This is a genomic window from Amycolatopsis sp. NPDC001319 (genome assembly GCF_042896185.1).
GTDB lineage: Bacteria > Actinomycetota > Actinomycetes > Mycobacteriales > Pseudonocardiaceae > Amycolatopsis.
The window spans coordinates 894,207-946,887 of sequence record NZ_JBIAWY010000001.1; the positions used below are offsets into that span (position 1 = coordinate 894,207).

Consider the following 52,681-nt stretch of genomic DNA (forward strand, 5'->3'; position numbering starts at 1 on the left):
ACCGGGCGTGACCGGCGGGGCTGACCGGGGCAGCTGACTGGCGGGCACTGACCAAGCGCGACCAGCAGGGCTGACCGGGCGATTGGCTGGCGGCGCTGACCGGGCGTGACCGGCGGGGCTGACCGGGGCAGCTGACTGGCGGGCACTGACCAAGCGCGACCAGCAGGGCTGACCGGGCGATTGGCTGGCGGCGATAACCGGCCGACGAGTTATGGCCTGCCCGCTGGATGGCCGCCGCAGCATGGTCAACGACGGCAAGCACTCCACCATGTTCGTCGACGGTTGCCCGCTGCTGCGCAACCCGAAGACGCCCGCCAACGGCCTGACCAACCCGGGCGGCGGCTGGTTGGTCGGCGCGTACGCCTACGGCAGCAAGGTGGAGCAGGGCTTCTACGGCCTGCTGGGCGACGTGCGCGTGGTCGAGCGCGCCTTGCCCGTCCGCGATTTCCTGCTCGGCTGAAAGCCCGGAAAAGGCGCCCGGAATCTCGAAGGGGCGGCTTTTTCCTGCCCGAAAGATCCGACTTGACAGGACCTGGACAATAAAAAATCGGCGCTCACGTCAAAACCACTGGTGAACGCCGAACCTGATATCAGGATAAACGCTGTGAGGGAACTTGTCAAATCAGGGGTACGACGAGGAATTGCAAGCGGAACGCGCATACGTCGCGTCGCTCTACGATCGGCTCGCCGCCGAGCGGGAGCGGGCGAACGGCGCGCATGTCAAGGCACTGCGGGAACCTGGCCACCTGTTGTGGGAGCGTGACGTCCAGGCCGCCCAGCGCGCGAAGGCCGTCGCGCAGCTCGACGTGGCGTACAACGGATTGTGCTTCGGCCGTCTCGACGCCCTTTCCGGAGAGCGGACGTACCTGGGCCGGCTCGGCATTTTCGACGAGGACAACGACTACGAACCCCTGCTCGTGGATTGGCGCGCGCCGGTCGCGAGCGCGTTCTACTGCGCCACCGCGGCGTCACCCGAAGGAATGGCACGACGCCGGCAGTTCCGCACGCGGGGACAGCGCGTGGTCGATTTCACCGACGAATTCCTCGGCGACAGCGGCGGGACCAGGGGCGATGCCGCGCTGCTGGCCGCAGTCAACGCGCCCCGCGGCGACGGGATGCGCGACATCGTCGCGACGATCCAGGCCGAGCAGGACGAGATCATCCGGCTGCGGCACCCGGGCGTCGTCGTGGTCGAGGGCGGACCGGGGACGGGAAAAACGGCCGTCGCGCTGCACCGCGTCGCGTACCTGCTGTACACGAAGCGCGAGCGGTTGCAGCGGCGCGGCGTGCTCGTCGTCGGGCCGAGCCCGGCGTTCCTCGACCACATCAGCCGCGTGCTGCCGTCGCTGGGTGAGACCGACGTCGTGTTCCAGACGCCGGGCGACCTCGTGCCCGGGCTGAATGTGACGGCCGAGGACGAGCCCGAGTTGCAGCGCATCAAGGGGTCGCCGGCGATGCTCGACGTGCTGGTCGCGGCCGTCGCCGATCGGCAGGAGCTGCCTTCGGAGCCGGTGCCGGTCGAGCTGACGGACGGCCCGGTGGTGCTCGACGCGGACGTCGCGCGTGCGGCCCGCGACGAGGCCCGCGCGACCGGGCTGCCGCACAACGAGGCGCGGCCGGTGTTTCGCGAGGCCGTCCGGCGGGGGCTGGCGGAGCGCGCGGTGGATCGGATCGGGGAAGGCTGGCTGTCGCCGTCGGACGGCATGCGGGCGGAGCTGCGCGCCGAGGTGCTGGCGGAGCTGGCGGATCACGAGCAGCTCGCGTCGGCGCTCGACTGGCTGTGGCCGTTGCTGACGCCGCGCCGGTTGCTCGCGCAGCTGTACTCGTCGCGCGCCCGCGTGGCGGCGGCCGGCGGGGCGCCCGCGCTGTACCGGGCGCGCGGCGCGGCGTGGACGGTGTCGGACGTGCCGCTGCTGGACGAGGCCGTCGACCTGCTCGGCGAGGACCGGTCGGTGGAGCGGGCCGCCGCGCGACGCGCTCGCGTCGAGGAGAACTACGCCGCCGGTGTGCTCGACGTCCTCGAGGTCGAGGAGACAATGGACGACGAGGAGCAGCTCACCGCGGCCGACCTGCTGGACGAGCGCGCGCTCGCGGAGCGTCACCGAGAGCGCGACAACCGCGCACTCGCCGAGCGCGCTGCGGCGGACCGCGACTGGACGTATGGGCACGTCGTCGTCGACGAGGCGCAGGAACTGTCCGAAATGGACTGGCGCGTGCTCATGCGGCGTTGTCCCAGCCGGTCGTTCACGATCGTGGGCGACCTGGCGCAACGGCGTTCGGCGGCCGGCGCGCGATCGTGGGCGGAGGTGTTGTCACGCTACGTGGCGGACCGGTGGGTTTTCCGACCGCTCACGGTGAACTACCGGACGCCGGCGGAGATCATGGCGGTGGCAGCGCGGCTGCTGGCGGAGTTCGCGCCGGGGGTGCAGCCGCCGGAGTCGGTGCGTTCGTGCGGGGTGTCCCCGTGGTCGCGGCGGGTTTCTTCGTACGACTTGGCGATTTCTGCCTTTGTCGACTCGGAGGCTTCACGCGAGGGCACGAGTGTGGTGATCGGGCCGCCGGGCGTGGCGGGCACGGTGCCGCCGTCGGCGACCAAGGGCCTGGAGTACGACGCGGTGCTCGTCGTGGACCCCGCCGGCATCCTCGCGGCGAGCTCCCGCGGGGCGGCGGAGCTGTACGTCGCGCTCACCCGCGCGACGCAACGGCTGGGCATCGTCCACGACGGGCCCCTTCCGGCGGTGTTGCGCGGAGCGGTGCCGGAGGGTGGTGGTCGGGTGAGCCATCGACGTTATGTGTGAGGGCAGTGGTGGCCCGACGTTGTTGTGCCGCTCGGTCTTTGACGAGGGTCGGTGACGTTGTTTCGGAGGACGGCTCGGTGCCGGCGTGGTGGATGCCGGCCATCAGATATCAGATCTGGTGTCCGGCGTTCGGCTGCTTCCGTGCCGGTGCCGTGGCGGCCCCGAGTTGTCCACAGCCCACCTGCCCGAAGGAGAACCTGTCCACAGATTTTGTTTTCCCCCGTTTTTGGGGCCATGGAGCGATAAGCTGGGACGGGGATGGCCCCCTGGGGAGGGCGGGAGTTCCGGCAAAGTCGTGGGTCCGCGTGTGGGGTCCCTCGGATCTGCGTGAATTTCTGTCTCGTGCGCCGGATCCGCAGGGCTGGCGTGGTGTGCGGCATTCAGTGGCGACGATCCTGGCGCGGGCCGAGGTGGCGGAATTCGGAGCTGCCAGATCGGCCTCGGACGAAGCGACGGTTCGCCGGGTGATGGCGCGGACGCCGTGAAGGTTGTTCTCTGTGTGCCACTGGCTGCGGACGTAGCAGCCGATACGACCGGGGGTGCGCTCGGCGGCCGGTGAGGGCGGTGACGCTGAGCGCAGTGTGGGTGGTGTTGTCCGCCGGCGCGCCGGGTGGTGTGGCGCTCAACGACGAACGCGCGGGTGGCGTACGAGAAATAAATCGGGTAGCCGAGCACATCCCCGAGTGGCGTCGATCGGGTGATGCGGTGTTCGCACACGGCATGCCGGGAGGGCAGGGCTGTGTGTGGTGAGGGGGAAGGGCTGCAAACAAAGGAAACCAGCCGCGCACACAGCGAAAGCGAGACAGTCAGCGGCGCCTCGCCAAAACCCCTGGCACAGCGGCCCAGCAGCCCGGAAATGAGGCGGGGACCCGGCCTCACCCGAGAAACACCGGCAACCTCAGACGGTCAGGTTGCCCCACGCGTAGTTCTGCTTGGCCAGCTTCAGGTACACGAACAGCTCCGTGGAGGTCACCCCGGGGATGGGGCGCACCTGGTCTCCCAGGACGGCCAGCAGGTGGTCGTCGTCGCGGCAGATCAGTGAGGCCAGGAGGTCGAAGCGGCCGGCGCAGAGGACGACCTGGTGGACGTCGGCAAGGTCCGACAGGCGGTTGGCGACCTCGCGCGGGTCGCCGCTTACGGTGATGCCGATCATGGCCTGGCGGGTCAGATCGACGTTTTCGGGGGCCGTCACGGCGACTATCTGCATCATGTCGTCGCGAAGCAGGCGTTGGACGCGCTGGCGCACGGCGCCCTCGGAGAGTCCGACTGCTTTGGCCAGTGCGGTGAACGAGGCGCGACCGTCGCTCTGGAGTAGGGCGATCAAGGTTCTGTCGGTGCCGTCCAACGCCTTCGGTGTGCGTTGCTCCTCGACCTTCGTACGGTTTCCGTCACCCATGCCGTCCCTCCCTGTGTTTCGGCATGTGATTCCTTAGGCGCGCAGCGTATCTGCCCCCGCGCCCGAACAGGAGTCGGTTTCGGGATTCACGCGATTCGCCGGATGGGTCGACAGCGACGCCGAAATCAGTGGTCAAGGCGCCGTTGAGGTGATGTTTTCGGCGCGCGGATGTGCGCCGGCGCACACGGGGTGCCGGGTCTGGGCTCCAAACCGGTACCGTCTGGCGGCCGTGAGAGGCCCGGAAAGACCCGGAAGGCCTAGCGAAACGCAGCGGCTCCGACCAAATCCCACCCCCATAAGGAGGACCGGCCATGTCCGAAGCCGTCGCGCTCGGCGCCCACCCCGCCCCTTCCGTGCCGGCCAAAGGACTCCGGACAGGGGCTCTGGGCATGGTGTCCGCGATGGTGATCGGAATGTCGTCGACGGCCCCGGCGTACTCGATCGCCGCGACGCTCGGGTTCATCGTGCTCGCGGGCGCCGGCTTCAAGGCCGCCGCGTTCATCCTGCTGTCGTTCATCCCCGTCCTCTTCGTGGCCGTAGCGTTCCGCGAGCTCAACACGGCCGAGCCCGACTGCGGCACCAACTTCACCTGGGCGACGCGCGCGTTCGGCAGCCGCGCGGGCTGGATGACGGGCTGGGTGGTCACGGTCGCGCAGCTGCTGGTCATGAGCAGCCAGTCGGCGCTCACCGGCCGCTACACGCTGCTCCTGCTGGGCGCCGACAGCCTGGCGGACAACCGCGCCGTGACCACCGCCATCGGCTGCGCGTGGCTGCTCGCCCTCTGCTACCTGTGTTACCGCGGCATCGAGGTGTCCGCGCGCGCCCAGTGGATCTTGCTGGGCATCGAGCTCGCCGTGCTCGTCGTCTTCTCGATCGTCGCCCTCGTCCGCGTCTACGACGGCAGCGCCGGGCCGCAGGCGAGCCACCCGCAGTGGAGCTGGCTGTGGCCCAACGGCGTCGGCCTCGGCACGGCGGTCTCGGCGGTGCTGCTGGCCGTGTTCATCTACTGGGGCTGGGAAAGCTCGCTGTCGGTCAACGAGGAGTCGGCCGATCCGCGCCGCGCGCCCGGCCGCGCCGCCGTGCTCTCGACCGTGCTGCTGGTGCTCAACTATCTGCTCGTCACGGTCGCCGCGCTCGCGTTCGCCGGCGTCGGGGAGGGCGGCATCGGCCTGGGTAACGAGGCCAACTCCGAAGACGTGCTGGCCGGCCTCGGCGGCGCGGTGTTCGGTGACTCCGGGCTCGGCAAGGTGATGGGCCTGCTGCTCATCGTCTCCGTCCTCACCAGCGGCGCCGCCACCAGCCAGGCGACGATCATGCCCGCCGCGCGCACCACGCTGTCGATGGCCAGCCACGGCGCGCTGCCCAAGGTCTTCGGCCGCGTGCACCCGAAGTACCAGACGCCGTCGGTCTCCACCTGGACGTTCGGCCTCGTCTCGCTCGTGCTCTACGTGCTGCTCGCGGTGTGGAGCGACAACGTGCTCTCGGACTCGGTCGACGCCGTCGGCCTCACCATCGCGATCGAGTACACGATGACGGCGCTGGCGTGCGTCTGGGTGTTCCGCAAAACGCTGCTGGCCAGCCTGCGCCACTTCCTCCTGCGCGGGGTGCTGCCGTTCGTCGGCGGGGTGTTCTTCCTGGCCGTGCTGGTGCTCGCGGTGATCGAATACGCGAAGCCGGACGCAGGTGAGACCACCGTCTTCGGCATCGGCGGCGTCGCGGTGATCGGGGTCGTGTCGATCCTGATCGGGATCCCGCTGATGTTCGCCGTGAGCCGGGTGTGCCGTGAATTCTTCGCCGGCCGGAGTCTGCCCCGCGGTTCGGTGCCGCGTGACGGCGAGTCGATCGAGGCCTGATTTAGGCTGGTGGGCATGCCGGACACACAGTACGAAGACCTGCTCCGCCACGTGCTCGACGCAGGCGCGGTCAAGCAGGACCGCACCGGCACCGGCACGCGGTCGATCTTCGGGCACCAGCTGCGCTACCGGCTGGCCGACGGCTTCCCGCTGGTCACGACCAAAAAGGTGCACTTCCGCTCGATCGCCTACGAGCTGTTGTGGTTCCTGCGCGGCGACTCCAACGTGCGCTGGCTGCAGGACAACGGCGTCACGATCTGGGACGAGTGGGCGTCGGCCGAAGGTGACCTCGGCCCGGTCTACGGCGTCCAGTGGCGCTCGTGGCCGACCCCGGACGGCGGCCACGTCGACCAGCTCGCCGAGCTCCTGACCACGCTGCGGGAGAACCCCGACTCGCGGCGCATGATCGTGTCCGCGTGGAACGTCGCCGACATCCCGCGCATGGCGCTGCCGCCGTGCCACGCGTTCTTCCAGTTCTACGTCGCCGACGGCGAGCTGTCCTGCCAGCTCTACCAGCGCAGCGCCGATCTGTTCCTCGGTGTGCCGTTCAACATCGCCAGCTACGCCCTGCTCACCCACATGATCGCCGAGCAGGTCGGCCTGCGCGTCGGCGATTTCGTGTGGACCGGCGGCGACTGCCACATCTACGACAACCACGTCGACCAGGTCCGCACGCAGCTCTCGCGCGAGGCCCGGGAGTTCCCGACGCTGAGCCTGAAGCCGGCGGACAGCCTGTTCGACTACACCTACGACGACATCGTGATCGACGGCTACGACCCCCATCCCGGCATCAAGGCCCCGGTGGCGGTGTGATCGGCCTGATCTGGGCGCAGGCCGCCAACGGGGTCATCGGCCGCGACAACGAGCTGCCGTGGCGGCTGCCGGAGGACCAGAAGCACTTCCGCGAGACGACCACGGGCGCGGCCGTGCTCATGGGCCGCCGGACGTGGGAGTCGCTGCCGCCGCGGTTCCGGCCGTTGCCGGGGCGGCGCAACCTCGTGCTGTCGAGCACGCCGCAGGAAGGCGTGGAGACGTTCCCCGACCTGGCGCAGGCGTTCGCCGCGGTGTCCGGCGACGTGTGGGTGATGGGCGGCGAGGCCGTGTACCGGGCGGCGCTGCCGTTCGCGGACCGGATCGTGGTCACGGAGATCCAGGAGCACTTCGAGGGCGACACGTACGCGCCCGAGGTCGGCCGGCCGCCGGACTCGACCGGCGAGTGGCTGGAGTCGTCGACGGGGCTGCGCTACCGGTTGCTGACCTGGGGTTAGGCCAGCAACCGGCAAGGCTCAGCAGCGCCGAAGCAGGTCTTCTTCGGTTTCGCGCGGCACGAGCAGCTTCGCGAAGCCGTCGCGCACGCCGATGAGCGGCGGGCGGCCCACGAGGTTGTAGTTCGACGCCAGCGAGTGGTGGTACGCGCCGGTGCACGGCACGGCCAGCAGGTCGCCGGCGTGGACGTCGTCGGGCAGGCAGACGTCGTCGGCCAGCACGTCACCCGACTCGCAGTGACGGCCGACCACGGTCATCGGCGTGCGCGCGGCCTTGGTGTGCCGTCCGACGAGCCGCGCGGTGTAGCGGGCGCCGTACAGGGCGGGGCGCGCGTTGTCGCTCATGCCGCCGTCGACGGCGACGAACGTGCGGCTGCCGCGCTTCACCGCGCACACCCGGTACACCGTGATCCCGGCGGGGCCGACGATCGCGCGACCGGGCTCGATCGTCAAGCGGGGAAAGGGAAAGTCGTGCGACGAGCATTCGTACCCCAGCGCCACCCGCAGCCGGCGGGCGTAGCCGTCGAGGTCGAAGCTCGCTTCGCGGTCGAGGTACGGCACGGCGTGGCCGCCGCCGAGGTCCAGCTCGCGCAGGGTGATGCCGTACTGGTCGCGCACGCGCACCAGCACCTCCACCATGCGCCGCGCGGCCTCTTCGTAGCGGTCGACGCGGGCGACCTGCGAGCCGATGTGGCAGTGGAGCCCGACCAGCCTGAGCCCGGGCTGCGCGAGCACGGCGGCGACGGCGCGGTCCACGTTGTCGCGGACGTCCGGGCGCAGCGAGAAGCCGAACTTCTGGCCTTCGGTGCCGGTCGTGATCGCCGCGTGGGTGTCGCCGGAGACGCCGGGCGTCACGCGGATCATGACCTGTTGCGCGCCGTGGGCCAGTGCGCCGAGCTGCTCGATCTCGTCGAGCGAGTCGAGGACGATGCGGCGCACGCCGTACTCCAGCGCGGCCTTGAGGTCTTCGGGGGTTTTCGCGTTGCCGTGCAACAGGATCCGCTCGGCGGGGAAGCCGATGGACCGCGCGACGGCGAGCTCGCCCGCCGAACAGGTGTCGAGCGACAGGCCTTCCTCGGCCACCCAGCGCAGCACGGCGCGGGTACACAGCGCCTTGCTCGCGAAGGCCACTTCGGCCTCCGGCAGGGCGCGGCGGTAGGCGCGTGCGGTGTCGCGCACCTGGGCCTCGTCGATGAGGTACGCCGGGGTCCCGAACCGGTTGGCCAGGTGGCTCACCGGAGCACCCGCGAAGATCAGCTCACCGCCTTCGCCGAGGCAGGTGCTGCGCGGCCAGAGCCCCGGCTCGAGATGGTCGGCGGCCTCACAACCGAGGCTGGGGAGGAGCTCGCTGAGTGTCACGGTGGCCTCCGGGCGATGTGCGAATTCGGACACCGTCAGCACACTGCGGCGGTGTTCGATTCGCCCCAACCGTGAACACCACCCTGACGCTCCGCTCGGCCGCGCTGACACGTTCTTAACACGCGAGTAACTTCGGCCACATTCCGTTTGACCTGCGAAGAGTCGATTTTTCCCGTCGCGTCCCGTCTCATGGGACATGGTTGAAGAGATGACGGACTTCGCGACCGAAACCGAGACGCACCGCCACGAGCTGCGGGTGCACTGCTACCGGCTGCTGGGTTCTTACGACGAGGCCGAGGACTTGGTGCAGGAGACGCTGCTGCGCGCGTGGCGTGGCCGCGGCACCTACGACGGCCGAGCGAGCCTACGCGCGTGGCTGTACCGCATCGCGACGAACGCGTGCCTGGATCACCTCGCCGCGCACCCGCGTGAGCTGCCGGTGCTGGACCTGCCGGCGACCGGCGGGTCCGATCTGGCGCCGCGCCCGGACGTCGCCGTGCCGTGGTTGCAGCCGGTGCCCGACGACGTGCTCGGCGAGGTGGTTGCGCGCGAGACCGTTGAGCTGGCCTTCCTCGCGGCGATCCAGCACCTGTCCCCACGCCGTCGTGCGGCGGTGGTGCTGCGTGACGTCCTCGGCTGGTCGGCCCGCGAGACGGCGGCCGCGTTGGAGACGACCCCGGCGTCGATCAACACCGCGGTGCTGCAGGCGCGGGCGGCGCTGAAGGAGCACCTGCCGGAGCGGCGAACGGAGTGGTCGGCTGAGGGCAGCGACGAGGAACGCGCGGTGGTGGCCCGGTACATGGCGGCGCTGGTGGATCACGACGAGGCGGCCTTCGCGTCGCTGCTGCGCGAAGACGTCCGCTGCAGTCACGCCGCGGGTGCCGGCGGGCACGTCGGCGCGGAGCCCACTTGGTACGCGGGCCGGGAGACCGTGCTCGAAGGCTGGGCGCCGGCGCTGCGCGGGCCGGACGCCGTCGCTTTCCGCGTGCTGGCAACGCGAGCCAACGGCCTCCCGGCGCTCGCGACCTACGTCCGGCTCGACGGCGAGTTCCGGGCGTTCGGGCTCAACGTGTTGCGAATCGCCCGGGGCAATGTCGCCGAAGTGACAACATTCGCACCGGCGGTGTTCGAGCTGTTCGATTTCCCGCAAACATTGATCGATTGACCCCGCTCAGGGCACGAGATCTCCCTGCGCGGCACCGCGATCTCGTCGCGGTGCCGACGCCGGGATGGGTCAGGTCAGCGCATCTTCTCCGGAACCGTGTCCAGCGCGTGCACCATCTGCACGGCCAGCTCACGAGCCTTTTCCTCAGAGAGCTTGGTGTTGTCCAGCACGATCTTCTTCACACGCTCGACCCGCGTTTCGTAACGGCTCGGCGGCAGGGCAGTGGCGGTCATCATCGTCCTCGGTGTTGGGCTTTTTTCGCGGCGCCGCAGACGCAACCGCGCTCGGTGTGGCCGGCGGCGGTCGCGGCGCAGTACCTGCGGGCGATCACGTCGTGGTCCTCGAGCGGGTGCGGGCAGCTGGGGCAGGACGTCTCGGGCCGGACCTCGGTCGGCGTGTCGTGTTCGGCGGCGGTCATGACGTGGCCGGCTCCGGCGTGCGCTCGCGCAGGGGAGCGCCGACGGAGTGGAGGTGTTCGAGCACGTAGCCGTAGGAGCGCGCCCAGCCGCACTGGGCGTAGGAAATCCCGTGGCGGGCGCAGAACTCGCGCACGATCACCTGCGCGTGCTTGAGGTTTCCGCGGGCCATGCTCGGGAAGAGGTGGTGCTCGATCTGGTAGTTGAGGCCGCCGAGGGCGAAGTCGACGACGACGCCGCCGCGGATGTTGCGCGACGTCAGCACCTGCTTGCGCAGGAAGTCGAGCTTGTGGCCCGTGGTGAGCATTTCCATGCCCTTGTGGTTGGGAGCGAACGAACATCCCATGTACAAACCCCACAGGAACTGGTGTACGACGATGAACACCAGACCCGTCAGGGGTGACAACACGATGAACACCGCGGCGAGGTACGCCACCAGGTGCCCGATCAGCAGCGTCGACTCGAGTTTGTGGCGGCGCATGTCACCTGCCCATACCGCGCGAACGCTCGCCACGTGCAAGTTGAGGCCTTCGAGCAGCAGCAGCGGGAAGAACAGGAACGCCTGGTACTTCGCGACCCAGCGCAGGAAACCTCGCTTGTCGTGGCTCTGCGCCCGCGAGAACGCGAGCGCGGCGATGTCGACGTCCGGGTCCTCGTCCTCGTGGTTCGGGTTGGCGTGGTGACGGTTGTGGGTGGCGATCCACCAGCCGTAGCTGAGCCCGGTGAGTCCACCGTGGACGAGTCCGGTGGCGTCGTTGGCCTTGCGGCTGGAGAAGATCTGCTTGTGGCCGGCGTCGTGGCCGATGAAGGCCAGCTGCGCGAACATCATCGCGAAAAACGCGGCGAGGAAAAGCTGCCACCAGGAGTCGCCGAGAAACGCGAACGCCACCCAGCCGCCGGCGAAGGCGGCGAGGTTGAGGCCGATGCGGATTCCGTAGGCGATACGGCGGCGTTTCAGCAGGCCGGCCGCCTTGACGAGCCGGGAAAGTTCGGCGAAATCACTTCCGGTGGACGGTTCTGTGGTGTCGAAAGTTGAGGACGAAGTCATGCCAGCACCGCTCTGGTTCAGGCGAATCGCTTGTCCAGCGACGGTTTCCGGCCACGACGGGTCCGGGTCCAGTCCGGGAGAAGGGCGCTGGGGCCTGGCCGCGGTGGCACCGCAGCCTGCACCCACCTTCTCACCCTTGGCTGGCAAAGGCAATTGCCCACAGGTGTCGAGAAACCTTACGAAAGTCCCCACGACGAGAGCAGGCCGAAAATCCGCTCGCGCTCGGCCGCGGTCAGCAGCCGGCTCGGCGGGCGCACGTCGGGCCGGCAGAGGCCGAGTTGTGACAACGCGTCCTTGACGACGCTCACGTTGTTGGCGTTGTGCTCGGCCGCGCGCATCTGTTCGAACGGCCGGATCAGTTCCCACAACCGCATGGCACCGGGGAAATCGCGCTCGCGCAGCCGGGCGAACAGGTCGAGCGAGATGCGCGGCGCGACGTTCACCAGCCCCGACGTGAACCCCTGCGCGCCGACGGCGAAATAGCCCGGCGCCGAAAGCTCGGCCAGCCCCGCGATCCACACGAACCGTTCGAGACCGGCGTCACGTGAAACTGTTGCAAAACGCACAGGATCTGACACCGCGTACTTCACACCGATCACATTCGGCGCCGCGTCGGCCAGGCGCGCGAGCTCTTCGCCGCCGATTTCCGGGTTGCGCACGTACAGCACCACGCCGACCTCCGGCACGGCCGACGCGATCGCGCGGTGGTACTCGACCCAGCCCTCGCGCGAGACGTACGGGTGCACCGGCTGGTGGATCATCACCAGGTCGGCACCGGTGTCGCGCGCGTGCCGGGCCGCCTTCACGGCCGTGCGCACGTCGTGCCCGACGCCCGCCAGCACGCTCGCCTCCCGCGCAGCCTTCACCGTGACCTCGACACACAGCCGGGTCTCGTGCTCGTCGAGTGCGTAGAACTCGCCGGTGTTGCCGTTGGGCGTGACCACCTCGACGCCGCCGGTCACCAGCCGCTCGACGAGCCGGCCGTACGTCTCCGCCTCGACTCCGCCGCTCCCGTTGAACGGCGTCACGGGGATCGCGACGACGCCCGCCAACCGCCGTTTCTGCACTTCGAACGCCACTGGTGTGTCCGATCTGATATATGATGTGTCGGCGCAGAGGGTAGCACGGTGAGCTGGGTCAGGCGTCCTGATCTTCGGGTCGGTAGACCTGCACGGAGACGCCCTTGCCCGTCGTGCGATGTTCGACGAGCCGCAGTGACTGCCGCGGTGTTCCCGGCGGGAACAGCCGTTGTCCCTTTCCCAACACCACCGGGAACACCCACACGCGGTGCTCGTCCACCAGGCCGGCCGCCAGCAGCGTCCGGAGCAGATCGCTGCTGCCGTGCACCTGCAGCTCGCGTCCGGGCTCGGCCTTGAGCTCGGTCACCGCCCGCACGACGTCGCCGCGCAGAAACGCGGTGCCCTGCCACGACGAACGCGTGAGCGTGCGCGAGGCGACGTACTTCGGCAGTGAGTTGAGCGGTCCCGCGATCGGGTCGGAGCCGCCGACGGTGGGCCAGTAGCCCGCGAAGATCTCGTACGTGCGGCGCCCGAGCAGGAATGCGTCGGCGCGCGAGAACCAGTCGGCGGTGTACTCGGCCATCACCGCGTCGTAGTACGGCGTGAGCCAGCCGCCGAGGTCGAAGCCGCCCCGCGGGTCCTCGGTGGGCGTGCCCGGGCCCTGCACGACGCCGTCGAGGGAGACGAAGGTGGTGGCGGTGAGCGTGGTCATGCCATCGACCCGAACGTCGGGGCGCCCGCGGCCGCGTACTCCTGGATGACGACGCCGGTACTCGTCGCGCTGGTGGACAGCGGGCGCAGGGCGAGCGGGTGGGCGCCGGCGGGGAAGAGCGGGTGGCCTTCGCCGAGGACGACGGGGAAGACGAGCAGGCGGTACTCGTCGACGAGGTCGTCGAGCTCGGCCACGAGGCTGCCGCTGGCGTGCAGCTGCAGCTCGCCGTCGTAGCGGGCCTTGAGCCGTCGGACCTCGGTGGCGAGGTCGCCGGTGACGACGTGCCGCGGCAGGTCACCGGAGCTCGGGCAGTAGTCGGCGACGTCCCTGACCTGCAGGAACGCCGACGCTCGGCGTTGCCAGCGGGCCAGGGCCGCGTCCATCTGCGCGTCGACGTGACCCGGTCCGCGCACCACGCCGTCCAGGGTCAGGAACGCCGTGACGGTCAGCTTGCCCATCGGTCGTCTCCCTCGTTCGTCGGGTCTGTGGTGAACCGTCGAACGAGGGATGCGCCGAATCGACAACTTCTTGTGCGCGGGCTACCAGTTCTTGTGCGGAGATTTTCAGCCGGCGAGGAACGCCGCGAGCTGCTCGACCACGAACGCGTGGTCCTCGGCCTGCGGCAGGCCCGAGACGCCGACCGTGCCGACCGGCCCGACGTCCTTGACCAGCACCGGGAAGACGCCGCCGTGGGCTGCGTAGAGATCGGGGTCGAGGCGGGAGTCGGCCTCGAAGCTGCTGCCCTTCGCGCGGAACTGCGTGCCCACGAGGAACGAGCTGTGCCCGTAGCGGTCGACGACGCGGCTCTTGCGATCGATCCAGGCGTCGTTGTCGGCCGATGTTCCCGGGAGTGCGGCGTGGAACAACCGCTGTCCGTTTCTGCGCACGGAGACGGTGACGGGCAGGGCGCGTTCGCGCGCGGCGGCGAGCAGGTGCTGGCCGAGCGCGAGGGCGGTCTCGTTGTCGAACCGGGGGAACACCAGCCGGCTCTCCTGTTCGAGGAGCTCCTGGATGAGCTCGGTTTCGGTCGTCATGTCCGATATTAAATCAACACTGTTGTTTAATTGCCACCGTGTTCAGCCGCGGTTCACATTCGGCTGCTTGTCGCGCGCCGTGACCTGGGGAAGGCTGCTTGCCGCGCGTGATGTGGATCTCCGTCACGCACATTCCGGACGAGGAGGTACGGATGGGGTAGGCGGAAGGGCGGCTGAGCCGTCGCTCGGTGCTCGGCGGCGCGGCGGCGGCCGGCATGGCAGGCGCGGCGGCGGGTCTCGGCGGCGCGTTCGCCGAGGCGGCCGCGGGCCCCCGGCGGCGCGGCAGCCTCGACGACGTCGAGCACGTCGTGGTGCTCATGCAGGAGAACCGGTCGTTCGACCACTACTACGGCACGACGGCCGGCGTCCGCGGCTTCGGCGACACCGCGGCCGTGCGCGACGTGTTCCGCCAGCCCGACGCCCAGCGCACCGACGGCGGCCGGCTGCTGCCGTTCCACGTCGACACCGCGCTCGTCGACGGCCAGGACCTCGGCGACCTCGCGCACGACTGGGCCACGACGCACCAGGCGTGGGCCAACGGCGCCTACGACGCGTGGGTCCCGGCCAAGACCGAGATGACCATGAGCTACTTCAACCGCGACGACCTGCCGTTCCACCGGGCGCTCGCGAGCGCGTTCACCTTGTGCGACAACTACTTCTGCTCGCTGCAGGGCCCGACCACGCCCAACCGCCTCTACCACTGGACGGGCATGATCGACCCGGACGGCGAGCTCGGCGGCCCCGCGACGTGGAACCCGGACGACTACAAGCCCGTCTACCGCTGGACGACCTACCCCGAACGCCTGCAGGCCGCCGGCATCTCCTGGCAGGTCTACGCGAACGACGAGGTCGGCGACGGCGCGGACGGCTACGTCGGCGACTACGGCGACAATCCACTGTGGCTGTTCCAGCAGTACCACGACGCGCTGGCGTCGTCGGACCCGAAGAAGCGCCAGCTCGCCGAGCGGGCCAGCCTGCGCGCGCAGTGGAAGGCGGATTCGGGGCAGGGCAAGAACGTCGACCACGTGCTGCAGCAGTTCGTGGCGGACTGCAAGGCGGGCACGTTGCCGGCGGTGTCGTGGGTGGTGGCGCCCTACGCGTACTGCGAACACCCGGCCGCGCGGCCCGTCGACGGTGCGGCTTACACCCAGCGCGTGCTGAAGGCCTTGTGGGACAACCCGAAGCTGTGGGAGTCCACTGTGGTCCTGATCAACTACGACGAGAACGACGGGTTCTTCGACCACGTCGTGCCGCCGTGCGCCCCGGCCGGGACGCCGGGTGAGCTGCTGCCGGTGAACCAGCCGTCGGGCCCCGGCGGCGTCGGCACGGGCGCGCTGGCGCCGATCGGCCTCGGGCCGCGCGTGCCGATGACGGTGATCTCGCCGTGGAGCCGCGGTGGGTTCGTGAACTCGCAGGTGTTCGACCACACGTCCGTGCTGCGGTTCCTGGAGACGTGGACGGGGGTGCGCGAGCCCAACATCTCCGCGTGGCGCCGCGAGATCTGCGGTGACCTGACGAGCTGCTTCGACTTCTCGCGCAAGGACGTTTCGATTCCCGTGCTGCCGGACGCCACGGCGTTGCGCGCCGAGGCGGACCGGACGCAGACGAAGCTGCCCAAGCCGGCGCCCCCGCTGACGGGCCAGCAGTCGATGCCGGAACAGGAACGCGGCACGGCTCCGGCGCGGGCGTTGCCGTATCAGCCGGTGGCTTCTGTTTCGGTGGGCGCGGGGTCGCTGGCTCTGCAGGCGTCGAACCACGGGGCGGCTGGTTTGCAGCTGGCTTCTTACGCTTATCACGCGGGTGGGGTTTCGCAGCGGTTCGACGTTTCCGGTGGTGGTTCGGCTGCTGGGAAGATTGCGTTTTCTGGTTCTTATGACGTTGCTGTCCACGGGCCGAATGGATTTGTCGTGGAAGCTTCCGGCGATTCTTCAACGGCCGGGGTGGAGGTCTCGGCCGCCATTTCGGGGTCGGCGGCGCACCCGGTTTTTGTGGTGAAGGTGACGAATTCGCTGTCCCGGTCGGCGACTTTGACGGTCAAGGGCCGCCCCGGTTTTGTCGTGGGCCCGCACGGTTCGCACACACTTTCCGTCGACGCTCTCGCCGACAATTCCGGCTGGTACGACCTGCGCCTGTCCCTCGTCGGCCACCCGGAGTGGCACCGGCGCTTCGCCGGCCACCTGGAGAACGGCCAACCAAGCCGGACGGCCTGACCCGGCTGCGCGGGGGGACCGTTCGCTGGGCGAATGGTCCCCCGGCGCGCCGCACCCGCGCGACTGGACCTCTGGCCGCGCCCGCCGGCACGACCGGCCCTTTCGCGCACTGATCGCGCCGCGACTGGACCTTTCGCGCACAGCCTGAGGGGGTGACCGGTCCACTCGCGCACCGACCGCGACGCGACTGGACCGTTCGTGCTCGGCTTGAGGGTCCGACTGCGATACGAGAGGACCTTTCGCGCCGCCGTTTGAGCGCCAGCGGACCTGTCACGGCGCGCCGAGTGCGAGCGAAGGGACCGCTCGTGTCCGCGATAGCGGGGCGAGTGGTGGTCGTTTCGTGCTCGCCACGCCGCCGCGAGTGGTCCACCCACACCGTCCTGGCTGTGCGGGGATCTTTCGTGCGCGGCTTGCGGGTGCGACCGGTCCGTTCGCGCGCCGAGCGCGATGCGACTGGACCGCTCGTGCTGTCCTGGCTGCACGAGGGGACTGCTCGTGTCGCAGTTGCGGGGCGAGCGGTCGTTTCGTGATTGCGTCAGCGGCGCGAGCGGTCCACTCGCGCCGCCAGCCGACGGTGCGAGGGGACCGTTCGCGCTCATGAAGCGGCACCAGCGCTCCGTTCGCCTGGCGAAACGTGCGAATGGTCCCCCGCGCGCCCCTCAGCCCCGCAAAGTGTTCAGCGCGAACGCCGCATACATCGCCACCCCAGCAGGCATCGCGGCTTCGTCGAAGACCACCCGGTTCGAGTGGTTCGCCGGAGCGTCCGAGGGAGGCAGTCCTGGTGGGCAGGCGCCGAGGAACGCGAATGCCCCCGGAACACGTTGCAGCACATACGAAAAGTCCTCCGCCCCCATGATCGGGTGGGGGATCTCCTGCACGTTCTCCCCGCCCAGCACCGTCGCGCCGAGGGCCAGGACCTCGGCGGCCACCTCGGGGTCGTTGACGGTGGGCGGGTAGCCCGGCTCGATGTCGGCCAGGACGCGGCAGCCGTGGGCCGCGCCGATGGACTCGCAGACGCGAGGCAACTCGGTGCGGACGACGGCGCGCGTGGCTTCCGACAGGGTGCGGATGGTCCCTTCGAGCACGGCCGTCTCGGGGATGATGTTGGTGGTCGTGCCGGCTTCGATGCGGGTCACGGAGATCACGGCGGGGTCGAAGACGCCGACGCGGCGGGTGACCATCGTCTGCAGGGCGCCGACCATCGCGGCCGCCGCGGGGACGGGGTCGATGGCTTCCTGCGGGGCGGACCCGTGGCCGCCGCGGCCGGTGACCTCGACGCGGAAGGTGTCGGCGGACGCCATCATCGCGCCGCCGCGGACCTGGAGGAGGCCGGTGCGCACGTTGGCCATGGCGTGGAGGCCGAAAGCGCGCGAGACGCGCGGGCCGGCGGCGTCGAGCACGCCCTCGTGGATCATGAAGCGCGCGCCGTGGTGGCCCTCCTCGCCGGGCTGGAACATGAAGACCACGGAGCCGGCCAGCGAATCCACGCGCGAGGCCAGCAGGCGGGCGGCGGAGGCGAGCATGGCGACGTGGGTGTCGTGCCCGCAGGCGTGCATGGAGTCGTCGACCTCGGACGAGAACTCGAGGCCGGTGTCCTCGTGCAGCGGCAGCGCGTCCATGTCCCCGCGCAGCAGCACGGCCGGGCCCGGGCGCGCGCCGCGCAGCACGGCGGTGAGCGACGTCGTGGCGCGGCCTTCGGTCACGGAAAGCGGCAGGTCGGCCAGGGCCGAACGGATCGCTTCCTGCGTCCGCGGCAGCTGGAGCCCCTGCTCCGGACGGCGGTGCAGGGCGCGGCGCAACGCGACGGTGCGGTCCTGCAGCTCCCGCGCGGCGTCGAGCAGCCCGTTGAAGCGGGTGTCCGGGAGAGTCGGCAGGTCGGTGGGTCCGGTCATGGCTCGATAGTGGCACCACGGACGCTTCGGGTGCACCGTGCGTGCGCTCGCATCGGCGGCGGAATACGGTGTGCGCATGGCGGTGCAAGAGCCGGTCACGGGCTTCGCGATGGCAGTGGTCCGAGAAGACGGTCGGTGGCGGTGCAGTGCGCTCGATCCCGCGGCGCTCACGGAGCTCGACGCGGCGATCACCGAGCTGGGGAAACTCCGCTCGACCGGCGCGGCGTTCGGGCTGCTGGCGGTGGACGACGAGTTCTTCGTGATCGTGCGGCCCAGCCCGCGAGGCCCGTCGCTGCTGCTGTCGGACGCCGCGGCGGCGCTCGACTACGACATCGCCGCGGACGTGCTCGACGTGCTGCGCGTCGACCCGCCCGACGAGGACGACGACGCCGTCTGGCCCGAAGGCGACCTCGACATCCTCGCCGATCTCGGACTGCCGGGCGGCGAGCTTGAAGTTATCGTCGGAGAGGTGGATCTCTACCCCGACGAGCAGCTCCAGATGATCGCCCAGCGCTGCGGCTTCGCGGCCGAGTTCTCGAAACTGCTGGACGAGCTCTGAGACGCCCGGCCGACACCGAAGCCGTGCAGGCGGCGCTCGAAGCCGCGCGCGGTCCAGGCGCCGATGTGCCCATCGGCGCCGTGGTGTTCGGCCCTGACGGAAGGCCTCTCGCCGCGGCCCGCAACGCCCGCGTCGAGCTCGGCGACCCCACCGCCCACGCGGAAATCCTCGCCCTGCGCGCGGCCGCCCGCGTCCACGGCGACGGCTGGCGCCTGGAGGGCTGCACGCTCGCCGTCACGTTGGAACCCTGCACGATGTGCGCCGGTGCCCTCGTGCTCGCCCGCATCTCCCGCCTGGTCTTCGGCGCGTGGGAACCCAAGACCGGCGCCGTGTCCTCCCTCTGGGACGTCGTGCGCGACCGCCGGCTCAACCACCGCCCCGAAGTCCACGGCGGCGTGCTGGCCACCGAGTGCGCCGCGCTGCTCGAGACGTACTTCGCCACCCGCCGCCACCCCGCCGACGCCCTGCCTTCGGCCTCCGGTATTGTTCTCGGCGGTGGCGTGTCCGAGCGGCCGAAGGAGCACGACTCGAAATCGTGTGACGGTTAATCCCGTCCGTGGGTTCAAATCCCACCGCCACCGCTCTTACTAGGCAGAACGCCGGGTGACCCGCATAGGGGCACCCGGCGTTCTGCTGTGTGGTCTCAGTTCTGGTCTCAGATGTACCTCTTAGGCAGGTACCAGGACACCCTCCGGACCGTTCTCGTCGTCGTCCTCTTCCTCGTCTTCGTCGTACCAAACGTGGTTGCCGACCTGGTCCGCGATCGCGGCCGTCAGCTCGCTCGTGACGTGCATGTACCGCTTCGCGATCGCGGCGTTCGACCAGCCCATCAGCTCCATCACCGCCGGGAGCGGGACCTTGAGCTCGAGCAGGACCGTCGCGGCCGTGTGGCGGAGATCGTGCAGCCGCGCGTCCCGTACTTCGGCGAGGCGAAGCAGCGCCTTCCACGCACGATGGTCAGGCGTCGGGTGCGTTGGCCGCCCGATCGCCGTGGCGAACACCCAATCGCCCTCTTCCCACAGGTCACCTGCTGCCTCCCTCTCCTCTGCCTGACCCGCACGGTGAGCATCAAGCGCCTCTGCGAGCGGGTGTGGGATCCCGATCGTTCGCCGACCCGCCCGGGACTTCACCTCGCCGACCACCAGGCCACCGCCCCATCGGGACGGGCAGAACGCACCGAATTCGTGCCCGCACGGCTTGTCCGTACTGCACCCGTGCTGCCAGTTCCTTTGACCGATCGAGCGGCGGATCCGCATCGTCCCCGAACCGCGGCGCCCCGGGCATTCGCTCGACAGCAGAGTGCGTCGACACGAAGCACCCTTCGCGCAGCCGTGCTTCCAGGTGAGTGAAATGTCGTCCCACTTGAGGCCGAGCGCCTCGCCACGGCGGAGGCCGAGCGAGAGGGCCACGACGAATCGTGCGCCGTTCCTGATCTCTCCGGATGCCCGGATGAGCCGCTTAGCGTCCTCCCGCGATAGCGGGACGATCTCCTCCTCCTCGACACGCGGCGCCTTCGCAATTCGCGCGGGATTCTCGACGATGTGCCGACGGCGAACGGCCTCGTTGAGCGCGACCCGGACGGTTCGATGAGCCAGGTGCGCAGTGGACGGTTTCAGCCCGCCCGCGATCATCTTGCGGTAGGCCGACTCAAGGTGCTCCGGCTGAAGCTTGTCGAGTCGATGGCCACCTATCTTGGGAATCAGGTGCTTGTAGACCGATGCCCGGTATCCGACCATCGTGGTCGTGCGCACGGAGGGTGCCGCGATGTTCTCGACCCAGTGGGTCAACCACTTCTCGACCGTCCAGCCCTTCCCAGCCTTGCGGACCTTTCCCTGGTCCCGCTGGTTCTCGAGTTCTCGTACCGCTGTGCGCACGGCGGCTTCTGTCTTCCGCGAGACGTGGCGCCGGTCGGGCTTCCCGTCGTCGCGGATCCCCATGGTCACGCGGCCATGCCAGCGGCCATCCGTTCCTTGATAGACGGAGCTTTCACCATTTGGAGCCCGGGTACCTTCCGGTCGCTTCTTGCGGGGCATGGATGTAGTTCCTTTCGTCAGGCCGCAGTCCCGGCGCTGGTGAGACGGTCGACGTAGTCGGCGACCGCGGTGGCCGGCACGCGACGAAGGCGTCCGACTCGGACGGTCGTGATGTCCCCGGCCTTGATGAGGGCGAACATCGTGGTGCGGCCGATGGACAGCTGTTCTGCGGCTTCCTCGACGGTCAGAAGGATTCGAGTTTGGTGACCGGTGGCGGATGGCGTAGTGAACGTTGCGACCTCCGTGGCGACGGTGACCTCTTCCAAGTTGTGAACTCCCTTCTGTGACGCTGAGTGATCAGGGGCGTGGAGTGCTGGCAGGTGGGGGTGCGGGTTTGGCGGCTCTGGGGCGTCGGGGCCGTGGAGAAACCCGCAAACCCGCAAACCCGCAAAGTGCCCGTTGACCTGGGGTTTTGCTTGCGGGTTTCTCTCCGGGGGTGGTGGGAGAAACCCGCAAACCCGCGGGTTTGCGGGTTTCGAGGGGTTCATGATCAAACAAACCCGCAACCCCGAGAGACCTTGTTTTCCCTGGTGAGAGAGCTGAAGCAAGATCTTTTGCGGGTTTGCGGGTTTGCGGGTTTCTTTTGGCGGTGTCTCTAGGAGCCGTTGCGTACTACCCAGTAGGTTTTGCAGTTGCGGTGGCTGTCGACTTCGCTGCGTAACACGACGTCGGTGTGCCAGCGGTCCACCTGCCCTGCCAGCTTCCTGCCGAGGCTCTTGGTGGTGAGCGGCTTCCCGGAAGGCGTGACCGGGAAGGTCCCGGCCCAGGGGTCGGAGCCGGCGGTCGGTTCGCCGCTGACCCGCAGTTCTTGCGCGGTCATGTGCCGGTCGCCGTGGAGCTCCTCCCAGGTGAGGAAGAACGAGCGCCATTCGGCGTCTTCGTCGTCGAGGTCGCGGGTGGCGTCGGCGTTGGCGAGGAATCCGCGCACGCCGTGGTGTTCGAGGAAGCCCCCGAGGTGCCGGGCCCAGGGGGTGAACTGGCGCATCTGGGGGACCGCGGTCGCTGAGGTTGCGCCGTGGGCGGTCCAGTCGAGGATGAGGATCAGGACGTGGCGTAGCACGGTGGCGCGGTTGGCGGGGTCGAGGATCCAGGTGTCGAGGTTGGGGATGGTGAATCCGGTGCGGGTTTCGGGGCGGGGGCAGTTCGGGTCGAGCCGCACCCACACCGACCGGGAGGCCATGTCGCCGCCGGTGCGCAGGTTGTTCCCGGTCGCGAGCCACAGCCGGTCGTTCGGGAACGTCGCGGCGGCGTTGGTGCCGAGCTTGCGGTCGGACCACGTCCGCTCGGTGACCAGGCGGGCGAGCACGGCCGAGTCGACGACGGCGCCTTCGGCGAGGTTGTCGAACACGATCACCCCGACCGCGTCGGACAGCACGGTCGTGATCGATTTCCGGAGTTCGTCTTCGGAGTCGGTCCAGGTCAGCACCCGCTGCCCGACCAGGAGCCCGACGCAGCCGGCGAGGATGGTCTTGCCGGAGCCGGGCATGGAGGCCTCGATCATCCCGAACGGGGACAGCGCGCGGGTGAACGGCCGGATCAGCGGCGTCACCAGCAGGGCGAGGTAGTTCGCGCGGTCGGCGTCGGTGCGCCACGGGAAGTCGCGCAGGAACCGTTCGAACAGGAACTCGCGGGCCTGCGCGACTTCTTGCGGGGTCGGGTGGTCCGGGATCGGGGCGAGGTGGTGGTTGCCGGCGAGGTAGAACCCGGTCGCGCGGTCGTAGCCGGGTTCCTGCAGCAGGGTGCCGTCGGGGCGCAGGACCGGGGTGGAGATGATCCGTCGCAGGACCGGCAGTCCGGGCCAGGACTGGCGGGCCAGTACTGCGCCCAGTACCGGTCCGGGTGGGGTGACCTCGGTATCCACCCAGTTCTCGCCGACCTTCTTCGGCCGGAACACTTCGGCGTGCTCGGCCAGCAACCCGGCCAGCAGGGGCGGCTTGAGCACCGAGGCGACGATCGGGAGCGCGACGTCGTCTTCGGCGGTGGCGGGGTCGGCGGCCCCGGAGATCTCCTCGACCACCACCGGCGCCCCGTCCGAGACGTAGGTCCCGGGGATGATGCGGCGGTTCACCGCATCGGTGAGCACACGGATCGCCTCGGGGTCCTCCCCGACCCGCACGCGCGGACGCCCTTCGGCATTCACCGCCCACAGCGGGCGGCCTGGATTCGGCTGGCTGGACATGAGGATCTCCAATCGAGCAGTGCAGCGGAGCGCGCGAGGTGGTCAGGCCGCCGTGTCGTCCCAGAGCGTGAGTTGCTCGGCCTGACGGAGGGGCAGCATCGCGCCGAGCGCGGCTCACCAGCTGAGCAGGCAGTGCAGGTGCTCGCGTGGGTGCTGATGAATGTGCGCGGTGCCGCTGGCATGCTCCACGTATGAGTTATGACTTGGCGGTGTGGGAGGGCGACCGTCCGCCCAGCGACCAGGCGGCCGGCGACACTTTTCGTCGACTGCTGTATGAGCGTCGCGTCGAGTCCGACGTTCAGGAACCGCCATCGGACCGCATCCGTGCTTTCGTCGCGGCGCTGCTCGATCGCTACCCGGATATCAGCGAGCAAGACGGCGAAGACAGCCCTTGGTCGACCGGGCCGCTGCTTAAAGAGGCAGTCGGACCGTTGATCTACTTCCCGATGGTGTGGAGCAGGTGTAAGGAGGTCTCCGCCTGGGCTGCTCAACTCGCTGCAGAGCACGGATTGGTTTGCTACGACCCTCAGATCGAGCGGCTCCGACCGTAGGTTGTGACACACCGGTGATCGCCCGCGGCAACGTCTTGCGATGACAAAGCGATCTCCCATCGAGCAAGCGCGACGACAGCGACCGCAACGGGTGCGGTGTCAGGCGGCGCGGCGGCTGGTGTGTTCGAGCGAGTCGACGGCGGCGGCGACGAGCCATTCGGCGGCGGGCGGGGTGACGCCGTTGCCGAGCTGGCGGATGGCTTCGCGCTTGTTCCCGGTGATCACGTAGTCCGGGGTGAAGGCCATGGCGGCCTGGACCTCGCCAACGGTGAGCATCCGGAACGAGCAGTCCTCCACCGCCGGCGCCGACGCGGGCCAGCCGACGACCGACTCGTGCCCAGCGGTGGTGAGCGTGCGGGCAGGTTCGGCGACGGGGGTGCACATCTCCCCGCCCGCGCCACGGCTGGAGTTGTGGCGCACGAGCATGTGGTGGTTGCCCGACGCGCAGACGGTCGCCAGCGGCTCGTGGACGTCGCGTGCGGTCGAGCCGCCGCCGCGCAGCTCGGCCACGAACGCGAGCCCGGCCGTGTCGACGGTGGTCATCGTCGGCATCGCCCGCCCGTCGGCGGGGTGCGCGACGCCGGTCGAGTAGTAGGGCACCACCAGCGCCGTCTCGTGCCGCGCGGTCTGCGTGCGCATCGGCATTCCCGTCGAGGCGGCGTGTTTGCCGTCGCGGCCCTCCAGCGGCACCAGCAGTCCCTCCCACTCGCTGGTGGTGCGGGTCCGGAACGGCTCGCCCGCCGGCCGGGCGTCCTCGTTGCGGGTGCCGCCGCTGGGCACGAGCAGCGCCCGGGTGTGCGAGGTCGTCAGCGTGGCGGTGGGCCAGTCGGCCGGCCACGCCCGCGCGTACCCGGAACCGGGGCGCACGCAGGTGTTGCCGGTGGCCTCGAACGTCATCGGCCGGCCGTAGCGGGCGAGCCCGGCCTTGATGCGGTCGATCGTCTTGTCCGAGAGCGGCTTGGGGCGGTCCCCGATCCGCTGGCCCTGGTTGGACCAGTCGATCACCGCCGCCGCGGGCAGCGCGAACGGCTCGACCACCGAGCGGCACGTGGCGAAGCGCGGGCACCGGTACACGTACTGCTGGCGGTAGCGCCCGACCGTACGGCCGGGCTTGAACGACTGCACCGCCTCGACGACCATGTCGCAGGCCGGGCAGTAGGCCTGCGGGCGGATGTCGAGTTTCGGGCGCGGGTTTCCCTTGCGCCAGAACACGACGTACATCCGGTCCCGGCTCTGCGGTGCCCACGGCGCGGCGATCGCGGGGGCGTGCATCGAGTTCAGCGACACGATGTGGTGGTCGTAGCCGTAGGAGTCCATCGCCAAAAGCCACGCCCGGAACGGCTCCCACTTCACCGCGTCGACCACGTTCTCGACGATCACGACGTCGTAGCGGTGGGCCTCGGCGAAGCGCGGCACGTCCCACATCGTCGCCCGCGACCGCTCGGCCACGTGGTCGGGCACCTCGTCCTCGAACAGCGACGCTTGCGCTGGGTCAGCGCGGCGGCGGCCTTTCGCGATCGAGTGGTTGGTGCACTCCGGGGAGGCCCACAGAATGTTGGTGCGCCGGTAGCGGCGAGGCTCCACTTGGGAGATGTCGGCGCAGTCGTGCTTGCAGTCGGGGAAGTTCGCCTCGTGGGTCTCGATCGCGCGGGGACTGTGGTTGGCGGCCATGTGCAGTTCGACCCCGGGCACAGCGGTGGCACCGAGCCCGGAGCCGCCGGCCCCGCAGAACAGGTCCGTGACGGTGTACATGGATCGATCTCCTTTGCTCAGGGGATGGGCAGGCACGGCGAAAACCGGGCACCGCGTCGGTGCCCGGCCCGGTCTGGTGCCGGTTGTGGTCAGTGACTGGTCACTGCACGACTCGTCGGAGCAGCTGGGACGATGCGGGTATGACGGAGAACCCTTTCGGTGTGGACCCCGAGCGGCGCCATCGCCTGAATGCGTTGCTGGGGGTCGTACAGTCCGAGCTCGTCGCGGCCGGGCTACCGGTGGTGCCCGAAGCGAATCCGGACGGAACGGCCGGCGCGATCGCCTATGTCGATATGCCTGACCTGCGGGGTGTGCTGGTCGACTGGAAGGTCGGCAACCTTCTCGGCGGCGCCGCGCTGGAAGCGTGGTTCGACGATCCGCACCGCGAGGGCGAGGAGGTCGCCGCGTTCTCGCGGTTGTCCGCCGCGATCGGCGACGCGATGGAGGAGGCGATGTTCGCGATCCTCACAGCTGCCGGGCTGGAGGTCGAACGGACCGCCAACGACTACGCGCGGAATGAGCTTCTGGTTACCGGCCGCCTGGCTCCGTCGCCCTGGAAGGCCCGGCGCGACGCCCAGTTCTTGGCGCGGCACGAGAAGATGGTGACGGCCCATAACGAACGGCACGCGGCCGAATGCACGAACCCCGACTGCAAGGTCCACGGTCCGACCCGCGATCAAATCACTCGCCGTGACCAGTGAGGTTGTTGGCGGCCAGGACGCCGTGGGAGCGGTACGGCCGTGGTGCCGGCCGTCGTAGGGCTGTGGTGGCCCGCTCCGAGCCCTTCGACGACCGGCCGCAGCCAGTGCGCGCTACGGTTCCCGTCAGCGCAGCGGAGGGGACCGAATGACCGAGCAGAGTTGGCAACTCAGACAGGGAAACCGTCTTATCGGGACGCTCTTCTTCGAGGAACAGGACATGTTCTGGTCGGAATGCCGGTTCGAGCCCGAAGCCGCATGGGCCGAGCTTCGTCCGCTCTTCGAGGCGTCGCGTGTCGCATGGGAACGGGGTGACATAGAAGCCGCGCTGGAAGCGGATGAGGTGATCCAAGCCGTGGGACTCGTCCTCATCCCTAGCGGGGGTGGAGTCCCGCTCACGGACTTTCAGCTGCGGATTGACCTGAACACAGCCCGCTTCCGGTATTGACCCGGCTTCCTCTCCGAGTAGGGCGCGCGGCTGGCGGCGGGTCGCGAGCTTGTCGCGTGGCGCGATGCCGTGGGACATCAGGGGTTTGTCGTGCCAGGTGCCACGGGTGAACTCCCGGTCGGGTGACCAACAGACCGCCGCGAGGACCCACTGGTGTTGACGTGCCATCGTGTGTCACCTCCATCACGGTTATGCGGCGCGGTGGCCGCGGGGTTTGACGCGCCGAGGGTTGGCGGCGCCGGCGCGCAGGCTGGTGTCGATGACGCCGTGGTCTTTGCCGAGCGAGGCGGTGTCGCCCCAGGCGGCGACGGCGGTCTGCAGCTCGGTGCGGGCGTGGTGTTCGTCGAGCAGCCCAGCGCCGACGAGCTGCCCGAGCGCGAAGGCGGCGGTCGAGAGCACCTTGTTCCGGCGCCCTGGTGCCTCGCTGCGGACGCGGTCGGTCTCGGCCTGCAATGCCTTCGCGGCGTAGGCGCTCGGGGCGGCTACGGCCTTCTCGCCTGGCTCTGAGATGGCCGTGGAGGCGTGTTCGACGTTGGCTTGGACCAACCACCCCGGCAGCTGCACCGGGGTGGTGTCGTCGAGCAGTTCGTAGGCGCCGTCCGGGCGGAGTGATCCGGCGCCGACGAGGTAGCCGCCCCAGCCGCGGGTGTCGACGTTGCTGGCGATGTGCTTGACCGTCGAGCGCAGCACGCACCCGGGCGGCACGGTGTAGAGCAGATGCCGGCCGCCGGTGGGGGTGGTGACGGTGAACGTGTCGGGCAGCGGGCCGCCCCGCTCGGCCGCCAGTCGTTGCAGCTGGGTCCAGCCGTCGGGGTCACCGCCGCCGGTGTGCCCGGGCTTGGGCTGGTCGCAGTCGATCGCGAGCAGCCCGGCCGGGCCGGGGAAGAGCGCGATGTTCCATGGCGTCGCCGCCCACGCCCGCTCGATCAGGCCGGGGTCGGTCGAGGCCATCTGCTCGGGGGTGACGTGCCCGTCGGCGCAGCGGCCGGCCTGCGGGCAGCGGTCTTTGCGATGCCAGTCCGGCCGCTTGGCGCCGGGCCGCAACGGGTAGACCGGCCACCCCCTGCCAGCAAACTCCAGCGCCCACCGCCGCAGCGACACCACCAGACGCTCAGCCATCGGGCCTCCCATTCTCCACTGTGGACACAGCTCACCCCGGCCAGCGGGGCGCCGGCCGGGGTGAGTCGGGTGTCGGTGTTCAGCTCTCGCTGGAAGTGGTCGGGCTCGGGTTCAGTCCTGTTCCATGTCCGCGAGCGTGGCTACCAGTTGCCGGATCTGCTGGGCCTCGATGACGGCGTAGATGTGGTCGGTCTGGGCGGTCTCAGTGCGTTCGTCGAAGATGGCCGTCACGACGACCCGCTCTCCGTGCGGGAACCGGCCGCGGATGTTGAGCCGCACGAGCGGGTCCCTGGCGTCGCGTTTGCCCGCGGTCGCGTCGACCATCTCGACGATGTCCAGCCACCGCAGCAGGGCGTGGGCTTTGGTGGGAGAGTCGGGCGCGATGGTGTAGATCGGGACCTCCGGGCCGCCGAGCCGCCGCAGCGAGGTGCGGGTGACCGGGCCGAAGCCGTGCTGGTTGAGCATCGTGGTGAGCTCGTCGCCGTTGCCGACGATGGGGGTGGTCATCGTGGTCGATCCTTCCTAGCGGGTTTCGTTGCGGGCGTTGGAAAAGGTGCGACTGGTTCAGGCGAAGTGCCTGCCGGAGAGGCGGCCGTCGGCGGCGAGCTTGTGGGCGAGGCGGTCGATGCGGCCCCAGTTGCCGGCGACCACGGCGCGGGCCCGGTTCTCGAGCCAGCCGGTCGAACGGTTGGAGTGGTGCTTCATCCGGTGGAAGTAGGTCAGGTCCGAGTCGCAGCCCTGGGCGGCCCAGCGCATGGCGGAGCCGCGCCAGTAGCCGGCGTTGCGCTGGACCCAGCGTGCGGCGCCTTCGCGGCCAGCGAGGGCCACGATCAGCGCGGTGTTGATCTGGTCCTGGTTGTCGGGGTCCACCGGTGAGTGCTGGATGAACCCGTTCTCGGCGGTGAGGACCACGCGCCGCACGGTCAGCCGGCTCGCGCGGGTGGCGGCCGCCGCACGGCAGGCGACTGCGTGGGCGACCTCGTGCGCGGCAAGCGCGAGCGTTGAGGCCTCGTCGGGGCTGTAGCGGGCCATCACCAGCTCCGCAGGCCGGCGAACTTGCGGCGGGCGCCGATCGCTTGGTTCAGCACGCGTTCGGTGAGTTTCTTCGTGCTCAGCCCGGCTGGGATGCGGGTGAGCCCGAGCGCGACTGCGACCGCGAGCAGCTGCTCGCGGTCCAGGAGCAGCGCCTTCAGGTATGTGGCGCCCTGCTCTTCGGTGTCGGTCTGGCGCAGCTGGGCCGCGATCGCGGCGGGGTCGGGCTGGGTGATCACGGGGATTACTCCTCGGCGTGGTCGGGGTCTCGGGTGTGCGGGCGGCGGGTCACCAGCGGTGCAGGCGCCAGACGGCTTTACCCAGCGGTGCCTCGCCGGCCGCGTTGAGCGCTTGCTGGATCACGCGCGCGTCGCTGGAGTCGACCTGGTTACCGCGGGCGTCGAGGGCTTCGCCCGTGCGGCGGTCGATGCGGAACATCAGGCGCTCGCGGCGCGAGTTCCAGGCGACCGTGACGAACGCGCCCCGGCTGGTGACCGTCAGGTCGAGGTCCTTGTCGCTGGCCATGGCGGTGCTCCTTGTCGTTGACTGCTCGAGGGTCGGGGTCGAAGGTCGGCGGGTCCTTAGTGGTCGCGGGCCCGCAGGGCGATCCAGGTAGTGATCAGCGAGGCAACGACGCCGATCGCGCGGTGAGCTGCCTGGTCCAGCTCCATCAGCGCGGTACCCGGCCCGGCCTCGTCCACCAAGCCGGTGCCGTCGGGCAGCTGGCGGCGCTGGACAGTGGCGTGGTCGAGGTAGCCGCCCTTGCCTGCCTTGCGCGCCAGGGCTTTGAGCGGTTCGCGGCGGTCGATCAGGTAGTGCGTCACGGCGTTGATCGCCGCGCCCGTGGCCACCGCGCGCAGCGGGGTGCGGAAACCCAGTACGCGGGTGACCGCGAGGCCGGCGGCGACCTGCCCGGCGGTGTAGGTGGCGACGTGGCGGGCGCAGTGCTTCGCGCCCTCCCGGCCCGGTGCGCCTTTGCCGATGGCGTCGGCGCTGGACTGGACCCACTGGTCACAGACCGGGTGGACGTCGGCGAAGGTGGCTTGAAGCGCGGCGAACAGGGCCAGGCCCTTGACGGTGCGGCTGGTCATGGTCACGACCGCCGGTTCGAGGTGCGGCCGGACATGGTGCGGGTCTTGGCGTCGATCTCGATCCCGCGCGGGGCGTCGAGGGTGATGTCGCCGGACATCGATTCGGCGGTGACCGTGGATTTGGCGACCGCGGCGACCCGGATGTCCCCGGACATGGTCTTGACGTGGGCGGTGCCGTCGAGCTGGTCGAGCGTGACGTCGCCGGACATCGTCTTGGCACGGACGTGGCCGCTGGCGCCGACGCGGACGTCCCCGGACATGGTGCGCAGGTCGACCTGGTCGGCGGTCCCGACGGTGAGATCCCCGGAGGTCGTTTCGGCCTTGACCTGGTTAAGCTGCCCACGGGTGGTCACGTCGGGCGCCGTGCCCTTGACGGTGAGCGTCGAACCCGCAGGGACGGTCGCGATGATTCGCAGCCGGCCGCCGGTGGTGAAGGTCCCGGACCCGGTGACGACCTGGCCGTTCACGATCGTGACGCCGTGGTGGTCGCCGCCGATGACCAGCCCGGTCACGTCGCCGGTGATGGTCCCCGCGCTCATGATCACGCTCCCGCCGTTGCGGACGATCGTGGTGCCGCTGGCGCCCTGCGAACGGGGGACGGTCACGGCGAAGGTGCGGCCGCGCGATTCGGCGGTGGTGGCCTCAATCAGCCGGGCGGCCTCGGCCCCGTCGGCCACGGCCGAATCCACGTGGACGCTGGCGGTGGTGCACTCCTCGGACGCCTGGACCACTACCGTGGCGATGTCGGCGGAGAGGACCAGGTCGACCGGACCGGCCTCGGTGTGGGTGATCGTACGAGACATCAACAACCTCCAAATATCACTGTGTGTAATCAATTTTGGGCATGGTGAGGCGTGAACGAGACAGGGAATCGGCAGGGGGCGGGCGAGGGAATCCGGGGTCGGGAAGGGAAAATCCCCTTCCCGGCCACCTGGGATGGCTCCCTATGGCTGATCAGCGACGATGATCGGCAAGGGAGCGAGGGATGCGAGGGAGCGCCGCGGTCCGCGGCCCGCTGTGGGCGGGGTTCGGGGACAGCGGGCGGGTTCCCTCCCTACGCGTCGGCGTCCCGCTTGACGATCGCGGCGCGAACACGCTCCGTGAACACCGTGAGGACGCTGACCTTGGTGACCTTGACGCCCTCCGCCTTGAGCGCGTCCGCGAGTTTTTCGGCGGTGAGGCCCTGGTAGGGGCGGTGGCCGGGGGCGAGTTCCCGCAGGCGGGCGGCGACGTCGGTGGCGTTGACCTTGTCCTCGTCGCCCAGGACGTCGAGGGTGTCGTCGAGCAGGTCGCGCGGGGCCTCGATCTGGGCGGCCGGGCGGGCGCCGGCCACGGCGGTACCGGGCTTGAGCTGGGCCATTGCCCGTTCGATGACCTCGGTGGCCTGGTCCCAACCACGGTCGTCGTCGACCTCGACGAAGAACGTGCGCACGATCTCGAACAGCTCTTCGGTCATGCCGGTGGCGACCATGGTGCCGCGGTCGACGTTGAACCGCAGCTCCGTGGCGCGGATTCCGGCGGCGAAGCTGCCGTCACCGAGGAATCCGTCGTTGGAGCGCCACGTCTTCACGGAGAAGCAGCCGTTGGCGCCGACGTTCTCCACCAGCTGCGACGGGATCGCGTCCGCCCGCGAAGACTGGGTGTCGAACACGGTGCTCACGCCCGTCTTGCGACCCCGCTTCACCACCTGAACTGCCAGGTCAGCTGCGGTTTTGCCGTGCTCGGCGTTGCCGAAGAGCTCGTGGCACTCGGAGAAGGCCACGAGCAGCGGGCGCATGTCGGCGTGCTGTTCGGAGATCTGGCGGGTGAGCTTCTTGGCGCCCAGCTCGGCCAGGCGCCCCTCACGCCGTTCGACCTCGGCGTACAGCTGCTCCAGGTGCTCGACGGCCAGTGCGGCGTGCTCGGGGTTGGCTCCCTTCTCATACATCGACAGGCGCGGTGCGTACGCGTCGAAGTCGCCGTTGAGCGCGAACACGTGCACCCGGATCTCGGCGAGCGGGTCCAGCGCGACCCCGAGCACCATTACCCGCAGGGCGTTGGACTTGCCTTGCCCCGGGCGGCCTCCGAACACCGCGTTCGAGCCGTTGATCGGCATGAAGACGATGTCGCCGCGCTGGGTGATGCCGATCGGGACACCCTCGAACACGTCGGCCATACCCTCGCTGAGCAGCGGATACGGCGGGGTCGGCTTGTCCATGACGCCGGAGTCGGCGACGTAGAGGTTGAGGTAGCCGGCCTTGCCGCCCTTTTCCTGGCCGTAGTCCGAGGCCCACACCTCGACCGCGTTGCGGTTGAGGTTCTTGGCCAGCACGTCGCGCTTGTCGGCGACCATCGTGGGGGTGACGCCCATCGGCAGGTCGACGATTGCCCGGTAGCCCTTGAACGCCCCCGAGCCCTCGCGGGTCGGGGTGAGCTCGAAGCGCGGGACCCAGCCTTCCTTGAGCGCGGCCTTGAGCGCGGGGATGTTCAGGTGCCGCAACGCGGTCACGATCCCATCGGCCGTGACCAGCACGTTTGCGTCCGAACCGGACGCGCCGGACGGGGCCAGCCACGATGGGTGGGCCTCGGCCTTGCGGCCGATGTGGTGCAGCACGACCGCGGCGAGCCACGGGGCACCGAGCAGGAACGGGCCCCAGGCCACGGAAATCGCGATCGCGATCCAGCGGACCACGTCGGTGACCGCGGTGAACGGGGAGATGACCATGCCCCAGTCCTTGAACGCGATCCCCAGCATGCAGCCGATCCCGAACAGGAGCACGATCGCGACCAGCAGCGCGAGCCCGGCGCCCTTCACGATCCGCTTGGGTGCGTCGAGCCAGTCCATGGTCCGCTGGTGGCGCTTCTCCTTGGCCAGCTCGGCGCGCTCCTCCCAGTAGTGCAGCTCGTCGGTGTTGCCGCTGGACTCGGCCGAGCGCATCAGCCGCTCGTAGCGGGAGTTCGTCTTCGCCTCCCACACCCGCTTCGCGACGATGAGGCCGCCGCCGATCGTGTAGGAGACGTGGCGGCCGACGAACCGCAGCGACGTCTTCGTCGCGTCGTGGGTGACCGCGGTGCGGGTGACCCGGGCGACGGTGACCGCGTTGTCGCGGTACTGCCGGTAGCGCCACGCGGCCTGCGCCCGCGGGGAGGTGAGCAGGGCCCACTCCTCGTCGGACACGAGCTCACCCTGAATGGCCGGACCGGTGGACTCGACCGTGCGCAGGGGGTGGACCGTGGCCAGCTCACCGGCGGACTCGACAGCGTCGTCACGGGTGTACTCGGGGGTGTTCTCGTCGTGGTGGTCGGTGGGTGCCATGGGGTCCTCCTGCGGTGTACTCGTGCAGGTCACGGGCAGAGTCGGCACCGCATGCCCGGTAGGCAGGGTGACCGACCCTGCCCGGACCCGGGTGGGGTTAGTCGGTGGGGCGGTTCTTGTATTCGTTGCGCAGCGCCACGGCGTACTTCTGGCCGCAGTGCAGCGCCTCGCGGATGTCGCCGATGACGTCCGGGCGGAATCCCGGGGGCGGGTTCTTGAGCAGCGCCTTGAACTCCTCGCGCAGCTCGTCGAGTCCGCGTCGTTTCGGCTCGGGGATGGTCGAGCGGACCGTCTTGCGTCCGCCCGGCCGGCGGGCCGGAGCGATCCGTCGCGGGGCAGGGGCGGCCGGCGGGTCCACCGCCGGGGCAGGGTCGGCGACCGCGGCCACGCTCGCCGGAGTGGTCGTTGTCGGGGTCGGCTCTGTGGGGGTGTCGGGGTTGACGTCGAGGGTGGAGAACGCGGCGAGCAGGTGGGGCAGGCAGCGCACGACCGCGACGGCGACGACCGGGCCGAGCAGGTGCAGCACGAGGCTGGACACGGTGAAGTCCTGGGCGACACCGGGCAGGTGTGGCCAGGCGTTCATGCCGAGGGTGAGTCCGAGGAACACCCACTCGGTGCGCTCGACGCTGCCCGAGCGCAGCGGCTGGCCGCGGGTGGTGAGGTAGGCGCGGCCGGCCACGACCATGAGCAGGGCGAGCGAGCAGAACGGTTCGGCCAGCCACGCGAAGCACCACTGCGGGCTCCAGGGCGGGTTGCCCTCGGCCGCGAAGGCCTGGACCCCGGCGGTGGACCAGGCCAGCGCCAACACCAGCGACACCAGCGCGACACCGATGATCAGGCGCAGCATCCGGGCGTCGCGGTAGGCCAGCACGCGTGGGTCGCGGGAGAGCTGCCACAGCGCGGCGGCCTCGTTGACGGCCTTGCGGCGGGTGCGGACCTTGTCGGTGGTGACCTCGAACGGTGCGGTGTCGGCCTCCAGCACGAGCAGCCGGTGGGCCTCCTCGTGCTCGGCCACGCGGCGCTTGACCCGCCGCGTCACCCCCGCCCGGCCCGCGCTGGTGGTCTCGCGCGGGTCCGGGCTCGTCGTGCCGTCCTCGTCCGGCCCGATGGTTTCGGCGTCGGCGACTTCGGCGAGGTGGCGTTCGAGGGCGGCCAGGCCGTGGGAGAACTCGCCGCCGGGCTCGCCGTCGTCGAGGTGTTCGGTCGTGGTGGTCATGCGTTGGCCTCCTTCCGGCCGGTGGGCTCGGCCTCGCCGGCCTGGGCCGGGTCGGTCGAGGTCGTGGTGAGCTGGGGTCGGGGCAGGGTGCCGGCGACCGCAGCACGGGTACTGCGGGTCGCGCGGTGCAGGCGGATCTCGTGCGCGGCCCAGACCGCGGCGATAGCGGCGGAGAGCAGGTCGAGCCAGCTGGTGGTGAACGCGCCGATCACGACCGGCGCGCCGACCGCGGCGAGCTCGCCGAAGCGTCCGACCGTCCACACCAGAGCCTTTTCGGTCCGGGTGCGGCACGGGTGCTGCTCGGTCATGGCGTCACCTCCGGGTAGTGCGGGCAGTGGCGGCGACCGCACAGGTGCACGGTGGTGCCGTCGTCGAGGCGGGTGTCGAACGTCATCCGCCCGGTCACGATCCCGGCGAGGTCGTATCCGCCTTCCAGGACGCCGGCGGCGTAGAGGCCGATCAGGCCCCAGCCCCACCACGGCGGCATCCACGAGCGGGTGAGCAGCACGCAGGCCACGACGATGACGGCGACCACGAGCAGGTTGCCCGCCACCATCGTCAGCGCCATCCGCTGTGCGTCGGCGCGGGCCAGCTGCAGCGCGCCGGCGGCGTCCTCGCGGGTGGCCGGGCCGGGCATCTTGAGGTCAGACATGGGCGGGCTCCTTCCGGGTCACGGGGAAGTTCGGGGGGAAAAACTGGTTGACCGGGCCGCGCGGCGGGTCGGTCGCCAGGCGCTGCAGGCCGGTGTTCAGGCGGGCCATCACGCCGGCCAGGATCGCGGCGAGCAGCACCAGCGGGATCCGGATCAGGTGCAGCACCACGAACCCCAGCAGCGCGGCCAGGAACCCGAGCAGCACCAGCGTTCCCTTGCGCTCCAGCACCTCGAACACGTTCATCACGCACCTCGCTCGATGCTCGTGTAGGTGCACTGCGGACAGCCGAAGATGGCCTGGGGCAACGTGAGCGTGCGCTCGGGCCAGCCGCACGCGGGGCAGTCTGCGTCGATGCACAGCACGACCTCGGCCGGCTTCTTCGCCTTGTCACGGGGGTGGCGGGTTGTGTGGGTCATGGGGCAGCGCTCCTTGCTGGCTCAGTGGGCCTGCAAGCGGCAGGCGGGAGTGGTGGGCTTGTGGCAGTAGCTGGTGCAGCGGCAGGCGCCGGCGCGGCGTGGGGGCTCGGAGGCGGCGCGGTGGTAGGCGCCGACGGGTTCGGCCGGCGGGTGGTCGGGGCGGCCGGTGGCCGCCGGGCCGGTGGTGGTTGTGGCCGCTACCATTGGGTTTCCCCTTTCCGGGTACGTGACTGCTGGGAGAGCGGGGTCAGACCCCGGCCCGGTGGGACGTGCTCGCGAGGCTTGGGCCACCGGGCCGGGGTCCTCAGCGCTTGACCGCGGTGAGCGGCTTGCGCGATTCGCGCCGTGGCATCGATTCCGACCACGAATGCGGGCAGTTGCGGCAGGTCTTGTAGACCCAGCCGCCCTTGAGCTTTGCGATGAACGCGGTGTGCCGGCAGGCGGTCATTCCATCACCGCCGCGACCGCGCGGGCGCAGGCCGGGCGTCCGCACAGGTTGGTGTTCTTGTTGGTGCGGCGTCGGCATCCGAGGCACCGTCCCAGGGTCGTGACCCCGTTCAGATCGGGGTCGATGCGCTTGCGGTTGTCGGCCTCGCGAGAGCGTCGCATGGCGTGGTTCTCCTTCTGTGTCAAGGGATTGCGGGCGGATCAGGTGGCGCGGTCGTCAGCGCAGGGCGTTCCATTCGGCGATGGCGGCGCTGTGGTAGGTGACGATGAGGTCCTTGACGTAACGGAAGTCGCCGTCCTTGCCCTTGAGGACCTCCCGGTCGAAGGCAGCCGCAGCCCACTTCCGCAGGGCCGCGAGCTTATTGCCCGGCGAGCCGAGTTTGCGGGCCTTGGCGGCGAGATCGTCGCCGTCCTTGATCCAGCGCTGAAGCTCCCGCGTCTGCCAGTCCGCGTAACTCATCGGTTTACGTCCTTCCGTTGTGGTTGACGGGCTTGCTGGTGGGTTTTGGTGCACCGGGGCGATCCCGGACGTCGAGGTCGGCGGGATCGCCCCGGTAGTCCTGCGGTGGTGGGCGGGTTATCGACGGCCGGCGGCGTTGCGGGCGTGGATGACGGCGCTGGCGTAGTTGGTCACCGCGTTCTGGATCTTGCGGATTGCGGTCTTCTCGCCGTGCTTGCGGCGCAGGGTGTTCGCGAGCCCGAGCGTCGCGATGGCCTCGCCGCTGAGCTTCTGCAGCCGCGCTTGTTCTGCAGCCGAGAGCTTGCTCTTGTCGTTGTGGGCGCACTGCAGCGTCGAGCGGGCGTCGCGGACCGCGTCGTCGAAGTTGGTCATTGTCGGTTCCTCGTCTCCTCGGTTTCGTTGTCGCGACCGGGTTTTCCGGGCGCGGCGGAGCAGAGGCCGGCGGCCTCTGTGTTGTGGTGCGGGGTGGTGGGTCAGGCGGCGTCGCGGCCGAGCAGGGCGATCTCGTGGTCCCAGTCGAACGCGGCGGCTTCGGCGCCGGTGGGCACGAGGGTTTCGGTCTCGTCGAGGCCGCGTTGCAGGTCGGCGCGGGAGAACTCCAGGCGCGCCATGCCGTCCGGGGAGGACAGGACGATTTCGACGGTGTCGGCGAAGGAGGTGATGCGGACGTCGCCGTGACCGGCGTGGCCGGTGAGGCCGTCGGCGAGCAGGTCGCGGCTGAACAGCCACTTGATTCGCCGGCCGCCGGAGTCGGTGACGTTCAGCTGCACCGCGTACGGGTCGGCCGGGTCGTAGCGGAAGCACACCCGCAGCTCGTGCCCGACCGAGCAGCGGTTGGCGGTGTCGAGCAGGCGGGCGGTCATGAACACGTTCAGCATCAGCCCGCCCCTTCCAGGTGCTTGTTCTTGAGCACCCAGGCCACGAACTCGGTGTTCGCGGCGGGGTCCTTGGGGTCGAGCCAGGAGACGAGCCACCTGGCGATGGCCGGCGCTTTCCAGCCCTGGCGGTGCTTGCTGAGCACGGCGTTGACGAAAGCGGCGGCGATGGATTCGCGGCAGTCGAGCTTGCGGGCGGCCTGCGTGATCAGGGTCGAGGTCACGCGGCCACCTCCGTGGCCTCGGCCCATGCCACGGTGGCCCGCTGGCCGGCCGAGGCGATCGTCGCCGCCGTCAGCGCGAGCGTGGCATGCACCTGGGCGGCGGCCAGCTTGTTTGCGTCTTCGGGGAGGAGGTCGCGCATGCTCGTCGAGGCGACAAGCCTTTCGGCTTCGAGGTAGTGCTCGGGTCCGGTCATGGACTGTCCTTTCTGTACGGTTTTCGGTTCAGCAGTTGGTGGTCGGTGGTTACGCGTCCCGGTCGGTGCCCGGCCAGGACGGCTCGGAAATGCCGTGGTGGTGGAGGGCCAGAGCGAGCATCTGGCTGTGGTCGAAGGCGAACCCGCCCTTCGCTGCGACGCGCGTGGCGATGTGGACCGGCATCCATTCGGCCGCGGCGGCGTCGTCGGCCGCGATCGGGTCGGGTGCGTCGTCGAGTACGACGGTGTAGGCCACCGACACGTACCGGCCCCGGGCGTCGCGCAGCGGGTCGTCCCAGATTCCGAGCTGGTCGACGAGCACGCGGGACGGCACCTGGATGCCGGTTTCCTCGGCCAGCTCCCGCACCGCGGCGGTGTGCGACTTCTCGTTGCGGTCGACGTGCCCGCCGGGCAGGGCGAGCTTCCCCTTGTGCGGGTTCCAGCCGCGCTGGATCACCAGCACGTGCCACACCCCGTCCCGGAGGGTGAAGGCCACCATGTCGGCGGCGTAGAACACCGGGTTCCGGTCATCGAACCGGGCGGCCAGCTTCGCGGCCAGGGAGCCAATCAGCGACATGTGGACTGTCCTTTCAGGAGGGTGACTTCGGACGGGTCTGGCGGTCACGCGGCTGACGGGAGGTGGCCGCTCTGCGGGTGGGCAAGCAGTTCGGTGACGTAGGAGACAAACGAGCGCTGCGCGCACGGGTGGATGGCGTCGGTCTGCGGGTCGCGCAGCGTCGAGCGGAGCCACAGCGTCAGCCGCGAAACTGACCAGCCCTGCCGGCGCCGCGTGGCGATGGCGTCGATCAGGGCGTCCAGGAACGCCGGGCGCACCCGCGGTGCCCGGGCCGCGGCCTGCTCCACAATGGGGTTCGCCACGGCCAGCACGGTCGACAGCGGCGGCCGGCTGGTGCGCCGCACGCGGCGGGCGGCGTGGGCGGCTTCGTCCTCGGCCCACAGGCGGGCCGTGGCGGCCACGTCGCGGTAGACCGTGGCGCGGCGGTGCATCACCGGGCCGGTGGTGCGAGTGCTGAGCAGGCGAGCGTTGCGCAGCAGCTGCCCGGCCAGCTGCTCGAAGCGGCGGGCCACCGCGATCGCGGCGTCGGCTTCGGCCAGCACCACCACGAGCGGATTGCCCTCGGTCTCGGCCTCGGCCAGCAGGTGCAGCTGTGCCGCGACGTCGCGGTAGACGTCCGTGCGGACCGTCACGACGGTGTCCGGCAGGCCGGCGGTGGCCAGGATCGTGGCGTTGCGGGTCAGGGTGGCCGCCAGGTCGCGGAAGCGGCCCGCGGTCGCGGTGGTCGCAGTGCTGGTCATGAGCGGTCCTTTCGAGCGGGCCGAACCGGGAGAAGGCATGGCGGTTCCCGGGCGGAAATTCGGGAATTGCGGAAAATGTGCGCGGAAGGTGTGCGCGGAAGGCCTCAGGCGGCCGAAGCGGTGGTGCTGGTCTTGATCTCGTCGAGCGCGGCGGCGCGGGCCTGGTCGATCACCTTGGCCAGCCGCATCGCCACCAGCCCGTGCGGGCCGCCGAACATCTGGCGCAAGTCGCTGTGCGTCTGGTTCAGCCACGCCCACCGGGCTTCCGGCGTCGCCGACGCGGGCGGCATCGTGGCCGCCAGATTCGAGAACTCGGCCGGGAGGAACAGGCGGTCAGCCATCACGCCACCTCACCGAAGAACACGGCGAGAATCCCGGCGGTCTTGCCGTGGCCGACCTTGCTGCCCACGATCACGTTCTGCTCGAACAGCGGCAGCACCGGAGCCACCGGACCCTCGAACTCGGCCAGCGCCGCGTCAATCTCGGCGATCTCCGCATACAGGTCGGCCAGCTCGGTCACGGCGTCGAAGGTGTCCACCGCGAACCCGTCGCCGGCCAAACCGGTCGTGTCCTCGAAGTAGTCGAAGTCCAGGTCAGGCGCGGCCATCTCGACCTGGCGGCGGCTCTGGTGTGCGTTCCTCATCGTTCGTCTCCGTTCGTCGTCTGCCATTACAAACTAGTATGTACTAGGTTAAAGCTGGTATCGGCCGTTTGGGTGAACTAGGCCATGGTGGTTTGTGTCGCTAATATGGCGCCTATGGAGGCAGAGTCCCGACTTCAGGCGCCGTTTGAGCAGGTAGCCGAGAAGATCGCCGAAGAGATCCGGTCCGGTACCTACGCGTTGGGGGAGAAGCTGCCGAGCCAGCGGGACATGGCCGAGCGGTACGACGTCGCGATCGCCACGCTGCAGAAGGCGCTAGGGCTGCTTCGCGATCGTGGCTGGGTCAACACGCGGGCACCGATCGGCACGTTCGTGGCCGCTTCCATCCCGGACTCCGACGAGCCTCTGCCATCCCTGCCCGAGCTGTCCGCAACGGTCAAAGATCTGCAGGCCGAGGTCGCTTCGCTGCGGAAGTCCGTCGATGACCTCATGGCCGGCCGCGATTAGCCGTTGCCCAGGTCCCGGAAGAACTGCGCAACGCTGTCGATGATGCCGTTGCCCTTGTCCGTGGCCGAGTTGACCATGCCAGCCGCGTCGTGCGGGTGATGGATCACCAGGGCCAGCACGGCGAGGACGATCACCGCCCCGACCGCCTTCTTGAGGATCCCGCCGCCGGTCTTGATGCTGAAGGGATTCTTCGCCATCTCGCTACTTCCTCTCGGTGTTCTTGTTCGCTGTGATGCATTAAGAACACCGCAAAGAAGGTTGGGTTGGTAGGCGATCTACAGTCGCGTCAAACCTATTCCGAACAGGACTATTCCGGGGTGGCATACGCGCTGGTCAGGGCGCTCCAGCCGTCCGAAAGAATCCGCAACAAATCTGAGTTCGGGGCTTGCCAACCCAACTCGTCGCGGATGCGTCGGCTGTCCGCGAGCAGTACACGCGGCTCGTTCGCGGGCGGATTCGGCTTGGTCCGGACCGCACGTCCGGTCACCTGCTCGACCACAGCGAGAACGTCGTTGATCGACGTCTCCCGGCCGCTGCCGACGTTGTAGACACGCCACTCGCCAACCGTGCACGCCTCGATCGCCAGGACGAAGGCGTGGGCCATGTCAGCCACGTGCACGAAGTCGCGGACTGCCGTCCCGTCGCCGTTGAGGCCCAACTCGTCGACGAGCCCGGCCTGAACGGCGAGCACCTTCGGAATCAGGCGGGTGAGGTCACGATCGTGGCAGCCGCCAACGGCACCGGCGATGTTGAACGCGCGGAGGCTGATCGCTCCAAGCCGTCCCGTCGCCGCGACGTTTGCAGCTGCGAAGTCGGCCGCAGCCTTGGTCGCACCGTATGGGTTCGTCGGAGCGATCGGCGCGTCTTCGGTGATGGGCTGAGCCTCGGGACTGCCGTAGACGGCCGCCGTCGACGCCAGCACGAGGCTGGCCGGCGCGTCTCGCCTCGTGAGCGCGTCGAGAAGGTTGAGAGTGCCGCTGACGTTGGTGCGCCAGTAGCTCACAGGGTCGGTCAGAGACTCGCGCACGCGCGCGCGGGCCGCGAGGTGGCAGACGCCCTCGACGTCGTCGACCGCGGCGCGGAGGCTGGCCAGGTCCTCCAGGCTCCCCACTGCCGCCGCCGTTGCCCCCTGTGGCGCTCTGGACGCATCGCGCACGAACGCCACCGGTTCATGTCCCCGGTTGGCGAGGGCAGCGACGACGGCGTGTCCGAGGAACCCGGCTGCGCCGGTGACGAGAACGCGCACGTGGTCAGCTTGCCAGCAGCGTGTTGCGGTGCTGCCAGGCCAGCTCGATACAAGCCCGCGAGATCGGTGAAAGAGGCTCGGACTTTAGCCGCTCTCGGGCCTCGGTGTTGAAGGGAATTCCAACGGTCGGCCGAGCCGCGTCGGTGCTGACTGCAGCTCCTTCCTCGTTGACCTCGACCATGTCGGCGAAGAGCTTGTCGAACACCGGGCCGTCAATGACCGCGACAGTCAGCAGCTCTACCCACAGGGTCAGCGGTTCAAGCACCACTGCGCAGGTGAAGACCCGGAAGTCGCCGGCCGCGCGAGCGGCGGCGAACGAGCGGAACGGCTCGTCCTGGTCGTAGTCGATCGGGTCGAGAGAGTTGCCGTCATGCTCGGGGTTGCCGAGGAACTCCTCGGAGTACTCGCGCTGGATATTGCGCCAGATCGAGAAGTCGTTCGACTGGTGCGCCGGCGCCAACGCGGCCGGCTGGAACACCCCAGCGGGGATGACGTGGAACATGCCGCCTGCGACAGCAGTGGCTTTGGCGTCACGGCGGTGCAGGAACATCCGATGCCCGTCGATCGGGTCGCGCCTGATGGTCAGCGTGTTGATGCTGGGCAGCATCGGGCGCGCCAGCAGGTCGAACGGGTCCTCGATGTGCCGTCGCAACGGCAGGTGGGCGAGGCTGGGCCGCTTCCGCCCCGCACGGAGCCATGCGTCGGCGAACTCGTGGGCTGCCGCTTCACACACGTCGAGCACGTCAAAGTAGGTCGTGTAGTTGAACCCGAGGCGACCCCGGTCGCCGGACCAGTCAACGTCGACGAGTCGGTAGCTGACCCGGTTGTCCAGGAGCTTCGGCCGGGCGAGGTCTCGAAGGGCGCGAGAGTACAGCCGAAAGTGCTCCCCGTCCGCGGCGAGCGGCCGAACACCCTTGGTCTGCTCAACGCCGCCCGTGATGGTCGGCTTGGGCGGCGCTTCGGCGATCCAGCTCAGCTCCACGTCGGTCAGCTCGACCGGGCTCGAGGGCAGCCAACCGGGCTGAGTGAGGACGGTCGTGCCCGGGACGACCTGCGCACGTGGATACAGCGCGGACGCGAGGTCACCGAGCACCGCACGATTGGCGTTCAACTCCCGCCGCACGAACTTCCATCGCTCCTGGCTCTCGTGCGGCACGCCGGCCTCACTGACCTGTCCGCGCTTGGGTACAGCATCGGCCGAGCGGTCGGGTAGAACACCCAAACGCTCCGGCGGAATGTGCAGCTTGCTCGCGATCGACCGCAGCTCGGCGACCCCGGGGACCAGCTTGCCCTTCTCGATCTTGGAAACCCACGACTGCGTGGTGCTGAGCAGGTCAGCGGCGTCTTGCTGCGTGAGGTTGTGCTGCTGCCGGTACCAGCGGATCACCTCGCCGGCGTTGGAGCCATCAGGCGGAGCCGCGACAGACTGTGCCACGTGTAACCATCCTCCGTTTCGCGCAGTGTCGGTCACGCTTTCTCCTCGCATCCGCTCCGTGGATCGCCCTGCACTCACTGTGCCACTTCCCCTACGTCTAGTGCGAAGGGCTCGTCGAAGTCGGCGGCGGTGGACCGCGTAGAGGTCGTTCCCCGAGCTCGAACAACCGGCGCGGCCGGCGAGCGGTTGGCCTACGAGGTGAGCCGCGTGGCCGGGTCGAGCATGTGACGGCAGTACCGCGGTTCGCCCACCTTCGGCAGCGGGAGCCATTTGGCGAACCCGCTGGCTTTCGGGGTGTCTTCGACCTGCGCGGTCGTCCACATGTAGCCAGTGCCGCGCTGCGCGGCGCGGAGCGTCCGCACCCGCCGGTCACCGAGCACCCAGCGCGGCGCGGCGAAGGAGGCGAACGATGCTGACTAGCGCCAAACGCGCTGGCCCTCGGCTCGTATCAGCTCCTGCCATCGACCGACGCGGAAGTCGACCTCACCGACAAGTCGTGCTCGGTCGCAGCCAGCAGAACTTGCCATACCTGCGTCATATGGCTGAGCCCACTCGTGCGACGTCGACCCGCAGGTGTCAGCGCTTCGAATCTCCCCTGTTTTAGGTTCGCGCAATTTCGAGCCGCTAAGGCTCTCCGACTGCTCATGATGACAATCTGATCACGGGGGCACGTCAGTCCGTAACGACGTCGAGTTAGGAAGCGACAACTGTTGTTGCCAGCGAGTGCGTGAGCTAACGGCAAGAGCCATCTTGCGCAGGCGCAGCCCCCCGGAATGATCAGCGAGCCTGTTAAGGGACGGTAGTGATGACAGCCGCAGCACGCGCGTGGTTGAACAATCTGAACAGTCTTTACACTCCGACGTCGACAGAATTCGATGCAGCTCGCAAACATCGACATGCCCTCGAGACTCGCCTAGATGTGTTTCTCGGCCTGCACGAAATGTTTGAGATTGGCTCAATGAAGCATGGGACTGGCGTCTGGCAATACAGTGATGCTGACTTTCTCGCATCCCTCAAGGGTGCTCGTCCCAGCTCCCCTTGGACCATGTTAAACAAGGTTAAGGAGGCACTTCAAGGACGGTATCCGTTGACTTCAATTGTCGTTCGTCGACCTGCGATCGTGTGCCGTTTCTCCGACGGGGATGTTGAAGTGGTTCCAGCGTACGAGGCAAATTCGGGATATTGGATTTCCGACCCCGCGGGCGAATGGATGAGAACCTTCCCGAAAGACCACAACAAATATGTTACCGAGGTTAATAAAAAGCACGATGGAGCAGCCAAGAAGTTGGCTCGCCAACTCAAGGTCTGGAAGTATAAAAGGAGTGTTCCTGTCTCTTCATGCTACTTGGAGATGCGGGCGGCGAAGCATATGGATGGCGAACAGTCGTACTCGCCTCTATGGGACTTGTACTTAACTCTCAGGAATATGCAGATTGCCGATCTTGCATCCATGAACGACCCGACCGGACTCAGCACACGTTTCGGTGCTTGTTCGTCTGAATCCAGTCGCCAAGACGCGCTGTCCAAACTCAGTACTGCATTTGGTAGGGCCTTGAAAGCTAAGGATTACGAGCAAGAAGGCAAAGACTCACTCGCAATCAATCAACTAGAGCTCCTGTTCAATCAGTGATATGAGTACATCGACACTGTGCTGCACAAGATGCGAGGCGGTCTGAATATGCCGAATAATCAGACCGAGTACACGCCGCCGAAAAGTGCGTTGATGGCGACTCGGCAAAACGAGCCGGATGCTTTGCGGCTATTGATAGCCCAGCGGCGTCTTTACTCGCGCGCGAAGCGCTGGCTAGCTGTTCGATGGCTTGGCATGCTGACCATTGGACTTGCGGCGCCAGTTATCTCAGTCATCTGGCCACAGCTTGCCGTCGTTGCGGGCGCTGTCGCAGGATTGTGGATTTTTTTGGGGCGCACACTGTTGGTCCTGCTCCAATCCGCATCTACGGCCAAGGCTGCCGCAGTGCAAGAACAGTTCGATTTTCTCGTGTTTGGGATGCCGTCGAGTATTCAGCGCTCAAACTTGCCGCTAATGGAGGAAATTTCCAAGATCGCAGGCCCCGATCTTAACCTGGAAAATACTGCAGAAAAAGAACGCCTCCTGGATTGGTACCCTGTAGATCAAGAAAATTCCGGCGCTTTCACCGTGGCTGCATCCCAGCGCACAAACGCTGCTTATTCTGATAGCCTACTTCGCACGACCGCAATTGTCTGGACAAGCGTCACAGCTGCGTGGAGTATTGTTCTGATTATCGTGAGCATAGTTGCCAGCCTGTCTCTTCTAACGTTCCTTGTCGGCGTATTGCTTCCCATATTGCCAGCGTTTCTTGACGTTGTACAGTATGTAGCCGGCGTGTGGCGATCAGCCAAGGAGCGCCGAGATTTAGCTAGCTCTATTGAGTGTCGCCTAGAGGAGGTGAACGCAAACGTTGACGGTGCCGATTTGTTGGTTTGGCAAGAGCGACTTTACGACCTGCGGATGTCTGCACCTCAAGTACCAGATTATATCTATAAGGTCAGGCGAACCATCAATGAGCGTGCGATGAAATCAGCTGCGACCCAGCTTGCAAAACGTGTCGGTAAGGCGAAGCAATGATCCGATTGGTCAGATCGCCGGCGTCGGCTCCGGCCCGACGAGCGCCGTTCGTTTCACTTCGCACAGCGCGACGTTCGTGCAGCTTCCGGGCCGCGGGTGCAAGCGTCCTGGCATAGGTGCCCTCCCGGTGCTACGTCGCCCTGTCGCTCCGGTCCTGGCGACGGCCGCCGGGCGGGGTACTCCGCTTACCGCGAAGCCGTCTGCTGCTGGCGCGGTTCGCGTCGCGACTTCAGGTATGACCACCTCTTGTTCCAGGCAAGCGAGGTGCCACCTATTGGCAGGGCGAGGAGCCAACCCGACGCAAGGTCGAAATACGCAACAAAGGCAGCAGACTCGCCGCCACGAAGGTCCACACGACGGCCACAACCAGAGCACAGCTGTCGCTGTCGACTCGCCTCGTCCAACACGCGACCAGTCTTACATGTCGCTGGTCGGTGGGTCGGAAGACCAGCCGACGACGTCCGAGCTGACGCCCGCGCGATTGGTCTCAGTCCTGGTCTCAGTTCAGGCAGATTCGAGTATGTTCGCCTTAGGTCGCCGGATCGGGGTGACCAGCGCAAATGACCGAGCTGGACTCGTTTGAACGACCGGGATCGGAACTCGAAATCGTGTGACGGTTAATCCCGTCCGTGGGTTCAAATCCCACCGCCACCGCTCGCGAGTGGGCGAGGTATGTCAACGGAAAGCGTTGATGTGCCTCGCTCGCTGTGTTTTCTGGGGGTGCAACCCCCAGGCCCCGCCCGGAGGGCGTTGCCCCCGGACCCCCGGTGGTGGTTGCGACTGGTGAGTTGGTCACGGGGGTGGGTGATCGTCTTTGAAAGACAACTCCGGTGGCGTTCAGGTTGACCGCAGGTCGGCACGGCCGACTTGGGGGCGTTCGTTTCGGGGTGCGGGTTAGCTGGTCGGGTTCGCTGGAATTCTGGGCACCTCAGTTGCTGGACGCGGCTTTGACGGCGGGCGCCGCTGGGACCCCTGGCACCGCCGTTGGGGGGCGCGATTTTGCTGGGTGGCGTCGCTGGAATCCAGGGGTCGCAGTTGCAGAGCGTGGCTTTGACGGTGGGCGCCGTTGGAACCCCAGGGTCCGCTGTTGTGGGGCGCGGGGGTTGCTGGCGGGCGCGGCTGGAATTCAGGGGCCTCGGTGCCGGAGGGCAAGGCTGTGGGGCGGCGGCGCCGGGAGCCGGGTGCGTCAGTCGAAGGGCAGGACTGGCGTGCCGAAGGGTTCCAGGAACGAGATGGTCTCCATGATCGTCGAGACGCCCGTTTCGACGGCGCGCGCGACGGCGGCGCAGGCGTCGAGTACTGGTTGCACCGCCTCGGTCGAGCGGTCGCCGGCCAGGACGGCGACGGCGGACGCGGCGGCGGAGCCGGCGACGCAGATGACCTGGGCTGCCGTCTCGGTGGCGAGGCGGTCCAGGAGGTCGGCCAGGTCCAGGCCGACGGCGGCGGTGCGGGCGGCGGCTTCGGCGGCCTGCCGGTAGTGCACGTCGAGCTCGTCGGCGCGGGTGCGGAACCGCGCGGCGGGCTCGCCGCCCCAGCGGCGTTCCGCGCGGTGGGCGCCGCTTTCGAAGGCGAGCCGCGCGGTGACCAGGACGTCGCGGCCGGTGGACAAGGTGCGGGCCGACTCGCGGATGGCGGGAGGCGAGCAGTCGATCTGCTGCAGCGCGGCCACGGGGTCCGGGGCGCCCAGGCGCGCGCCGGCCTTCCGCAGCGGCTCGAGGGTCGCGGCGGCTTTCTCCAGGGCCGGGTGCAGGAACGGCATCAGGTGAACAGCGCCGTCGCCACCGCGGGGCGGATCTTCTCCGCGTGCCCGCCCGCCGCCATGCGCAGGCGGCCGGCGAGGTCGGACGTCGCGTCGCCGAGGACGCGGGCGTCGACGTCGCGCGCGGCCAGCGCGGCCTCCCATCGGGCGGCCAGCTCGCGCGCGGGCGCGGAGATGCCGAACGGCGTCGACTCCAGACGCGCCTCGGCGAACCGGCCGGCCGCCTGGTCGGCGTCGGCCGCGGCCTTGTCCAGCGCGTCGGCCGCGGCGCGCAGCCGCTCGCTCGTCGAGCTCGCCATGGGACCTCCCCTTCCCGGAACAAAACAGCTCAAGGTGGCCAGGCCCCCACCTCGTCACCCTGTAGGGGGAGATCTAACCTCATCACGTCCTGTGTGGTCACTCGGCCGGGCGTAGGACAGTTTCACATCGTGAAGAGCCTTGACCCCGCTCGGCAGCGCTGACGATCATCGCGCCCATGCCAGCCACCCGCCCGCGCCGCCGGCCCGGCCGCCCGTCCGGTGCCGGCACAGCCGCGCGCCGGTCGCCGCGGCGAGCCACCCCGAACGGCCGAACTCCGCTCAACCAAGCCGATTCGACCACCCGGAGGGCTTGATGTCGATCGACCTGCTGCGCTCGTCGGCCACCCCCGCCGACGGCATCCTCGAAGGCCCGCGCGTGCTGCGCCGGCTGCCCGAAGGGGTCGAAGAACGCCCCTACGAACTGTTCACCCTCCGCCCTCTCGGTCGGGTGATCGGGGCCGAAATCGAGGGCGTCGACCTCGGAGCGTCATTGACCCCCCGGGTTCGCGAAGAGCTGAACCGCGCGTTGCTGGAGTGGAAGGTGCTGTTCTTCCGCGAACAGAAAATGACGTCGGAACAACAGCGCGTGTTCGCTTCCCACTGGGGAGCGTTGGAAACCAACCCTTTCATCCCGCAAGGCGACAACGACGAGGTCGTCCGCTTCACCCGCACCGCGGGCATGCCGGGTTACGAGAACATCTGGCACACCGACGTCACCTGGCGCCCAGCACCCGCGCTCGGCTCCGTCCTCCGGCTGGTGGAGGTCCCGCCGATCGGCGGCGACACGATGTGGGCCGACATGGCCGCCGCCTACGACAACCTGCCCGCCGACGTGCGCGAACGCATCGACGGCCTGACCGCCGTCCACGACTTCGTCCCCGGCTTCGAACGCTTCACCGACCCGGACCTGCTGGCCGCCCACCAGGACCGCTTCCCGCCCGTCGAGCACCCGATCGTCCGCGTCCACCCCGAGACGGGCCGGCGGACGCTGTTCGTGAACCAGGCCTTCACCACCCACGTCGTGGGCCTCGACAAACCCGAGAGCGACCGCCTGCTCCGCTTCCTGTTCCTCCAGGCCCACACGCCCGAGTACCAGGTGCGCTTCCGCTGGACCCGCGACGCCGTGGCGTTCTGGGACAACCGCGCGACCCAGCACTACGCCGTGAACGACTACCACCCCCACAACCGGGTGGCCGAACGCGTCGCGATCGTCGGCGACCGGCCATTTGGGCCTAGCCTGGTCGTATGAGCGAACCCAAGGCCGTGGTCACCGCGTTCCTGCAGGCTCTCGAAGACATGGACGTCGAACGGGCGCTGAGCCACGTCGCTGTCGACATCACCTACCAGAACGTGCCGCTCCCGCCCGCCCGCGGGCTCACGGCCGTGGAGAAGCAGCTGCGCACGCTGACCCGGTTCGGCACCGGGTTCGAAGCACGCACGCACCACATCGCCGCCGACGGCAACATCGTGCTCACCGAACGCACCGACGTGCTGCGCCGCGGCTCGTTCGCGGCGGAGTTCTGGGTGTGCGGCACCTTCGAGGTCGAGAACGGCCGGATCGTGCTGTGGCGCGACTACTTCGACTGGACGACGTTCCTCGCGGCGAGCGCGAAGGGCGCCGGACGCGCTGCACTGTCGGGCGCCAAGACCCTCATCGGCAAGTACCGCTCGTAGGTGGTGCGGCCGCCAAGCCGCCGCCGCACCACCCACGAACCCCCGGGGCAAACTTTCTCGAGGACGCCGCGGTCGCGAGCGAAGCGGAAGATCCCGCGTCCGCGGCGTTCCTCAGCGGGCGCGAAACCGCGCAAGCCGAACACGATCAACCCCCATGTGATCGTGTCGCCTCCCCCCGCGGTGTGCGACCCGTGAGCTCCCGGGAAGTGGTCTGGGCCACTTTCTCGTGGGCTCGCGAGTAAAGGTACCTCCGCCGCAAACGCACCGCGCCAAAGCTTGACCTGCATTTAAGGCAGATGGGCCGTCCGGGTGACGACCTGGGGAAACGCCCTCAGCGCTTCGGCGCGAGAAACCCTTCGACGGTGCCGATCCCGGCTCCCACGGCCACCTTTGTGGACCGCCGCGCCGACAGCTCGGCCACGTGCCGCAGCACCTGCGCCGCGGCCTCGCCGGCCAGGGGCACGCACTCGTTGTCCTCGCCGCGGCGCACCGGAATGAGCTCGAGCCGCGGCCGGTCGCCGAGCAGGCACCCGGCGAGCAGTCCGTCGACGTGGCGGCCGCGCATCGCGGGCCAGTCGAACACGAGGTTGCCGAGGCTGTAGAGGATCGGGCGGCCGCGGTAGACCTCCACGGCCTGGATGCTGTGCGGCCCGTGGCCCACCACGAGGTCGGCGCCCGCGTCGATGATCGCGTGGGCGTAGGCGATCTGGTACTCGGTGAGCTCCTCGCCCGGCAGTCCCCAGTGCATCGACACGATCACGTGGTCGGCCGTCGCGCGGGCGCGGTGGACGTCGGCGACCAGGCGTTCCAGGTCCGCCGGCACCGGGGTGGTGTGGACGATCGGCGGCCGGCCCGGCACGTCGAGCACCCGCGGGTCCGGCTGGTAGGAGGTGTACGCGCCGGCGACCGCGACGCCCGCCGAATCGGCCTTCGCCTCTTGGCCGACCGGCCAGCACAGCGACGTGAACGCGAGGAAGGCGACGCGGCGGTCGGCCCGCTCGATCACGGCCGGCGTGTGCGCGGCGGTGAGGTTCGGACCGCCGCCGCAGTACGCGATCCCGGCCTTCTCCAGCACCGCCAGGCTCGCGAGCATGGCCGGCGGCGGGTACGTCACGTTGTTGGCCACCGACACCACGTCGATGCCGGCGGCGGTGAGCGCCTCGACCATTTCGGGTGCGGAATGGCGCCAATTCGGCTTGTGCGGGATGTCCAGACCGCCGTGGTCGCCCATCGATCCCGACAGCGGGCCCTCGAGGTTGACGAAACGCAGGTCGGCTCCGCTCAACAACGGAGTCAGCGCCCGGAATGCCGTTTTCGGCTCGGTCCGCCCCTGCACGTTGACGTCTCCGCCGAGTACGAGAGAGATCACTGTGTCAACCCGTCCCTCGGAGGTAATTCCGCGAACTCGTTACGAATCGTTGCCTCTTAGTCTTCCTACCCTTCGCTTGTTCGGGGGACGATGCGTCGACCGTTCATGCAAAGGGGACTCAGGGTGACCATATCCGGTCGAAGAAAGAGCGTGCTGACCGCCGCTGCCGTCGCGGGCTTGGTGGTGAGCGGCGCTCCCGCCGCACTCGCCACACCCAGCGCGGACGCGGTCATCGCCGAGGTCTACGGCGGCGGGGGCAACGCCGGCGCCACCCTCACCAACGACTTCGTGGAGCTCGCGAACCGCGGCGGCACGCCGCTCGCGCTCGACGGCTTCAGCGTGCAGTACCTGCCGGCCACGGCCAGCGCGTCGAGCACGTGGCAGGTCACGAAGCTCGCCGGCTCGGTCGCCGCGGGCGGCCGCTACCTCGTCCAGGAGTCGAAGGGCACCGGCGGCACCGTCGCGCTGCCCACCCCGGATGCGACCGGGACCATCTCGATGTCCGGCACCGCCGGCACGATCGCGCTCGTCAGCGGCTCCACCGCGCTGACCTGCAAGACCGCCGCCGACTGCGCCGCCGACCCGCAGGTCAAGGACCTCGTCGGCTTCGGTGACGCCGTGGTCCGCGAGGGCACGCCGACCGCCGCGCTGTCGAACACGACCTCGGCCGCGCGCGCCGCGTCGCTGGCCGACACGGACAACAACAGCGCCGACTTCACCGTCGGCGACCCGACGCCCACCAACTCCAAGGGCGAGACGGCCGGCGGCGGCGACACCGGTCCGGTCGACCCGGGCACCCCCGCGAAGATCCACGACATCCAGGGCACCACGCGGATTTCGCCGTTCAAGGACAAGAAGGTCAGCGACGTCACGGGCATCGTCACGGCCGTGCGCACCTTCGGTTCGTCACGCGGCTTCTGGCTCACCGACCCCAACCCCGACAGCGACCCGCGCACCAGCGAGGGCCTGTTCGTGTTCACCGGTTCGACCACGCCCGCCGTGGCCGTCGGCGACGCGGTGACCGCGGCCGGCACGGTGAAGGAGTTCTACCCGGACGCCCCGGCGACCTCGAACTACCAGTCGCTCACCGAGCTGTCAAGTGCACAGTGGACGGTCGGTACGCACGGGAACCCGGTGCCCGCGCCCACGAAGATCACGCCCGACCAGATCCCGGACGTGCTCGCACCCAACGCCGGCGGCAACATCGAGGCGTTGCCGCTGGAGCCGGCGAAGTACGCGCTGGACTTCTGGGAGTCGCACGAGAGCGAGATCATCAGCATCTCCGACGCCCGCGTGGTCGGCCCCAGCAACGACTTCGACGAGCTGTACGTGACGACGAAGCCGCAGCAGAACCCGACGCCGCGCGGCGGCACGGTCTACCTGGGCTACGACAAGATCAACACGGGCGTGCTGAAGGTCCAGTCGATCATCCCGTTCGACCAGCAGCCGTTCCCGAAGGTCAACACCGGTGACGTGCTGACCGGCACGACCTCCGGCCCGGTCGAGTACAGCAGCTTCGGCGGCTACACGCTCTTCGCATCGCAGATGGGTCCGGTGAAGGACAACCACCTGCAGAAGGAGGTTACGGCGCGCCAGCGGCCGGGCCAGCTCGCGGTGGCGACGTACAACGTCGAGAACCTCGCGCCGTCCGACCCGGACACGAAGTTCGCGCAGCTCGCGCACGGCATCGTCGACAACCTGGCCGCGCCGGACGTCGTGAACCTGGAGGAGATCCAGGACAACGACGGCGCCACCGACGACGGCGTGGTCACCGCCGACGTGACGCTCAAGAAGTTCACCGACGCGATCGTCGCGGCGGGCGGCCCGCACTACCAGTGGCGCGAGATCGACCCGACCAACGACGAGGACGGCGGCGAGCCGGGCGGCAACATCCGCGTGGGCTTCCTGTTCAACCCGGCGCGAGTGTCCTTCGTGGACCGTCCGGGTGGCAGCGCGACCTCCTCGGTGGGCGTCGTGAAGGACCACGGCAAGGTGCACCTGACGCAGTCCCCGGGCCGCGTCGACCCGACGAACGACGCGTGGACCGACAGCCGCAAGCCGCTGGCCGGCGAGTTCGTCTTCCAGGGCCGCACGGTGTTCGTGATCGCCAACCACTTCAACTCCAAGGGCGGCGACCAGCCGACGCACGGCCGGTTCCAGCCGCCGGTGCGCAGCTCCGAGGTGCAGCGCCAGAAGCAGGCGACCGTGCTGAAGGGTTTCGTGTCCCAGCTGCTTTCGGCCGACCGCAACGCCAACGTGGTGGTGGCCGGTGACCTCAACGACTACCAGTTCTCGCCCGCGCTGGCCCAGCTGACGTCCGGCGGCCTGAAGGACCTCATCTCGACGCTGCCCGCCGCCGAGCGGTACAGCTACGTGTTCGAGGGCCAGTCGCAGGTCCTGGACCACATCCTGGCCGCCCCGGCGCTTCGCGGCGTGGACTACGACGTGGTCCACATC

62 protein-coding genes, 1 tRNA gene and 1 pseudogene (1 of these 64 running past the window's edge) are annotated in these 52,681 nt (G+C 69.0%); 19 read left to right on the forward strand and 45 right to left on the reverse strand.

What is annotated here, in order from left to right; all coding sequences use genetic code 11:
- Positions 1 to 211: 211 nt before the first annotated feature.
- Positions 212 to 460 (forward strand): hypothetical protein, encoded by a 249-nt coding sequence (locus tag ACFY1H_RS04175; RefSeq protein ID WP_386944471.1) that lies wholly within the window; start codon positions 212 to 214, stop codon positions 458 to 460.
- Between the two features lie 154 nt (positions 461 to 614).
- Positions 615 to 2,798, forward strand: a complete 2,184-nt coding sequence (helR, locus tag ACFY1H_RS04180) for an RNA polymerase recycling motor ATPase HelR (protein WP_386944473.1) — start codon at positions 615 to 617, stop codon at positions 2,796 to 2,798.
- Positions 2,799 to 3,696: 898 nt separating this feature from the next.
- Here helR and ACFY1H_RS04185 read toward each other — a convergent pair.
- Entirely contained in the window at positions 3,697 to 4,194 is a 498-nt protein-coding gene (locus tag ACFY1H_RS04185) for an Lrp/AsnC family transcriptional regulator (protein WP_366589742.1), read from the reverse strand.
- A gap of 311 nt (positions 4,195 to 4,505) precedes the next feature.
- On the opposite strand from ACFY1H_RS04185, the gene ACFY1H_RS04190 reads away from it, so the two are divergent.
- The 3 genes from ACFY1H_RS04190 to ACFY1H_RS04200 are packed head-to-tail and all read left to right on the forward strand — an operon-like array spanning position 4,506 to position 7,315.
- Positions 4,506 to 6,047, forward strand: a complete 1,542-nt coding sequence (locus ACFY1H_RS04190; RefSeq protein WP_386944475.1) for an APC family permease — start codon at positions 4,506 to 4,508, stop codon at positions 6,045 to 6,047.
- 15 nt (positions 6,048 to 6,062) lie between these two features.
- Positions 6,063 to 6,860 carry a thymidylate synthase gene (locus tag ACFY1H_RS04195; protein ID WP_386944477.1) on the forward strand — a complete coding sequence of 266 codons (798 nt, stop codon included), beginning with the start codon at positions 6,063 to 6,065 and terminating at the stop codon, positions 6,858 to 6,860.
- Positions 6,857 to 7,315, forward strand: coding sequence for a dihydrofolate reductase (locus ACFY1H_RS04200; RefSeq protein ID WP_366589734.1), 459 nt, complete (start codon positions 6,857 to 6,859; stop codon positions 7,313 to 7,315). Before ACFY1H_RS04195 ends, ACFY1H_RS04200 begins: the two co-directional genes overlap by 4 nt.
- A gap of 18 nt (positions 7,316 to 7,333) precedes the next feature.
- Here ACFY1H_RS04200 and lysA read toward each other — a convergent pair whose 3' ends face one another.
- Positions 7,334 to 8,671, reverse strand: a complete 1,338-nt coding sequence (lysA, locus tag ACFY1H_RS04205) for a diaminopimelate decarboxylase (RefSeq protein WP_386944479.1) — start codon at positions 8,669 to 8,671, stop codon at positions 7,334 to 7,336.
- A gap of 208 nt (positions 8,672 to 8,879) precedes the next feature.
- On the opposite strand from lysA, the gene ACFY1H_RS04210 reads away from it, so the two are divergent.
- The gene (locus tag ACFY1H_RS04210; protein ID WP_386944481.1) at positions 8,880 to 9,836 is read left to right on the forward strand and encodes an RNA polymerase subunit sigma-70; all 957 of its coding nucleotides are present in this window, start codon (positions 8,880 to 8,882) and stop codon (positions 9,834 to 9,836) included.
- Between the two features lie 74 nt (positions 9,837 to 9,910).
- On the opposite strand, the gene ACFY1H_RS04215 is transcribed toward ACFY1H_RS04210, so the two are convergent.
- The 7 genes from ACFY1H_RS04215 to ACFY1H_RS04245 all read right to left on the reverse strand — a co-directional run bounded on the left by ACFY1H_RS04215 (position 9,911) and on the right by ACFY1H_RS04245 (position 14,065).
- Positions 9,911 to 10,069, reverse strand: coding sequence for a DUF6307 family protein (locus ACFY1H_RS04215; protein ID WP_366584089.1), 159 nt, complete (start codon positions 10,067 to 10,069; stop codon positions 9,911 to 9,913).
- Entirely contained in the window at positions 10,069 to 10,254 is a 186-nt protein-coding gene (locus tag ACFY1H_RS04220) for an RGCVC family protein (RefSeq protein ID WP_386944483.1), read from the reverse strand. The genes ACFY1H_RS04215 and ACFY1H_RS04220 overlap by 1 nt, the downstream gene beginning before the upstream one ends.
- On the reverse strand, positions 10,251 to 11,300 hold the full coding sequence (locus ACFY1H_RS04225; RefSeq protein WP_366584087.1) for an acyl-CoA desaturase: 1,050 nt from the start codon (positions 11,298 to 11,300) through the stop codon (positions 10,251 to 10,253). Before ACFY1H_RS04225 ends, ACFY1H_RS04220 begins: the two co-directional genes overlap by 4 nt.
- 176 nt (positions 11,301 to 11,476) lie before the next feature.
- Entirely contained in the window at positions 11,477 to 12,379 is a 903-nt protein-coding gene (locus tag ACFY1H_RS04230; protein ID WP_386944485.1) for a dihydrodipicolinate synthase family protein, read from the reverse strand.
- Positions 12,380 to 12,437: 58 nt separating this feature from the next.
- Positions 12,438 to 13,031, reverse strand: a complete 594-nt coding sequence (locus ACFY1H_RS04235; RefSeq protein ID WP_366584085.1) for a dihydrofolate reductase family protein — start codon at positions 13,029 to 13,031, stop codon at positions 12,438 to 12,440.
- The gene (locus tag ACFY1H_RS04240) at positions 13,028 to 13,489 is read right to left on the reverse strand and encodes a dihydrofolate reductase family protein (RefSeq protein WP_366584084.1); all 462 of its coding nucleotides are present in this window, start codon (positions 13,487 to 13,489) and stop codon (positions 13,028 to 13,030) included. The genes ACFY1H_RS04235 and ACFY1H_RS04240 overlap by 4 nt, the downstream gene beginning before the upstream one ends.
- A 105-nt stretch (positions 13,490 to 13,594) precedes the next feature.
- A complete protein-coding gene (locus ACFY1H_RS04245) occupies positions 13,595 to 14,065 on the reverse strand; it encodes a heme-degrading domain-containing protein (RefSeq protein WP_366584083.1) in 471 nt (156 codons plus the stop codon).
- Between the two features lie 188 nt (positions 14,066 to 14,253).
- Here ACFY1H_RS04245 and ACFY1H_RS04250 point away from each other — a divergent pair, with 188 nt between their 5' ends.
- A complete protein-coding gene (locus ACFY1H_RS04250; protein WP_386944488.1) occupies positions 14,254 to 16,275 on the forward strand; it encodes a phosphocholine-specific phospholipase C in 2,022 nt (673 codons plus the stop codon).
- A gap of 659 nt (positions 16,276 to 16,934) precedes the next feature.
- Here ACFY1H_RS04250 and ACFY1H_RS04255 read toward each other — a convergent pair.
- Positions 16,935 to 18,167 (reverse strand): M20 family metallopeptidase, encoded by a 1,233-nt coding sequence (locus tag ACFY1H_RS04255; RefSeq protein ID WP_386944490.1) that lies wholly within the window; start codon positions 18,165 to 18,167, stop codon positions 16,935 to 16,937.
- Positions 18,168 to 18,243: 76 nt separating this feature from the next.
- Here ACFY1H_RS04255 and ACFY1H_RS04260 point away from each other — a divergent pair, with 76 nt between their 5' ends.
- The 3 genes and pseudogenes from ACFY1H_RS04260 (at position 18,244) to ACFY1H_RS04270 (ending at position 19,307) form a co-directional block, all read left to right on the forward strand.
- Positions 18,244 to 18,726 carry a tRNA adenosine deaminase-associated protein gene (locus ACFY1H_RS04260; protein ID WP_354864834.1) on the forward strand — a complete coding sequence of 161 codons (483 nt, stop codon included), beginning with the start codon at positions 18,244 to 18,246 and terminating at the stop codon, positions 18,724 to 18,726.
- Between the two features lie 23 nt (positions 18,727 to 18,749).
- Positions 18,750 to 19,175, forward strand: a pseudogene (locus tag ACFY1H_RS04265) (nucleoside deaminase); the annotation flags it as partial.
- 45 nt (positions 19,176 to 19,220) lie between these two features.
- Positions 19,221 to 19,307, forward strand: a tRNA-Ser gene (locus tag ACFY1H_RS04270).
- 87 nt (positions 19,308 to 19,394) lie between these two features.
- Here the strand turns inward: ACFY1H_RS04270 and ACFY1H_RS04275 are convergent.
- The 3 genes from ACFY1H_RS04275 to ACFY1H_RS04285 form a co-directional block, all read right to left on the reverse strand.
- Entirely contained in the window at positions 19,395 to 20,759 is a 1,365-nt protein-coding gene (locus ACFY1H_RS04275; RefSeq protein ID WP_386944492.1) for a tyrosine-type recombinase/integrase, read from the reverse strand.
- 17 nt (positions 20,760 to 20,776) lie between these two features.
- Positions 20,777 to 21,025 carry an excisionase family DNA-binding protein gene (locus ACFY1H_RS04280; RefSeq protein WP_386944494.1) on the reverse strand — a complete coding sequence of 83 codons (249 nt, stop codon included), beginning with the start codon at positions 21,023 to 21,025 and terminating at the stop codon, positions 20,777 to 20,779.
- Between the two features lie 329 nt (positions 21,026 to 21,354).
- On the reverse strand, positions 21,355 to 22,938 hold the full coding sequence (locus ACFY1H_RS04285; RefSeq protein ID WP_386944496.1) for a hypothetical protein: 1,584 nt from the start codon (positions 22,936 to 22,938) through the stop codon (positions 21,355 to 21,357).
- A gap of 191 nt (positions 22,939 to 23,129) precedes the next feature.
- On the opposite strand from ACFY1H_RS04285, the gene ACFY1H_RS04290 reads away from it, so the two are divergent.
- Complete coding sequence (locus ACFY1H_RS04290; protein ID WP_386944498.1) at positions 23,130 to 23,489, forward strand: hypothetical protein; 360 nt, start codon at positions 23,130 to 23,132, stop codon at positions 23,487 to 23,489.
- Positions 23,490 to 23,588: 99 nt separating this feature from the next.
- On the opposite strand, the gene ACFY1H_RS04295 is transcribed toward ACFY1H_RS04290, so the two are convergent.
- Positions 23,589 to 25,241, reverse strand: a complete 1,653-nt coding sequence (locus ACFY1H_RS04295; protein ID WP_386944500.1) for a DNA cytosine methyltransferase — start codon at positions 25,239 to 25,241, stop codon at positions 23,589 to 23,591.
- 140 nt (positions 25,242 to 25,381) lie between these two features.
- On the opposite strand from ACFY1H_RS04295, the gene ACFY1H_RS04300 reads away from it, so the two are divergent.
- Both ACFY1H_RS04300 and ACFY1H_RS04305 read left to right on the forward strand, forming a co-directional pair.
- Positions 25,382 to 25,942 carry a hypothetical protein gene (locus ACFY1H_RS04300; protein ID WP_386944502.1) on the forward strand — a complete coding sequence of 187 codons (561 nt, stop codon included), beginning with the start codon at positions 25,382 to 25,384 and terminating at the stop codon, positions 25,940 to 25,942.
- Positions 25,943 to 26,087: 145 nt separating this feature from the next.
- Positions 26,088 to 26,387, forward strand: a complete 300-nt coding sequence (locus tag ACFY1H_RS04305; RefSeq protein ID WP_386944504.1) for a hypothetical protein — start codon at positions 26,088 to 26,090, stop codon at positions 26,385 to 26,387.
- Between the two features lie 189 nt (positions 26,388 to 26,576).
- On the opposite strand, the gene ACFY1H_RS04310 is transcribed toward ACFY1H_RS04305, so the two are convergent.
- From ACFY1H_RS04310 to ACFY1H_RS04425, 24 genes are all read right to left on the reverse strand, one after another.
- The gene (locus ACFY1H_RS04310) at positions 26,577 to 27,506 is read right to left on the reverse strand and encodes a bifunctional DNA primase/polymerase (protein ID WP_386944506.1); all 930 of its coding nucleotides are present in this window, start codon (positions 27,504 to 27,506) and stop codon (positions 26,577 to 26,579) included.
- A 111-nt stretch (positions 27,507 to 27,617) separates the two neighbouring features.
- Positions 27,618 to 28,013, reverse strand: coding sequence for a hypothetical protein (locus ACFY1H_RS04315; RefSeq protein ID WP_386944508.1), 396 nt, complete (start codon positions 28,011 to 28,013; stop codon positions 27,618 to 27,620).
- A 57-nt stretch (positions 28,014 to 28,070) separates the two neighbouring features.
- The gene (locus tag ACFY1H_RS04320) at positions 28,071 to 28,538 is read right to left on the reverse strand and encodes a hypothetical protein (protein WP_386944510.1); all 468 of its coding nucleotides are present in this window, start codon (positions 28,536 to 28,538) and stop codon (positions 28,071 to 28,073) included.
- Positions 28,538 to 28,777: a hypothetical protein gene (locus ACFY1H_RS04325; RefSeq protein ID WP_386944512.1), complete on the reverse strand. Its 240-nt coding sequence runs from the start codon at positions 28,775 to 28,777 to the stop codon at positions 28,538 to 28,540. Before ACFY1H_RS04325 ends, ACFY1H_RS04320 begins: the two co-directional genes overlap by 1 nt.
- Positions 28,778 to 28,826: 49 nt before the next feature.
- Positions 28,827 to 29,063, reverse strand: coding sequence for a hypothetical protein (locus ACFY1H_RS04330; RefSeq protein WP_386944514.1), 237 nt, complete (start codon positions 29,061 to 29,063; stop codon positions 28,827 to 28,829).
- A 56-nt stretch (positions 29,064 to 29,119) separates the two neighbouring features.
- Positions 29,120 to 29,629 carry a hypothetical protein gene (locus tag ACFY1H_RS04335; protein ID WP_386944515.1) on the reverse strand — a complete coding sequence of 170 codons (510 nt, stop codon included), beginning with the start codon at positions 29,627 to 29,629 and terminating at the stop codon, positions 29,120 to 29,122.
- 2 nt (positions 29,630 to 29,631) lie between these two features.
- Entirely contained in the window at positions 29,632 to 30,432 is an 801-nt protein-coding gene (locus ACFY1H_RS04340; protein ID WP_386944517.1) for a DUF4097 family beta strand repeat-containing protein, read from the reverse strand.
- Between the two features lie 251 nt (positions 30,433 to 30,683).
- On the reverse strand, positions 30,684 to 32,924 hold the full coding sequence (locus ACFY1H_RS04345) for an FtsK/SpoIIIE domain-containing protein (RefSeq protein ID WP_386944519.1): 2,241 nt from the start codon (positions 32,922 to 32,924) through the stop codon (positions 30,684 to 30,686).
- Between the two features lie 97 nt (positions 32,925 to 33,021).
- Positions 33,022 to 34,140, reverse strand: a complete 1,119-nt coding sequence (locus tag ACFY1H_RS04350) for a conjugal transfer protein TraI (protein ID WP_386944521.1) — start codon at positions 34,138 to 34,140, stop codon at positions 33,022 to 33,024.
- A complete protein-coding gene (locus ACFY1H_RS04355) occupies positions 34,137 to 34,448 on the reverse strand; it encodes a conjugal transfer protein TraH (RefSeq protein WP_386944523.1) in 312 nt (103 codons plus the stop codon). Before ACFY1H_RS04355 ends, ACFY1H_RS04350 begins: the two co-directional genes overlap by 4 nt.
- Positions 34,445 to 34,792, reverse strand: a complete 348-nt coding sequence (locus ACFY1H_RS04360; protein WP_386944525.1) for a hypothetical protein — start codon at positions 34,790 to 34,792, stop codon at positions 34,445 to 34,447. Before ACFY1H_RS04360 ends, ACFY1H_RS04355 begins: the two co-directional genes overlap by 4 nt.
- The gene (locus tag ACFY1H_RS04365) at positions 34,785 to 35,036 is read right to left on the reverse strand and encodes a hypothetical protein (RefSeq protein ID WP_386944527.1); all 252 of its coding nucleotides are present in this window, start codon (positions 35,034 to 35,036) and stop codon (positions 34,785 to 34,787) included. The genes ACFY1H_RS04360 and ACFY1H_RS04365 overlap by 8 nt, the downstream gene beginning before the upstream one ends.
- A complete protein-coding gene (locus ACFY1H_RS04370; RefSeq protein ID WP_386944528.1) occupies positions 35,036 to 35,209 on the reverse strand; it encodes a hypothetical protein in 174 nt (57 codons plus the stop codon). The genes ACFY1H_RS04365 and ACFY1H_RS04370 overlap by 1 nt, the downstream gene beginning before the upstream one ends.
- Before the next feature lie 21 nt (positions 35,210 to 35,230).
- Positions 35,231 to 35,413 carry a hypothetical protein gene (locus ACFY1H_RS04375; RefSeq protein WP_386944530.1) on the reverse strand — a complete coding sequence of 61 codons (183 nt, stop codon included), beginning with the start codon at positions 35,411 to 35,413 and terminating at the stop codon, positions 35,231 to 35,233.
- A gap of 100 nt (positions 35,414 to 35,513) precedes the next feature.
- Complete coding sequence (locus ACFY1H_RS04380; protein WP_386944532.1) at positions 35,514 to 35,735, reverse strand: hypothetical protein; 222 nt, start codon at positions 35,733 to 35,735, stop codon at positions 35,514 to 35,516.
- Between the two features lie 138 nt (positions 35,736 to 35,873).
- Positions 35,874 to 36,116: a hypothetical protein gene (locus tag ACFY1H_RS04385; RefSeq protein WP_386944534.1), complete on the reverse strand. Its 243-nt coding sequence runs from the start codon at positions 36,114 to 36,116 to the stop codon at positions 35,874 to 35,876.
- 117 nt (positions 36,117 to 36,233) lie between these two features.
- Entirely contained in the window at positions 36,234 to 36,488 is a 255-nt protein-coding gene (locus ACFY1H_RS04390) for a hypothetical protein (protein ID WP_386944536.1), read from the reverse strand.
- Positions 36,489 to 36,589: 101 nt separating this feature from the next.
- Complete coding sequence (locus ACFY1H_RS04395) at positions 36,590 to 36,994, reverse strand: SsgA family sporulation/cell division regulator (RefSeq protein ID WP_386944538.1); 405 nt, start codon at positions 36,992 to 36,994, stop codon at positions 36,590 to 36,592.
- Positions 36,994 to 37,215, reverse strand: coding sequence for a hypothetical protein (locus ACFY1H_RS04400; protein ID WP_386944539.1), 222 nt, complete (start codon positions 37,213 to 37,215; stop codon positions 36,994 to 36,996). The genes ACFY1H_RS04395 and ACFY1H_RS04400 overlap by 1 nt, the downstream gene beginning before the upstream one ends.
- Positions 37,212 to 37,409 (reverse strand): hypothetical protein, encoded by a 198-nt coding sequence (locus ACFY1H_RS04405; RefSeq protein WP_386944541.1) that lies wholly within the window; start codon positions 37,407 to 37,409, stop codon positions 37,212 to 37,214. The genes ACFY1H_RS04400 and ACFY1H_RS04405 overlap by 4 nt, the downstream gene beginning before the upstream one ends.
- 49 nt (positions 37,410 to 37,458) lie before the next feature.
- Positions 37,459 to 37,986: an NUDIX domain-containing protein gene (locus ACFY1H_RS04410; RefSeq protein WP_386944542.1), complete on the reverse strand. Its 528-nt coding sequence runs from the start codon at positions 37,984 to 37,986 to the stop codon at positions 37,459 to 37,461.
- Between the two features lie 44 nt (positions 37,987 to 38,030).
- A complete protein-coding gene (locus ACFY1H_RS04415; RefSeq protein WP_386944543.1) occupies positions 38,031 to 38,726 on the reverse strand; it encodes a hypothetical protein in 696 nt (231 codons plus the stop codon).
- Between the two features lie 104 nt (positions 38,727 to 38,830).
- Positions 38,831 to 39,067 carry a hypothetical protein gene (locus tag ACFY1H_RS04420; protein WP_386944544.1) on the reverse strand — a complete coding sequence of 79 codons (237 nt, stop codon included), beginning with the start codon at positions 39,065 to 39,067 and terminating at the stop codon, positions 38,831 to 38,833.
- The gene (locus ACFY1H_RS04425; protein WP_386944546.1) at positions 39,067 to 39,369 is read right to left on the reverse strand and encodes a hypothetical protein; all 303 of its coding nucleotides are present in this window, start codon (positions 39,367 to 39,369) and stop codon (positions 39,067 to 39,069) included. Before ACFY1H_RS04425 ends, ACFY1H_RS04420 begins: the two co-directional genes overlap by 1 nt.
- 114 nt (positions 39,370 to 39,483) lie before the next feature.
- Here ACFY1H_RS04425 and ACFY1H_RS04430 point away from each other — a divergent pair, with 114 nt between their 5' ends.
- On the forward strand, positions 39,484 to 39,834 hold the full coding sequence (locus ACFY1H_RS04430) for a GntR family transcriptional regulator (RefSeq protein WP_386944548.1): 351 nt from the start codon (positions 39,484 to 39,486) through the stop codon (positions 39,832 to 39,834).
- Here the strand turns inward: ACFY1H_RS04430 and ACFY1H_RS04435 are convergent.
- The 4 genes from ACFY1H_RS04435 to ACFY1H_RS04450 form a co-directional block, all read right to left on the reverse strand.
- Positions 39,831 to 40,031 carry a hypothetical protein gene (locus ACFY1H_RS04435; protein ID WP_386944550.1) on the reverse strand — a complete coding sequence of 67 codons (201 nt, stop codon included), beginning with the start codon at positions 40,029 to 40,031 and terminating at the stop codon, positions 39,831 to 39,833. The genes ACFY1H_RS04430 and ACFY1H_RS04435 overlap by 4 nt on opposite strands.
- A 110-nt stretch (positions 40,032 to 40,141) precedes the next feature.
- Entirely contained in the window at positions 40,142 to 41,080 is a 939-nt protein-coding gene (locus tag ACFY1H_RS04440) for an NAD-dependent epimerase/dehydratase family protein (RefSeq protein WP_386944552.1), read from the reverse strand.
- 4 nt (positions 41,081 to 41,084) lie between these two features.
- Positions 41,085 to 42,551: a helix-turn-helix domain-containing protein gene (locus tag ACFY1H_RS04445; protein WP_386944554.1), complete on the reverse strand. Its 1,467-nt coding sequence runs from the start codon at positions 42,549 to 42,551 to the stop codon at positions 41,085 to 41,087.
- Positions 42,552 to 42,706: 155 nt separating this feature from the next.
- Positions 42,707 to 42,877, reverse strand: a complete 171-nt coding sequence (locus ACFY1H_RS04450; protein ID WP_386944556.1) for a hypothetical protein — start codon at positions 42,875 to 42,877, stop codon at positions 42,707 to 42,709.
- Positions 42,878 to 43,320: 443 nt separating this feature from the next.
- On the opposite strand from ACFY1H_RS04450, the gene ACFY1H_RS04455 reads away from it, so the two are divergent.
- Both ACFY1H_RS04455 and ACFY1H_RS04460 read left to right on the forward strand, forming a co-directional pair.
- The gene (locus ACFY1H_RS04455) at positions 43,321 to 44,145 is read left to right on the forward strand and encodes a nucleotidyltransferase (RefSeq protein ID WP_386944558.1); all 825 of its coding nucleotides are present in this window, start codon (positions 43,321 to 43,323) and stop codon (positions 44,143 to 44,145) included.
- A gap of 18 nt (positions 44,146 to 44,163) precedes the next feature.
- Positions 44,164 to 45,123, forward strand: a complete 960-nt coding sequence (locus tag ACFY1H_RS04460) for an S-4TM family putative pore-forming effector (protein WP_386944560.1) — start codon at positions 44,164 to 44,166, stop codon at positions 45,121 to 45,123.
- Positions 45,124 to 46,309: 1,186 nt separating this feature from the next.
- On the opposite strand, the gene ACFY1H_RS04465 is transcribed toward ACFY1H_RS04460, so the two are convergent.
- Positions 46,310 to 46,882 carry a hypothetical protein gene (locus ACFY1H_RS04465; protein WP_386944562.1) on the reverse strand — a complete coding sequence of 191 codons (573 nt, stop codon included), beginning with the start codon at positions 46,880 to 46,882 and terminating at the stop codon, positions 46,310 to 46,312.
- The gene (locus ACFY1H_RS04470; protein ID WP_285971760.1) at positions 46,882 to 47,181 is read right to left on the reverse strand and encodes a hypothetical protein; all 300 of its coding nucleotides are present in this window, start codon (positions 47,179 to 47,181) and stop codon (positions 46,882 to 46,884) included. Before ACFY1H_RS04470 ends, ACFY1H_RS04465 begins: the two co-directional genes overlap by 1 nt.
- A gap of 313 nt (positions 47,182 to 47,494) precedes the next feature.
- Here ACFY1H_RS04470 and ACFY1H_RS04475 point away from each other — a divergent pair, with 313 nt between their 5' ends.
- A complete protein-coding gene (locus tag ACFY1H_RS04475) occupies positions 47,495 to 48,430 on the forward strand; it encodes a TauD/TfdA dioxygenase family protein (protein WP_386944564.1) in 936 nt (311 codons plus the stop codon).
- Positions 48,427 to 48,855, forward strand: a complete 429-nt coding sequence (locus tag ACFY1H_RS04480) for a limonene-1,2-epoxide hydrolase family protein (RefSeq protein ID WP_366584078.1) — start codon at positions 48,427 to 48,429, stop codon at positions 48,853 to 48,855. The genes ACFY1H_RS04475 and ACFY1H_RS04480 overlap by 4 nt, the downstream gene beginning before the upstream one ends.
- A 331-nt stretch (positions 48,856 to 49,186) precedes the next feature.
- On the opposite strand, the gene ACFY1H_RS04485 is transcribed toward ACFY1H_RS04480, so the two are convergent.
- Positions 49,187 to 50,224 carry a CapA family protein gene (locus ACFY1H_RS04485; protein WP_366584077.1) on the reverse strand — a complete coding sequence of 346 codons (1,038 nt, stop codon included), beginning with the start codon at positions 50,222 to 50,224 and terminating at the stop codon, positions 49,187 to 49,189.
- Between the two features lie 105 nt (positions 50,225 to 50,329).
- Between ACFY1H_RS04485 and ACFY1H_RS04490 the strand changes: the two genes are divergently transcribed.
- A protein-coding gene (locus ACFY1H_RS04490) for an endonuclease/exonuclease/phosphatase family protein (RefSeq protein ID WP_386944566.1) crosses the window boundary here: on the forward strand, positions 50,330 to 52,681 show its 5' portion. The gene runs 147 nt beyond the window's last position; the window shows 2,352 of its 2,499 coding nt (coding positions 1–2,352); the start codon lies at positions 50,330 to 50,332; its stop codon lies off the right edge, out of view.

Excerpts from the sequence above, each read along its gene's own strand:
- ACFY1H_RS04175 (WP_386944471.1), top strand. The coding sequence starts at position 212 with ATGGCCTGCCCGCTGGATGGCCGCCGCAGCATGGTCAACGACGGCAAG.
- ACFY1H_RS04185 (WP_366589742.1), bottom strand. The coding sequence starts at position 4,194 with ATGGGTGACGGAAACCGTACGAAGGTCGAGGAGCAACGCACACCGAAG.
- ACFY1H_RS04190 (WP_386944475.1), top strand. The coding sequence starts at position 4,506 with ATGTCCGAAGCCGTCGCGCTCGGCGCCCACCCCGCCCCTTCCGTGCCG.
- ACFY1H_RS04195 (WP_386944477.1), top strand. The coding sequence starts at position 6,063 with ATGCCGGACACACAGTACGAAGACCTGCTCCGCCACGTGCTCGACGCA.
- ACFY1H_RS04210 (WP_386944481.1), top strand. The coding sequence starts at position 8,880 with ATGACGGACTTCGCGACCGAAACCGAGACGCACCGCCACGAGCTGCGG.
- ACFY1H_RS04215 (WP_366584089.1), bottom strand. The coding sequence starts at position 10,069 with ATGACCGCCACTGCCCTGCCGCCGAGCCGTTACGAAACGCGGGTCGAG.
- ACFY1H_RS04220 (WP_386944483.1), bottom strand. The coding sequence starts at position 10,254 with ATGACCGCCGCCGAACACGACACGCCGACCGAGGTCCGGCCCGAGACG.
- ACFY1H_RS04225 (WP_366584087.1), bottom strand. The coding sequence starts at position 11,300 with ATGACTTCGTCCTCAACTTTCGACACCACAGAACCGTCCACCGGAAGT.
- ACFY1H_RS04235 (WP_366584085.1), bottom strand. The coding sequence starts at position 13,031 with ATGACCACGCTCACCGCCACCACCTTCGTCTCCCTCGACGGCGTCGTG.
- ACFY1H_RS04240 (WP_366584084.1), bottom strand. The coding sequence starts at position 13,489 with ATGGGCAAGCTGACCGTCACGGCGTTCCTGACCCTGGACGGCGTGGTG.
- ACFY1H_RS04245 (WP_366584083.1), bottom strand. The coding sequence starts at position 14,065 with ATGACGACCGAAACCGAGCTCATCCAGGAGCTCCTCGAACAGGAGAGC.
- ACFY1H_RS04255 (WP_386944490.1), bottom strand. The coding sequence starts at position 18,167 with ATGACCGGACCCACCGACCTGCCGACTCTCCCGGACACCCGCTTCAAC.
- ACFY1H_RS04260 (WP_354864834.1), top strand. The coding sequence starts at position 18,244 with ATGGCGGTGCAAGAGCCGGTCACGGGCTTCGCGATGGCAGTGGTCCGA.
- ACFY1H_RS04275 (WP_386944492.1), bottom strand. The coding sequence starts at position 20,759 with ATGCCCCGCAAGAAGCGACCGGAAGGTACCCGGGCTCCAAATGGTGAA.
- ACFY1H_RS04285 (WP_386944496.1), bottom strand. The coding sequence starts at position 22,938 with ATGTCCAGCCAGCCGAATCCAGGCCGCCCGCTGTGGGCGGTGAATGCC.
- ACFY1H_RS04290 (WP_386944498.1), top strand. The coding sequence starts at position 23,130 with ATGAGTTATGACTTGGCGGTGTGGGAGGGCGACCGTCCGCCCAGCGAC.
- ACFY1H_RS04295 (WP_386944500.1), bottom strand. The coding sequence starts at position 25,241 with ATGTACACCGTCACGGACCTGTTCTGCGGGGCCGGCGGCTCCGGGCTC.
- ACFY1H_RS04300 (WP_386944502.1), top strand. The coding sequence starts at position 25,382 with ATGACGGAGAACCCTTTCGGTGTGGACCCCGAGCGGCGCCATCGCCTG.
- ACFY1H_RS04305 (WP_386944504.1), top strand. The coding sequence starts at position 26,088 with ATGACCGAGCAGAGTTGGCAACTCAGACAGGGAAACCGTCTTATCGGG.
- ACFY1H_RS04310 (WP_386944506.1), bottom strand. The coding sequence starts at position 27,506 with ATGGCTGAGCGTCTGGTGGTGTCGCTGCGGCGGTGGGCGCTGGAGTTT.
- ACFY1H_RS04315 (WP_386944508.1), bottom strand. The coding sequence starts at position 28,013 with ATGACCACCCCCATCGTCGGCAACGGCGACGAGCTCACCACGATGCTC.
- ACFY1H_RS04320 (WP_386944510.1), bottom strand. The coding sequence starts at position 28,538 with ATGGCCCGCTACAGCCCCGACGAGGCCTCAACGCTCGCGCTTGCCGCG.
- ACFY1H_RS04330 (WP_386944514.1), bottom strand. The coding sequence starts at position 29,063 with ATGGCCAGCGACAAGGACCTCGACCTGACGGTCACCAGCCGGGGCGCG.
- ACFY1H_RS04335 (WP_386944515.1), bottom strand. The coding sequence starts at position 29,629 with ATGACCAGCCGCACCGTCAAGGGCCTGGCCCTGTTCGCCGCGCTTCAA.
- ACFY1H_RS04340 (WP_386944517.1), bottom strand. The coding sequence starts at position 30,432 with ATGTCTCGTACGATCACCCACACCGAGGCCGGTCCGGTCGACCTGGTC.
- ACFY1H_RS04345 (WP_386944519.1), bottom strand. The coding sequence starts at position 32,924 with ATGGCACCCACCGACCACCACGACGAGAACACCCCCGAGTACACCCGT.
- ACFY1H_RS04350 (WP_386944521.1), bottom strand. The coding sequence starts at position 34,140 with ATGACCACCACGACCGAACACCTCGACGACGGCGAGCCCGGCGGCGAG.
- ACFY1H_RS04355 (WP_386944523.1), bottom strand. The coding sequence starts at position 34,448 with ATGACCGAGCAGCACCCGTGCCGCACCCGGACCGAAAAGGCTCTGGTG.
- ACFY1H_RS04360 (WP_386944525.1), bottom strand. The coding sequence starts at position 34,792 with ATGTCTGACCTCAAGATGCCCGGCCCGGCCACCCGCGAGGACGCCGCC.
- ACFY1H_RS04365 (WP_386944527.1), bottom strand. The coding sequence starts at position 35,036 with ATGAACGTGTTCGAGGTGCTGGAGCGCAAGGGAACGCTGGTGCTGCTC.
- ACFY1H_RS04370 (WP_386944528.1), bottom strand. The coding sequence starts at position 35,209 with ATGACCCACACAACCCGCCACCCCCGTGACAAGGCGAAGAAGCCGGCC.
- ACFY1H_RS04375 (WP_386944530.1), bottom strand. The coding sequence starts at position 35,413 with ATGGTAGCGGCCACAACCACCACCGGCCCGGCGGCCACCGGCCGCCCC.
- ACFY1H_RS04380 (WP_386944532.1), bottom strand. The coding sequence starts at position 35,735 with ATGCCGACGCCGCACCAACAAGAACACCAACCTGTGCGGACGCCCGGC.
- ACFY1H_RS04385 (WP_386944534.1), bottom strand. The coding sequence starts at position 36,116 with ATGAGTTACGCGGACTGGCAGACGCGGGAGCTTCAGCGCTGGATCAAG.
- ACFY1H_RS04390 (WP_386944536.1), bottom strand. The coding sequence starts at position 36,488 with ATGACCAACTTCGACGACGCGGTCCGCGACGCCCGCTCGACGCTGCAG.
- ACFY1H_RS04395 (WP_386944538.1), bottom strand. The coding sequence starts at position 36,994 with ATGCTGAACGTGTTCATGACCGCCCGCCTGCTCGACACCGCCAACCGC.
- ACFY1H_RS04405 (WP_386944541.1), bottom strand. The coding sequence starts at position 37,409 with ATGACCGGACCCGAGCACTACCTCGAAGCCGAAAGGCTTGTCGCCTCG.
- ACFY1H_RS04410 (WP_386944542.1), bottom strand. The coding sequence starts at position 37,986 with ATGTCGCTGATTGGCTCCCTGGCCGCGAAGCTGGCCGCCCGGTTCGAT.
- ACFY1H_RS04415 (WP_386944543.1), bottom strand. The coding sequence starts at position 38,726 with ATGACCAGCACTGCGACCACCGCGACCGCGGGCCGCTTCCGCGACCTG.
- ACFY1H_RS04420 (WP_386944544.1), bottom strand. The coding sequence starts at position 39,067 with ATGGCTGACCGCCTGTTCCTCCCGGCCGAGTTCTCGAATCTGGCGGCC.
- ACFY1H_RS04425 (WP_386944546.1), bottom strand. The coding sequence starts at position 39,369 with ATGAGGAACGCACACCAGAGCCGCCGCCAGGTCGAGATGGCCGCGCCT.
- ACFY1H_RS04430 (WP_386944548.1), top strand. The coding sequence starts at position 39,484 with ATGGAGGCAGAGTCCCGACTTCAGGCGCCGTTTGAGCAGGTAGCCGAG.
- ACFY1H_RS04435 (WP_386944550.1), bottom strand. The coding sequence starts at position 40,031 with ATGGCGAAGAATCCCTTCAGCATCAAGACCGGCGGCGGGATCCTCAAG.
- ACFY1H_RS04455 (WP_386944558.1), top strand. The coding sequence starts at position 43,321 with ATGACAGCCGCAGCACGCGCGTGGTTGAACAATCTGAACAGTCTTTAC.
- ACFY1H_RS04465 (WP_386944562.1), bottom strand. The coding sequence starts at position 46,882 with ATGCCGTTCCTGCACCCGGCCCTGGAGAAAGCCGCCGCGACCCTCGAG.
- ACFY1H_RS04470 (WP_285971760.1), bottom strand. The coding sequence starts at position 47,181 with ATGGCGAGCTCGACGAGCGAGCGGCTGCGCGCCGCGGCCGACGCGCTG.
- ACFY1H_RS04475 (WP_386944564.1), top strand. The coding sequence starts at position 47,495 with ATGTCGATCGACCTGCTGCGCTCGTCGGCCACCCCCGCCGACGGCATC.
- ACFY1H_RS04480 (WP_366584078.1), top strand. The coding sequence starts at position 48,427 with ATGAGCGAACCCAAGGCCGTGGTCACCGCGTTCCTGCAGGCTCTCGAA.